Origin of the sequence: Aeromonas sp. 600774 (assembly GCF_049175075.1) — a bacterium.
Taxonomy (GTDB): domain Bacteria; phylum Pseudomonadota; class Gammaproteobacteria; order Enterobacterales; family Aeromonadaceae; genus Aeromonas; species Aeromonas veronii_A.
Genome location: NZ_JAAKUJ010000014.1, coordinates 115,344 through 155,883 on the forward strand (window position 1 = coordinate 115,344; position 40,540 = coordinate 155,883).

Annotated in this window: 50 protein-coding genes (1 of these 50 running past the window's edge); 27 read left to right on the forward strand and 23 right to left on the reverse strand. The window is 58.3% G+C overall.

Annotated elements, in window-relative coordinates; genetic code table 11:
* From rpsI to zapE, 3 genes are all read right to left on the reverse strand, one after another.
* Positions 1–371: the 5' portion of a 30S ribosomal protein S9 gene (gene rpsI / locus G5171_RS16085; protein WP_005336286.1), read on the reverse strand. It extends 22 nt beyond the left edge of the window; the window shows 371 of its 393 coding nt (coding positions 1–371); its start codon is at positions 369–371; its stop codon lies off the left edge, out of view.
* Positions 372–386: 15 nt separating this feature from the next.
* The gene (gene rplM / locus G5171_RS16090) at positions 387–815 is read right to left on the reverse strand and encodes a 50S ribosomal protein L13 (protein WP_005341737.1); all 429 of its coding nucleotides are present in this window, start codon (positions 813–815) and stop codon (positions 387–389) included.
* 266 nt (positions 816–1,081) lie between these two features.
* Positions 1,082–2,176 carry a cell division protein ZapE gene (gene zapE, locus G5171_RS16095; RefSeq protein WP_421260423.1) on the reverse strand — a complete coding sequence of 365 codons (1,095 nt, stop codon included), beginning with the start codon at positions 2,174–2,176 and terminating at the stop codon, positions 1,082–1,084.
* Positions 2,177–2,316: 140 nt separating this feature from the next.
* Between zapE and G5171_RS16100 the strand changes: the two genes are divergently transcribed.
* The 12 genes from G5171_RS16100 (at position 2,317) to G5171_RS16155 (ending at position 13,241) form a co-directional block, all read left to right on the forward strand.
* Positions 2,317–2,697, forward strand: coding sequence for a YhcB family protein (locus tag G5171_RS16100; protein ID WP_005341739.1), 381 nt, complete (start codon positions 2,317–2,319; stop codon positions 2,695–2,697).
* An 81-nt stretch (positions 2,698–2,778) separates the two neighbouring features.
* Positions 2,779–4,140: a Do family serine endopeptidase gene (locus tag G5171_RS16105; RefSeq protein WP_005341740.1), complete on the forward strand. Its 1,362-nt coding sequence runs from the start codon at positions 2,779–2,781 to the stop codon at positions 4,138–4,140.
* 107 nt (positions 4,141–4,247) lie between these two features.
* Positions 4,248–5,369, forward strand: a complete 1,122-nt coding sequence (gene degS, locus G5171_RS16110; RefSeq protein WP_005341742.1) for an outer membrane-stress sensor serine endopeptidase DegS — start codon at positions 4,248–4,250, stop codon at positions 5,367–5,369.
* 320 nt (positions 5,370–5,689) lie between these two features.
* A complete protein-coding gene (locus G5171_RS16115; protein WP_216979968.1) occupies positions 5,690–6,052 on the forward strand; it encodes a PRD domain-containing protein in 363 nt (120 codons plus the stop codon).
* Entirely contained in the window at positions 6,053–6,418 is a 366-nt protein-coding gene (locus G5171_RS16120; RefSeq protein ID WP_005355141.1) for an SFCGS family glycine-rich protein, read from the forward strand. It begins immediately after the preceding gene.
* Complete coding sequence (locus G5171_RS16125; RefSeq protein WP_005341745.1) at positions 6,418–6,714, forward strand: DUF4312 family protein; 297 nt, start codon at positions 6,418–6,420, stop codon at positions 6,712–6,714. The genes G5171_RS16120 and G5171_RS16125 overlap by 1 nt, the downstream gene beginning before the upstream one ends.
* A gap of 39 nt (positions 6,715–6,753) precedes the next feature.
* Positions 6,754–7,530, forward strand: coding sequence for a DUF4311 domain-containing protein (locus G5171_RS16130; protein WP_005341754.1), 777 nt, complete (start codon positions 6,754–6,756; stop codon positions 7,528–7,530).
* An 11-nt stretch (positions 7,531–7,541) separates the two neighbouring features.
* On the forward strand, positions 7,542–8,192 hold the full coding sequence (locus tag G5171_RS16135) for a DUF4310 family protein (RefSeq protein ID WP_011707606.1): 651 nt from the start codon (positions 7,542–7,544) through the stop codon (positions 8,190–8,192).
* Positions 8,193–8,234: 42 nt separating this feature from the next.
* On the forward strand, positions 8,235–9,374 hold the full coding sequence (locus G5171_RS16140) for an amidohydrolase/deacetylase family metallohydrolase (RefSeq protein ID WP_216979966.1): 1,140 nt from the start codon (positions 8,235–8,237) through the stop codon (positions 9,372–9,374).
* The gene (locus G5171_RS16145) at positions 9,358–10,473 is read left to right on the forward strand and encodes a DgaE family pyridoxal phosphate-dependent ammonia lyase (protein WP_421260424.1); all 1,116 of its coding nucleotides are present in this window, start codon (positions 9,358–9,360) and stop codon (positions 10,471–10,473) included. The genes G5171_RS16140 and G5171_RS16145 overlap by 17 nt, the downstream gene beginning before the upstream one ends.
* The gene (gene dagF, locus G5171_RS16150) at positions 10,473–11,231 is read left to right on the forward strand and encodes a 2-dehydro-3-deoxy-phosphogluconate aldolase (RefSeq protein ID WP_337073407.1); all 759 of its coding nucleotides are present in this window, start codon (positions 10,473–10,475) and stop codon (positions 11,229–11,231) included. Before G5171_RS16145 ends, dagF begins: the two co-directional genes overlap by 1 nt.
* Before the next feature lie 105 nt (positions 11,232–11,336).
* Positions 11,337–13,241 carry a BglG family transcription antiterminator gene (locus G5171_RS16155; RefSeq protein WP_216979963.1) on the forward strand — a complete coding sequence of 635 codons (1,905 nt, stop codon included), beginning with the start codon at positions 11,337–11,339 and terminating at the stop codon, positions 13,239–13,241.
* A gap of 17 nt (positions 13,242–13,258) precedes the next feature.
* Here the strand turns inward: G5171_RS16155 and npr are convergent, their stop codons facing one another.
* From npr to G5171_RS16205, 10 genes are all read right to left on the reverse strand, one after another.
* Positions 13,259–13,531: a PTS phosphocarrier protein NPr gene (gene npr / locus G5171_RS16160; RefSeq protein WP_042024530.1), complete on the reverse strand. Its 273-nt coding sequence runs from the start codon at positions 13,529–13,531 to the stop codon at positions 13,259–13,261.
* A gap of 20 nt (positions 13,532–13,551) precedes the next feature.
* Complete coding sequence (gene rapZ, locus G5171_RS16165; protein WP_040068818.1) at positions 13,552–14,418, reverse strand: RNase adapter RapZ; 867 nt, start codon at positions 14,416–14,418, stop codon at positions 13,552–13,554.
* A gap of 45 nt (positions 14,419–14,463) precedes the next feature.
* Entirely contained in the window at positions 14,464–14,910 is a 447-nt protein-coding gene (gene ptsN, locus G5171_RS16170; protein WP_005336322.1) for a PTS IIA-like nitrogen regulatory protein PtsN, read from the reverse strand.
* Positions 14,911–14,912: 2 nt separating this feature from the next.
* The gene (gene hpf, locus G5171_RS16175; RefSeq protein ID WP_005336323.1) at positions 14,913–15,200 is read right to left on the reverse strand and encodes a ribosome hibernation promoting factor; all 288 of its coding nucleotides are present in this window, start codon (positions 15,198–15,200) and stop codon (positions 14,913–14,915) included.
* Positions 15,201–15,220: 20 nt separating this feature from the next.
* The gene (locus G5171_RS16180) at positions 15,221–16,660 is read right to left on the reverse strand and encodes an RNA polymerase factor sigma-54 (protein ID WP_204482290.1); all 1,440 of its coding nucleotides are present in this window, start codon (positions 16,658–16,660) and stop codon (positions 15,221–15,223) included.
* Positions 16,661–16,725: 65 nt separating this feature from the next.
* On the reverse strand, positions 16,726–17,451 hold the full coding sequence (gene lptB / locus G5171_RS16185) for an LPS export ABC transporter ATP-binding protein (protein WP_005336333.1): 726 nt from the start codon (positions 17,449–17,451) through the stop codon (positions 16,726–16,728).
* Positions 17,452–17,454: 3 nt separating this feature from the next.
* Positions 17,455–17,982: a lipopolysaccharide transport periplasmic protein LptA gene (lptA, locus tag G5171_RS16190; RefSeq protein ID WP_204484224.1), complete on the reverse strand. Its 528-nt coding sequence runs from the start codon at positions 17,980–17,982 to the stop codon at positions 17,455–17,457.
* Positions 17,969–18,529 (reverse strand): LPS export ABC transporter periplasmic protein LptC, encoded by a 561-nt coding sequence (gene lptC, locus G5171_RS16195; protein ID WP_005336338.1) that lies wholly within the window; start codon positions 18,527–18,529, stop codon positions 17,969–17,971. Before lptC ends, lptA begins: the two co-directional genes overlap by 14 nt.
* The gene (kdsC, locus tag G5171_RS16200) at positions 18,526–19,080 is read right to left on the reverse strand and encodes a 3-deoxy-manno-octulosonate-8-phosphatase KdsC (RefSeq protein WP_204482288.1); all 555 of its coding nucleotides are present in this window, start codon (positions 19,078–19,080) and stop codon (positions 18,526–18,528) included. The genes lptC and kdsC overlap by 4 nt, the downstream gene beginning before the upstream one ends.
* Positions 19,080–20,075, reverse strand: a complete 996-nt coding sequence (locus tag G5171_RS16205) for a KpsF/GutQ family sugar-phosphate isomerase (protein WP_005336342.1) — start codon at positions 20,073–20,075, stop codon at positions 19,080–19,082. The genes kdsC and G5171_RS16205 overlap by 1 nt, the downstream gene beginning before the upstream one ends.
* A gap of 207 nt (positions 20,076–20,282) precedes the next feature.
* Here G5171_RS16205 and mlaF point away from each other — a divergent pair, with 207 nt between their 5' ends.
* From mlaF to murA, 7 genes are read left to right on the forward strand one after another with little or no spacing between them, the layout of a single operon-like run.
* A complete protein-coding gene (mlaF, locus tag G5171_RS16210) occupies positions 20,283–21,083 on the forward strand; it encodes a phospholipid ABC transporter ATP-binding protein MlaF (protein WP_005336343.1) in 801 nt (266 codons plus the stop codon).
* Positions 21,083–21,862 carry a lipid asymmetry maintenance ABC transporter permease subunit MlaE gene (gene mlaE, locus G5171_RS16215; protein ID WP_005336345.1) on the forward strand — a complete coding sequence of 260 codons (780 nt, stop codon included), beginning with the start codon at positions 21,083–21,085 and terminating at the stop codon, positions 21,860–21,862. Before mlaF ends, mlaE begins: the two co-directional genes overlap by 1 nt.
* A gap of 7 nt (positions 21,863–21,869) precedes the next feature.
* A complete protein-coding gene (gene mlaD, locus G5171_RS16220) occupies positions 21,870–22,367 on the forward strand; it encodes an outer membrane lipid asymmetry maintenance protein MlaD (RefSeq protein WP_005336348.1) in 498 nt (165 codons plus the stop codon).
* A 2-nt stretch (positions 22,368–22,369) separates the two neighbouring features.
* Positions 22,370–23,002, forward strand: a complete 633-nt coding sequence (locus tag G5171_RS16225; RefSeq protein ID WP_005336350.1) for an MlaC/ttg2D family ABC transporter substrate-binding protein — start codon at positions 22,370–22,372, stop codon at positions 23,000–23,002.
* Complete coding sequence (locus G5171_RS16230; RefSeq protein WP_005336352.1) at positions 22,999–23,271, forward strand: STAS domain-containing protein; 273 nt, start codon at positions 22,999–23,001, stop codon at positions 23,269–23,271. The genes G5171_RS16225 and G5171_RS16230 overlap by 4 nt, the downstream gene beginning before the upstream one ends.
* Positions 23,271–23,528 carry a BolA family iron metabolism protein IbaG gene (ibaG, locus tag G5171_RS16235; RefSeq protein WP_005306001.1) on the forward strand — a complete coding sequence of 86 codons (258 nt, stop codon included), beginning with the start codon at positions 23,271–23,273 and terminating at the stop codon, positions 23,526–23,528. Before G5171_RS16230 ends, ibaG begins: the two co-directional genes overlap by 1 nt.
* An 18-nt stretch (positions 23,529–23,546) precedes the next feature.
* Complete coding sequence (gene murA / locus G5171_RS16240) at positions 23,547–24,803, forward strand: UDP-N-acetylglucosamine 1-carboxyvinyltransferase (protein ID WP_005341797.1); 1,257 nt, start codon at positions 23,547–23,549, stop codon at positions 24,801–24,803.
* Positions 24,804–25,382: 579 nt separating this feature from the next.
* On the opposite strand, the gene G5171_RS16245 is transcribed toward murA, so the two are convergent.
* Positions 25,383–26,636: a phospholipase D family protein gene (locus tag G5171_RS16245; protein ID WP_337073411.1), complete on the reverse strand. Its 1,254-nt coding sequence runs from the start codon at positions 26,634–26,636 to the stop codon at positions 25,383–25,385.
* A 72-nt stretch (positions 26,637–26,708) separates the two neighbouring features.
* Here G5171_RS16245 and G5171_RS16250 point away from each other — a divergent pair, with 72 nt between their 5' ends.
* Positions 26,709–26,885 carry a hypothetical protein gene (locus G5171_RS16250; RefSeq protein ID WP_337073412.1) on the forward strand — a complete coding sequence of 59 codons (177 nt, stop codon included), beginning with the start codon at positions 26,709–26,711 and terminating at the stop codon, positions 26,883–26,885.
* Here G5171_RS16250 and G5171_RS16255 read toward each other — a convergent pair.
* The 3 genes from G5171_RS16255 to tatA all read right to left on the reverse strand — a co-directional run bounded on the left by G5171_RS16255 (position 26,863) and on the right by tatA (position 28,994).
* Complete coding sequence (locus G5171_RS16255; protein ID WP_337073413.1) at positions 26,863–28,284, reverse strand: lytic transglycosylase F; 1,422 nt, start codon at positions 28,282–28,284, stop codon at positions 26,863–26,865. The two genes, G5171_RS16250 and G5171_RS16255, sit on opposite strands and share 23 nt — an antisense overlap.
* Positions 28,285–28,513: 229 nt before the next feature.
* The gene (locus G5171_RS16260; protein ID WP_005339945.1) at positions 28,514–28,816 is read right to left on the reverse strand and encodes a YfcZ/YiiS family protein; all 303 of its coding nucleotides are present in this window, start codon (positions 28,814–28,816) and stop codon (positions 28,514–28,516) included.
* 16 nt (positions 28,817–28,832) lie between these two features.
* A complete protein-coding gene (gene tatA / locus G5171_RS16265) occupies positions 28,833–28,994 on the reverse strand; it encodes a twin-arginine translocase TatA/TatE family subunit (protein WP_005339944.1) in 162 nt (53 codons plus the stop codon).
* Between the two features lie 276 nt (positions 28,995–29,270).
* Between tatA and G5171_RS16270 the strand changes: the two genes are divergently transcribed.
* Positions 29,271–30,239, forward strand: coding sequence for a LysR substrate-binding domain-containing protein (locus G5171_RS16270; protein WP_421251087.1), 969 nt, complete (start codon positions 29,271–29,273; stop codon positions 30,237–30,239).
* 68 nt (positions 30,240–30,307) lie between these two features.
* On the opposite strand, the gene G5171_RS16275 is transcribed toward G5171_RS16270, so the two are convergent.
* The gene (locus G5171_RS16275) at positions 30,308–30,907 is read right to left on the reverse strand and encodes a YhgN family NAAT transporter (protein ID WP_005341806.1); all 600 of its coding nucleotides are present in this window, start codon (positions 30,905–30,907) and stop codon (positions 30,308–30,310) included.
* Between the two features lie 99 nt (positions 30,908–31,006).
* Complete coding sequence (locus tag G5171_RS16280; RefSeq protein ID WP_337073414.1) at positions 31,007–31,252, reverse strand: YecH family metal-binding protein; 246 nt, start codon at positions 31,250–31,252, stop codon at positions 31,007–31,009.
* Positions 31,253–31,462: 210 nt separating this feature from the next.
* On the opposite strand from G5171_RS16280, the gene G5171_RS16285 reads away from it, so the two are divergent.
* Positions 31,463–32,746 (forward strand): dicarboxylate/amino acid:cation symporter, encoded by a 1,284-nt coding sequence (locus G5171_RS16285; RefSeq protein ID WP_005341810.1) that lies wholly within the window; start codon positions 31,463–31,465, stop codon positions 32,744–32,746.
* Between the two features lie 7 nt (positions 32,747–32,753).
* Here the strand turns inward: G5171_RS16285 and G5171_RS16290 are convergent, their stop codons facing one another.
* Both G5171_RS16290 and G5171_RS16295 read right to left on the reverse strand, forming a co-directional pair.
* Entirely contained in the window at positions 32,754–33,068 is a 315-nt protein-coding gene (locus tag G5171_RS16290; RefSeq protein ID WP_005341811.1) for a DUF2007 domain-containing protein, read from the reverse strand.
* A gap of 9 nt (positions 33,069–33,077) precedes the next feature.
* On the reverse strand, positions 33,078–33,980 hold the full coding sequence (locus G5171_RS16295) for a LysR substrate-binding domain-containing protein (RefSeq protein ID WP_421260425.1): 903 nt from the start codon (positions 33,978–33,980) through the stop codon (positions 33,078–33,080).
* Between the two features lie 96 nt (positions 33,981–34,076).
* Here G5171_RS16295 and G5171_RS16300 point away from each other — a divergent pair, with 96 nt between their 5' ends.
* Together G5171_RS16300 and G5171_RS16305 are read left to right on the forward strand one after the other, a co-directional pair.
* Entirely contained in the window at positions 34,077–35,129 is a 1,053-nt protein-coding gene (locus G5171_RS16300) for an HlyD family secretion protein (RefSeq protein WP_421260426.1), read from the forward strand.
* Complete coding sequence (locus G5171_RS16305) at positions 35,129–36,682, forward strand: DHA2 family efflux MFS transporter permease subunit (protein ID WP_319920123.1); 1,554 nt, start codon at positions 35,129–35,131, stop codon at positions 36,680–36,682. Before G5171_RS16300 ends, G5171_RS16305 begins: the two co-directional genes overlap by 1 nt.
* Before the next feature lie 90 nt (positions 36,683–36,772).
* Here the strand turns inward: G5171_RS16305 and G5171_RS16310 are convergent, their stop codons facing one another.
* Positions 36,773–37,399, reverse strand: coding sequence for a lysoplasmalogenase (locus tag G5171_RS16310; RefSeq protein WP_421251090.1), 627 nt, complete (start codon positions 37,397–37,399; stop codon positions 36,773–36,775).
* Between the two features lie 187 nt (positions 37,400–37,586).
* Between G5171_RS16310 and G5171_RS16315 the strand changes: the two genes are divergently transcribed.
* Positions 37,587–37,727, forward strand: a complete 141-nt coding sequence (locus G5171_RS16315) for a hypothetical protein (protein WP_216980339.1) — start codon at positions 37,587–37,589, stop codon at positions 37,725–37,727.
* Between the two features lie 66 nt (positions 37,728–37,793).
* On the opposite strand, the gene G5171_RS16320 is transcribed toward G5171_RS16315, so the two are convergent.
* Positions 37,794–38,924: a fatty acid desaturase gene (locus G5171_RS16320; protein ID WP_421212479.1), complete on the reverse strand. Its 1,131-nt coding sequence runs from the start codon at positions 38,922–38,924 to the stop codon at positions 37,794–37,796.
* Between the two features lie 147 nt (positions 38,925–39,071).
* Between G5171_RS16320 and fabR the strand changes: the two genes are divergently transcribed.
* Positions 39,072–39,692: an HTH-type transcriptional repressor FabR gene (gene fabR / locus G5171_RS16325; RefSeq protein ID WP_005341820.1), complete on the forward strand. Its 621-nt coding sequence runs from the start codon at positions 39,072–39,074 to the stop codon at positions 39,690–39,692.
* A gap of 19 nt (positions 39,693–39,711) precedes the next feature.
* Positions 39,712–40,077, forward strand: a complete 366-nt coding sequence (locus G5171_RS16330) for a YijD family membrane protein (RefSeq protein ID WP_005341821.1) — start codon at positions 39,712–39,714, stop codon at positions 40,075–40,077.
* Positions 40,078–40,540: the final 463 nt, after the last annotated feature.

Here is a 40,540-nt window from a genome sequence, read left to right on the forward strand (position 1 = left end):
CGCTTACGAGCTTTGTGCAGACCGACTTTCTTACGCTCAACCTTACGGGCATCGCGAGTAACAAAGCCTGCTTTACGCAGTTCGGAACGCAGGGTTTCATCGTACTGCATCAGAGCACGAGTGATACCGTGGCGGATCGCACCAGCTTGACCGGAGATGCCACCACCGTTAACGGTGATGTACAGATCCAGTTTCTCGGTCATCTCAACCAGTTCCAGCGGCTGACGAACTACCATGCGGGCAGTCGGACGACCGAAGTACTGCTCCAGGGAGCGCTGGTTGATTACGATCTTACCGCTACCCGCTTTGATGAATACGCGAGCAGTGGAGCTTTTGCGACGGCCGGTACCGTAGTATTGATTTTCTGCCATGTTGCCAGTTCCCGATTAGATATCCAGTACTTGAGGTTGCTGAGCAGCGTGAGCGTGCTCGGCGCCTGCGTAAACTTTCAGTTTACGGAACATGGCACGGCCCAGAGGACCTTTCGGCAGCATGCCTTTAACAGCAGCTTCGATTACCATTTCCGGTTTACGCTGAATCAGCTTGTCGAAGCTGATGGACTTGATACCACCCGGGAAACCGGAGTGAGCGTGGTACATTTTGTCGGTAGTTTTCTTACCGGTAACACGTACCTTCTCAGCGTTTACAACGATGATGTAATCACCGGTGTCAACGTGCGGAGTGTATTCAGCTTTGTGCTTACCACGCAGACGAGCAGCGATCTCGGTTGCGATACGACCCAGAGTTTTACCTTCTGCGTCCACAATGTACCAGTCACGTTTTACGGTTTCTGGCTTGGCAACGAAAGTTTTCATTAAGTTAAACCCAATTACCTGTTACAGACCCAATTGTTTATGGGGGCTCTCCCACAAACAACAAACGATGGCCTACCTGTACCCCTTCGAATACAAGTAAAGCTTAAAGTGTTGCTGTCTTATCGACAGCTGTAACGTGGGCCGAGCGATTATAAGTGAAGTTGCCTTAAATATCACCTGCTAATTTCACTGCCATGAAGCTAGCAAATGTCGCCCGGCCCTACCTGCCGCAGATGCCCATCCGACTGGCAGGCGCGGTATTGTGACTAAGGAAGGTGCACTCTGGCAAGGTATTCGTGCGATTGCATTTCCTGAAGCCGTGAAAGACAGCGTTTGAATTCGAAATTCAGCAGCCCTTCGCCGTAGAGTTCTGCCATGGGAACAGCCGCCGACATGATGAGCTTGACGTGCCGTTCATAAAACTCATCGACCATGGCAATGAAGCGGCGGGCCGCGTCATCCGTGCCTGTGCCCATTGGTTGAACATTGGCCAGCAACACGGTGTGGAACAGCCGGGCCAACTCGATATAGTCGTTTTGGGAGCGGGGAGTACAACAAAGTTGCTCGAAATCCATATAGAGCACCCCTTCTCCCATACCCAGCGACGTCAGCTGACGATGATTGACCTCGAACGCCCCCTCGCAAGCAGTGTGTCCACCGGTTAATTGCTGAAAATAGTGGTCAAGATTAGCTTTTGCCTGCAAATCCAGCGGGCAGTGATAAATCTCGGCTTGTTCCAGCGTGCGCAGGCGATAGTCGATACCGCCATCCACGTTAAGCACTTCACAATGACGCTCGATAAGCTCGATAGCTGGCAGAAAACGGGCTCGCTGCAGCCCGTTGCGATAAAGATCCTGTGGCGGAATATTTGAAGTGGCGACCAGCACGACGCCGTGACCAAACAGCTCCTGAAACAGCGTGCCCAGCAGCATGGCATCGGTGATGTCGGAGACAAAAAATTCGTCGAAACAGATGATGTCTGTTTCGCTAGCAAGCTTACTGGCTACCAGCTTGAGGGGATCGGATTGCCCGCTCAGCCCTTGCAGTTCATCGTGAATACGATGCATGAAACGGTGGAAATGGCTGCGCATCTTGCGCGTCCCCGGCAGGCTGTCGAAAAAAGTATCCATCAGCCAGGTCTTGCCTCGGCCCACTCCACCCCACATATATATCCCGAGGACGGGCTCCGGCGGCTTGGGCTTTTGCAGCCAGCCAAGCAACCCTCGAGATCTGGTCGGAGTCGGGCGCCGTAGCAAATCCTGATAGAGTCGCTCCAGCCTGCTAATAGCCATCCCCTGCGCGGGGTCGGCCATAAAGCCGGGGCGCTGCAGATCCTGCTGGTATTTTTGCTGCGGTGTCATCCTTAAGCGCCTCTCCAAGTCCCTGAATCGAGGACAAAATGGTATCACGGCCTCAGGACGCACGGTATAGTGCCATCAAGGCATGGCGGTTATGTCAACCGCATAAACCCACACTGTTTTAGCTGTAACAAGGAGCATCTATGAGTCTGTTAACTGGGATCCTGCTGGCTGTCGCGGCCTTGATTATCGGTATCGTTCTCGGCCGTTTTTCGGTGCGTAGTCGCGATGCCGGCCGTCTGGAACAGGAACTGAAAAAGGCCCACAAGGAGCTCGAAAGCTATCAGGGCCAGATCAACACCCACTTCGCCGACAGCGCCGCGCTGATGGAGCAACTGGCCGAGCAGTATCAGACCCTCTATCGCCATATGGCGGAGCAGAGCAAATTCCTGGCCAAGGCCCAGGAACCCCTGTTCCGTGAATCATTGGTAGAAGAAGCACCAACCAAAGAACCAGAGGAGCCGGGCGTACCGCCTCGCGACTATGCCGGTGCCTCTTCCGGACTGCTCAAACAACCAAACTAGTTCCTCGCGGAACTAATTGGCCTGCCCTGTGGTCTGACCTTGACGATTGCAATGCAACTTTTTCTGGGAGCTGTTTTTCATATGCGTAAACCTCTTTCCATGCTCAGTGTGCTAGCCCTCAGTGTCGGTATCGCCATGTCTGCGGCCCCCGCTCAGGCTGCACTGCCTTCCCTGTTAGGCTCGAATCAGGAGATGCCAAGTCTGGCGCCAGTGCTCGAACAGGTCACTCCTGCCGTAGTCAATATCTCTGTCTCCGGTAAGAAAGTGACCCGTCAGCGCCTACCGGAACAGTTCCGCTTTTTCTTTGGTCCCAACATGCCCGACGAGCAAGTGAGCGAACAGCCGTTCCAGGCTCTCGGCTCTGGCGTCATCATCGATGCCAAGAAGGGGTATGTGATCACCAACGCTCACGTAGTGCACGAAGCGGACGAGATCAAGGTCACTCTGAAGGATGGCCGTGAGTATGCGGCCAAGAAGATCGGTGAAGACAAGCAGTCCGACATCGCCCTGCTGCAAATCAAGGCCGAGGAACTGGTACAGATCAAGTTCGCCGACTCCGACGAACTGCGGGTGGGTGACTACGCGCTGGCTATCGGCAACCCGTTTGGGCTGGGTCAGACCGTCACGTCAGGTATAGTCAGCGCGCTCGGTCGAAGCGGCCTCAACATCGAGAATCTGGAGAACTTCATCCAGACTGATGCGGCCATCAACTCAGGTAACTCCGGTGGTGCCCTGCTCAACCTGCGTGGCGAGCTGATCGGTATCAATACCGCGATTCTGGGCCCGAACGGCGGCAACATTGGCATCGGCTTTGCCATTCCCTCTAACATGGTGCGGGATCTGACCGAGCAAATCGTCAAATATGGTGAAGTACGTCGTGGTCAGTTGGGTATTACCGGCACCGAGCTCACCTCAGACATCGCCAAGACCTTCGGCTACAACAAGAAGGATGGCGCCTTCGTCAACCAGGTCATGCCTGACTCCGCCGCAGACAAGGCGGGCATCAAGGCGGGCGATATCATCGTCAGCATCGATGGCAAGCCGGTTCGCTCCTTCGGCGAGCTGCGAGCCAAGATCGCCACCATGGGTGCTGGCAAGCAGGTCGAGCTGGGACTGATCCGCGATGGCAAGTCACAAACAGCCAAGGTAACCCTGAAGCAAGCCGATGACAGCGAAGTCCGCGCCAGCGCACTGCACCCGGCACTGGAAGGGGCCAAGCTGAGCACCACTACCGATCCGGTATCCGGCGTCGCAGTGGCTGACATTGATCCACGCTCTCCGGCAGCCGCTTCGGGCCTGCAGAAGGGGGACATCATCATCGGGGTCAACCGTCTGCGCATCAACACGTTGGGCGAGCTGAGCAAGGCGCTCAAGAACAAGCCTGACGTACTGGCGCTCAATATCCAGCGTGGTGACTCCTCGCTCTATCTGGTGATCCGCTAACACGCGGTTATTCGCCAACCGCTCTATCACCCGCGGCCTCGCCGCGGGTGATTTTTATCCATTGATAGTGTTATTCTCTGCCCGCAGCCAGCACGGATGAGAATGACATGAAAATCCCCTCTTTAGTCAGTTACTTGGGCAAGTCCATCGGTTTCGGTTTGACCGTCGCCGCACTGCTGTTGCTGCTGTTTCCCAATTTCCGTGGCGGGGCTCAACTGCCCGGCCTGATCACCAATGCCCGCGAACTGAGCTTCTCCTACGCCGCCCACCGCGCCGGCCCGGCAGTCGTCAACATCTATACCCGCAGCTTTGCCTCCAATCAGGGCAATCGCGGACAACTGCAGCCACAGGGGCTGGGCTCCGGCGTCATCATGACCCAGCGCGGCTACGTGCTGACCAACTACCACGTCATCGCCGATGCCGATCAGATCATCGTCGCCCTGCAGGATGGCCGCGTCTTCAGCGCCGAACTGATCGGCACAGACCCGCTCACCGATCTTGCCGTACTTTATATCGAGTCAGATAACTTGCCTGTGATCCCGCAAGATCCGGAACGCTTGCCTGAAGTGGGCGACGTGGTACTCGCCATCGGCAACCCCTATAACGTCGGCCAGACCATCACCCAGGGCATCATCAGTGCGACCGGCCGTACCGGCCTCTCCAGCATGGGGCCCGACAGCAATGGCCGACAGGATCTGCTGCAAACCGACGCGGCCATCAATGCTGGCAACTCGGGGGGTGCTCTGGTCAACGGTAGGGGCGATCTGGTTGGCATCAACACAGCCACCTATCACCTCAACGGCAATCAGGAGAGCTACGGCATCAGCTTTGCCATCCCCTACCGGCTGGCCAAGCGGATCATGGACGAGTTGATCGCCAACGGCCGCGTCATTCGCGGTTATCTCGGCATCTCCAGCGTCGAGATCAACCCCATCGTCGCCCGCATGATGAACCTGGGCGAACTGCGCGGTCTCATCGTCGAGAGTCTGGATCCTGTCGGTCCGGCGGCCAAAGGTGGCCTGCAACGGGGTGACGTGCTGCTCAAGATCAACGGTGAAGCGATCACCGGGGTACGTGCCGCCATGGACAAGATTGTAGAGAGCCGCCCCGGCACCCAGCTGACCATCTCGGTGTTGCGCTCTGGTAAGCCACTCGAGGTGGTAGTGACCATCGAAGAGGATCTGCGCTACCAGAACCGGGCTGCCGCCAGCGCGGCAGGCGCCAGCTAACCTCAACCCCATCTCATCGTTCAAGGGCGGGCAACCGCCCTTTTTCTTGCATGCTGTTTCATAAATACGCCCCGCCTGCGTGAGGCGACTCACACTTTTCGCCAAGGCTCAGCTGCCAGCTGAAAACGGGAAAGTGCGCCTTCGCTCACACTAACCCAGCCTCGTTCAGACCTTTTTCACTCTCTTTTGCCAACAAAAGGCCCTCTTTGACCCCGAATGATCGGGATTTCCGCTTCGAATCGGAAAAAAGCTGCCTCCACTCTCCATCCATGTCGGCTTAGGGTAGAGCCATCCCTTCTGCCAGCCTTGGAGAGCAGACATTGCAAACAGATACCTACGACCAGACCCTGACCCCGGACAGTCCGGCACTGCTGCGCCAGACCGATCAGGTCCTGGCACGCATTCATATTCTGCTGGGCGATCAGGGCATCCACCCCAACGAGGTACAGCAGCAGATGCTGGCCTCCCATATCAAAGCCATGGTGTGGCGCTCCCACAGCGGCGAACCGCTGCCGGAAGTTGACCTCAGCCTGTTTGAGGAGATATCGCCCCTCTCTCTGCGTCTCGCCGAGCAGGTTGTCAGCTGGCTAGAGCGACTCGCCTACGAAGAGGCACACCTCTTGTCCGTCCATTTTGAAGTAGCCAAAGAAAACGAACTCAGCTCAGTAACAGGAGATAACTAAATGACTGCCATCAAACTCGTGATTGGAGATCGTCTCGGTAAAGGTCAGAAAGTAGGTGCAGGCGCGGAAGCTGCAGGTGCCAACGTGACCATCATCCCCGGCATGGCTGCCGATATGAAGCTCGGCGACGTGATGAACAAGGAACAGGCTGATCTCGGCATCTCCTTCTGCGGCAGCGGCGGCGCCGGTGCCATCACCGCCCAAACCAAGTACGGCTACAAGTGCCGCTACGGCATGCGCTCCGTTGAAGAGGGTGTCACCGCCATCAACGAAGGTTGCGTGGTGCTGGGCTTTGGCTTCATGGACAAGGAAGAGCTGGGCCAGAAACTGGTCGAAGCCTTCGCCAAGAAGCACGGACGCGCCTGATGAAAGAGAACTTCACCACCAAGGTCACCGTCAGCGGCAAGGGAACCAGCCGTCAGCAGGCATTTGCCTCCGCTCTCAGCCAGGTGCAGCCAACGCTCCTCAAGGACAACCAGCAGGTACTGCTGCGCATTGAGCCGGTCGATGTACAGGTGCTTAGAGCCGAGGAGTCGGTCCGGGTGGAGAAGTTCCTGTTCTTCTTCCTGCCGCGCCAGCGCCGCGAATACCGCGTTCAGCTGGAGATCACGGTTCAGGTCACCAGTCTCGACGTCGCCAGGGTGACGTTCACCCAGGTGTGATCTCCTGACCGGCACCACCCCACAAGAAGGATACGTTGGATGTTTCTAATCATATTTATCAAGTCTCTCATCATTGGCGGCCTGGTTGGCGTCGGGGTGGGGGCCGGCGCGGCGCGGATGTTCCACGCCCCGACCGTACAGGGCATGGGTGCCTTCCGCACCCTGGGCGAACTCAACTCCTGCGAAGGGGATCCCGCTTCCCACTTCTCGTTTGGTCTCGGCTTTTTCTTCAACGCCTGGGCTTCCACCGTGGCGGCGGGCGCCTTCACCCAGGATGTGGATCACCGCATCATTCCGCACTGGGCCACGGCGGCACTGCTGTTCAAGAACCGGGATCTCGCCACCACCCTGCACGACCCGAAAAAGATGGCCATCGCTGGCGGCATCATAGGTGCCATCGTGGTCGCCTTCCTCAACAGCACGGCCGCCGCCGTTCCGGCTGCATTGCAGGTCACAGCAGTCAAGGTGCTGGTGCCAGCCGCCAACCTGCTGGTCAATACCGTCATGCCGGTGATCTTCTGGCTCGCAGCCATCGAGGCGGGCAAGAAATCCGGTTTCTGGGCCACCATCTTCGGCGGTCTGGCCCAGCTCATCATGGGCAACGCGGTACCGGGCCTGGTGCTCGGCATCCTGATCGGCAAGGGCGTGGAAGAGAGCGGCTGGAACCACGTCACCAAGGTGATGATGGCGGCCATCGTCCTGCTTTTCGTGCTGAGCGGCTTCTTCCGCGGCTTCGACATGAAACTGATTGAATCCTTCCATATGGGTGTCCCCCTGTGGCTGGAGAACGTCCATAACCTGCTGAGCGGCAAATAAGGGGCCACACCATGGATGAGAAACTGAAAAACAACTTCTGGTATGCAGACTGGTCATTCCCCATCTTCGTCGGCCTGCTCTCGGCCGGGGTCTTTGCCGGTACCCACATGTTCTATCTGTACGGGGTCGGTGCCTTCAACGAGGTAGCCTTCGTTGCCATGCTGAAAGCCGGAATGGACACGGGTGCCTACGGCGCAGTAGCCGCGTTCGGTGCCAGCTTCCTGTTCGCCCGCATCATCGAGGGGTCCCTGGTGGGGATCCTGGATATCGGTGGTGCCATCCAGACCGGGGTCGGCCTCGGTGTGCCAGCCCTGCTGCTGGGTGCAGGCATCGTCTATCCGGTGGAAAACTTCGGTGCCTCGCTGGCAACCGGCATGGGGATTGGTCTGGCCATCGGCTACGTCATCATTCTGGCGCGCAAGTTCACCATCAACCAGAGCAACTCCACTTACGGTGCTGACGTCATGATGGGGGCTGGCAACAGCTCTGGCCGCTTCCTCGGCCCCCTCATCATCCTCTCCGCCATGGGCGCTTCCATCCCCATCGGTATCGGTTCCCTGCTGGGTGCCCTGCTGTTCTACGTGTGGGGCAAGCCCATCACCGGCGGTGCCATCCTGGGAGCCATGCTGCTGGGTACCTTCTTCCCGGTTGCACTTGCATAACCATCCGCCGCCCTGTGGGGCGGCTCGCCAGAGGTCATCAGCATGTACGACATCATCATCAAAGCCGGGCGCCAGGGAGATGGCCAGCTCGTCGATATTGCCATCAGAGAGGGCAAAATCGCCGCCATCGGCTCCCTGCCGGAGACGGCAACGGCGCAACAGTTCCTGGATCTCGCCGGCAGGATCCACGTCAGCGCCGGCTGGATCGATGGCCACACCCACTGCTACCCCGCCTCCCCCATCTATCACGATGAGCCGGACAAGGTGGGCATAGAGTCCGGGGTCACCACCGTGCTCGATGCCGGCAGCACCGGGGCCGACGATGTGGATGATTTCCAGCAGATCGCTGCAGGTTGCAAGACCCGGGTGCATGCCCTGCTCAACATCTCCCGCATCGGCCTGCTACGCCAGAACGAGCTGGCGGATAGCAGAGACCTCGATATGGATCTCGCCTCGGCGGCCATTCGCCGCCACCCCGACTTTATTGTCGGCATCAAGGCGCGGATGAGCGGCAGCGTGATCGGAGAAAACGGTCTGCAACCGCTGCGCATGGCCAAGGCCCTGCAACAGGCTCACGGCCAGCTGCCGCTGATGGTGCACGTGGGTAACACACCGCCTGATCTGGACGAGATAGTTGCCTTGCTGGGGGATGGCGATCTGCTGACCCACTGCTTCAACGGCAAGCCCAACCGCATCCTGACCCCGGCTGGCGAGCTGCGTCAGGCGGTGCGCGAGGCGATGCAGCGGGGCCTCTTGCTCGACATCGGCCACGGCGGTGCCAGCTTCAGCTTCGAGGTGGCGGAGCTGGCGATCCGTCAGGGGATCCTGCCCCGTACCATCAGCTCCGACATCTACTGCAAAAACCGCATCAAAGGGCCGGTCTACAGTCTGGCCCACGTGATGTCGAAGTTTCTCGCCATCGGCATGACGCTGGAGCAGGTGCTCGCCTGCGTCACCCATCAGGCCGCCGATGCCCTGCGCCTTTCCGGCAAAGGGCGACTCGAGGTGGGCGCCGATGCCGATCTGACCCTGTTCGAGGTGAGCAGCGGCCCCACCCTCTTTACCGATACCGAAGCCGGCGCCCGCAATGGCGATCGGCAGTTGCTGCCCCTCGCCGCCCTGGTCGGTGGCGAACTGGTTCTGACTCACTATGGGAAATCACACCATGCCTTCTGTGTATGAGAAATATCAGCTCAAACCGGTGATCAACGCCTCCGGGCGCATGACCATTCTCGGCGTCTCCACCCCCGAACAGGAGGTGGTCGACGCGGTCAACTTCGGCCTCGGCCACTACTTCGAGGTGAAGGATCTGGTCAACAAGACCGGCGCCTATCTGGCGGGCTTGCTGGACGTGGAAGATGCGGTGGTAGTCTCCTGCGCCAGCGCCGGCATCGCCCAGTCGGTGGCCGCCGTGATAGTGCGCGGCGACCCCTACCGCCTCGAGCAGTTGCACGCCCATGCCCACAATGTGCCGAGCGAAATCGTGCTGCCCAAGGGGCACAACGTCAACTTCGGCGCCCCGATCGGTACCATGGTCAACCTGGGGGGCGGCAAGGTGGTGGAGGCCGGCTACGCCAATGAGTGCTCTGCTGCCCAACTGGCCGCCGCCATCAATGCCAACACTGCAGCCATCCTCTACATCAAGTCCCACCACTGCGTGCAGAAGAGCATTCTGTCGGTGGCCGAGGCAGCCGAGGTCGCCAGGGCCCACGGGCTCCCGCTCATCGTTGATGCGGCTGCCGAGGAGGATCTGCACCTCTACTACAACCAGGGAGCGGATCTGGTCATCTACAGCGGTGCCAAGGCCATTGAAGGGCCCACCAGCGGGCTGGTAGTTGGCAAGCGCCAGTACGTGGAGTGGGTCAAGCAGCAGGCCAACGGCATCGGCCGAGCCATGAAGGTGGGCAAGGAGGGGATCCTCGGCCTCACCCATGCCATCGAGCGCTACCTGGCCAAAGAGAAAGAGAGCGGCGCCGCCATGGTCGTCAAGATGACCCCATTTATCGAGCGTCTGAACCAGCTGTCCGGCGTCACCGCCAAAGTGGTGTGGGACAGCGCCGGGCGCGACATCGCCCGCACCGATATCGCCTTCGACCACCAGCAGATCGGCATGACCACAGTGCAGGTCGTCAGCCGTTTGCAACAGGGCACGCCTGCCATCTACTGCCGTGGCTACAAGGCCAACGAGGGGCATATCGAGATCGATGTACGCAGCGTCACCCTGCCCCAGCTAGACCAAATCCACTCCGCCATTGCCAACCTCGTTCAGGAGAATCGCTGATGTCCCTTACCCCCAACTACTACCGTGATCGGGTCTGTCTCAACGTGCTGGCAGGTTCCAAAGAGAATGCCGTCGAGGTATACGACGCCGCCGAAGGCCACGTGCTGGTCGGTGTGCTCTCCAAAAACTACCCGGATATCCCCTCTGCAGTTGCTGATATGAAGGAGTACGCCAAGCTTATCGATAACGCTCTCTCCATCGGTCTGGGGGCCGGTGATCCGCGCCAGTCCGCCATGGTGGCCGAGCTGGCCTGCCAGCTGCAGCCCCAGCACGTCAACCAGGTGTTCACTGGCGTTGGCGCCAGCCGAGCGCTGCTCGGCCAGTCAGAAACGCTGGTTAACGGCCTGATCTCCCCCACCGGTACGCCGGGTATGGTGAAGATCTCCACCGGCCCGCTCAGCGCTGGGCAGCCGGACGGGATTGTCCCCATCGATACCGCCATCGCCCTGCTCAAGGACATGGGTGGCAGCTCGGTCAAATTCTTCCCCATGGGCGGGCTGGCCTGCCGCGACGAGTATCAGGCGGTGGCCGAGGCTTGTGCTCGCCACGGCTTCTGGCTGGAGCCCACCGGCGGCATCGATCTGGACAACTTCGAGGAGATTGTGCGGATTGCGCTGGATGCCGGGGTCGAGAAGGTGATCCCCCACGTCTACAGTTCCATCATTGACAGCGCGAGCGGTCACACTCGCCCCGAGGATGTGCGCGCCTTGCTTGAAATGGTGAAACAGTTATTACCTGAACATGTAGGTAAAGGCTGATATGCCGCCAGCCACTGGCTGATAGAGTTGGCAGTGGCTGGTTTGTTGGTTGCCCCGTAGTTAACATTGATCCTTTATCTCTCGACAGGAGTCTCGCCCCCCCTCATGATCAAGCTGCCCCACCCCAGACTCCATCAGCTGCTCACGCAACTCCATGCGGCGCCGCTACCTCAGGAGGAGCTTGCTCGTCGCCTTAACGTCTCCACCCGTACGGTACGCACCGATGTGGCAACTCTCAACGAGCTGATTGCTAACCACGGAGCTCACCTTATCCATCAGCGTGGCAGCGGCTACCAACTGAAGATCTACAACCAGGGATTGTTTGATGGATTATTGGCCGCACAGGAGCAGGAGTGTACGCTGCCACGCACTAGCCGTGAGCGGGTGCTGCATCTGCAGATCTTGTTGCTAACGGCAGAGCAGGGAATCAAGCTCGATGACTTGGCGGATACCTGGTACCTGAGCCGGACGGCACTACAGGGGGATATGGCGGAGGTACGTGAACAACTCGGCCACTTTAGACTCAGTGTCGAGAGCAAACCCCGACAGGGTATGCGCATCCAAGGCTGCGAAACTGCTATTCGCGCCTGCCTCACCCAATTGCTCTATCAGGAGCTATTGCACAGCACCCAGTTACAGAGCCTGCTGCCAAATATCTGTCCCAGCAAGACGATGGAGGTGGTAGGCAACCACATTCATGCCCAACTCGCTCGCCATCAGTTGCGTCTCGCTGACGAGAGCCTGCAGCAGCTCACGATCTACTGTGCCGTAGCTCTGCTGAGGCAAGCGTCCGGTCACGAACTGCACCAGTTCACCAGTGAAGACCTTACCACTCCACTGCTGGAAGCTGCCCGCGATATTTATACTGAGCTACCAACCCTGACGTCACCCACAGATGGCGAAATAGCTAGTCTCGCTATCCAGATCCAGGCTCGTCTGATGGCAGACAGTCCGAGCCTGAGCCCGGTCATGGCAGTGGAAAGCGAACAGCTTGTGACACATTTGCTGACCTACATCCATCAGCACTACCCCTATGACTTGCGTGGTGACCAGCAACTGCGAGCCGATCTGCAGAGCCACATTAGCGCCATGTTGCTGCGGGTCAAATACCAGATTGGCAGCCACAATCCACTGGCAGATCACATCAAGCAGTACTATCCCCTTGCCTATGACATCACCCTGGCGGCCATTTCGGAGTGGATCAAGCAGACCCCCTACCGACTGACCCACCACGAGATCGGCTATCTGGTGATCCATATCGGGGTAGGTCTGGAACGTAACTATGATATCGGCTACACCAGACGCCCGCTGGCACTGCTGTTATGCGACGCGGGAAATGCCACCTTCAGGGTGCTGGAGGCGCGCATCAGACGAGAATATCCCCAGCTACAGCTGACCACGCTGGAATCGGTGCGTGATTATGAAGGGTTGGCACACATCGAGCAGGACTTTGTCATTAGTACCGTCAAGGTGAGCGAGAAGGGGGGACCTGTCGTACAAGTCGACCCCTTCCCGACCCAGTACCAGCTGGAGCAACTCGGCAAGCTGGTGCTGATCGATCGCACCCGCCCCTACATGCTCGACAAATATTTCGATACGAACCACTTCATGGTGGTGACTGAACCTCTCAGCCAATATCAGCTTTTTACACAGGTTTGCGATCAGCTGGAAGACGAGGGACTAGTCGAGCAAGATTTCCGCACGTCGCTGCAGGAACGGGAAAGCATCGTCTCCACCATGTTGGGAGAAGGGATCGCCCTGCCCCACTCCCTCGGCCTGCTGGCACGCCGCACTCTGGTTTACACCGTGCTGGCACCGCAGGGGATCGAATGGGGCAATGGCGAAGTCGCGACGCTCATCTTCGTACTGGCCATCAGCAAGGCCGACTACGAAGAGGCTATGGGTCTCTACGACCTGTTTCTGGCACTGATGAACGAAAAAGCCAACAGGAATCTGCTGGCTTGCAGGGATTTTGCCAGCTTCAAAGCGCTGGCGCGTACCGGTTCATAATATCGAGCGAGGAGTGACTACTCCTCGTTGAAGCCGGAGGTGAACAGCTCCACCACGGCAGCAAGGGCCTCCTCCTCTTCGGGGCCCTCTACCTGAACCTCTACCTGCCTGCCTTGAGCCGAATCGAGCATCAATAAGCCAATAATGCTGTCGGCATCAGCCTCCACACCATCTTCATTGCGCAGCAACACATGGGCATCGAAACCCTGCACCAGTTCGAACAGCATCATGGCCGGTCTGGCATGAATACCCAGCTTGTTTTTCACTTCAACCGAGGCGGAAACAGTCATCGGATCGTCCTATTGGTCCGTCAGGATTGGGGGGCACTCTTGTCGAGAGTGCGGTGGCGGATCTGCACGTTCTTGCCAAGCAAGCGGAAAGCACTCGCCAACCGCTCGGCGATAAAGACCGAGCGGTGCTGCCCACCGGTACAACCGATACCGACCGTCAGGTAGCTGCGATTATTGCGCTCCAGATGGGGCAACCAGGTCACCAGCATGTTTTCGATCTGCTGGGTAAACAGCATCACGTCAGCCTGCGCCGAGAGGTAGTTGGCAACCGGCTCATCCTTGCCGGTAAACGGCTTGAGTTCGGGAATCCAGTGTGGATTGGGCAGGAAACGGGCATCGAACACGAAGTCGGCATCCTTGGGAATGCCGTACTTGAACCCGAATGACTCGAAGACCAGCACCAGCTCGTTCTCTTTCTTGCCGAGAACCCGGGTCTTGATGAGCTCGCTCAGGTCGTGAATGCTGAGGGTGGTGGTGTCGATACGCAGGTCAGCAGTCGAGGAGAGTGGCGCCAGCAGGTGGGTCTCCTCCCGAATCGCCTCATCCAGCGATAGCTTGTTGCGCGAGAGGGGGTGCAAACGGCGGCTCTCGCCATAACGCTTGAGCAGGGTGCCGTTGTCGGCGTCGAAGAAAAAGCTGGAGAACTCTACCCGCCCCTCATTGCGCACCTGAGCCAGCAGATTTTCCAGTTTCTCCGGATCGCTCGGCAGGTTGCGCACATCGATGCTGACCGCCAGTTTGTCATATTGGCTCTCCACAGAGACAATCAGCTGGGGCAGCAGATTGACCGGCAGGTTGTCCACACAGTAGTAACCCAGATCTTCCAGCACTCGCAGGGCTACCGTTTTACCGGAGCCCGAACGTCCACTTACCACGATTAACTGCATCTTGTTCCCTCACGCCAAAACGGGTGTCTCATCCTTGGCCTGCTGTCAGGCCGAGGTCATGATCTGATAGAGCTCTTCGTCGCTGGTTGCCTGACGCAACTGGCGGCAAACCGCCTTGTCGCCCAGCTTGGAAGCCATCAGAGAAAGGGTCTTGAGATGCTGCTTGCACTCGCTTTCCGGCACCAGCAAGGCAAACAGCAGGTCAACCGGTTGATTGTCGATGGAGTCGAAAGGAATAGGATCGGCAAAGGTCATCAGGATCGCGGTTGGCGGGAACTCATCGTCAATGCGACCGTGGGGGATCGCAATACCGGCACCGATCCCGGTACTCCCCATCTTTTCGCGGGCCAGCAAGCATTCAAACAGCGCCTGACGGGAGGTGCCAAGGCGTTCGGCGGCCAGCTCGCTGATGATTTCGAGGGCGCGTTTCTTGCTGGTACAAGGGACTGCACTCTTGGTGCAGTCCCGACTCAGTATGTGTTCAAGTTGCATGGTTATTTTTTATTTAACTTATCTTTGTGCTTGATGATCTGCCTGTCGAGCTTGTCGAGCAGGGTGTCTATTGCCGCATACATGTCGGCATGCTCGGAATTGGCAAACACCTCGCCACCGCTGACATGCAGCTTGGCTTCGGCAATCTGGTTCAGTTTTTCCACGCTAAGCACCACATGAACATTGTTGATGTGGTCGAAGTGACGCTCGAGTTTGGCAAATTTGTTATTCACATAATCACGCAGAGCTTCGGTGATCTCGACATGGTGTCCGGTCAGGTTAATTTGCATAACATCATCCTTTTGTTTGCCTAAACCAGGCGTTTGCGCTGATTGGAAGGTGGGATAAACAAGGATTCGCGATACTTAGCGATCGTGCGTCTCGCCACCATAATACCCTGTTCGGCCAGCAAATCCGCGATCTTGCTATCACTTAACGGCTTGGCAGGATTCTCTGCCGTGACCAGCTTCTTGATGAGCGCGCGAATTGCGGTCGATGAGCACTCTCCTCCTCCTTCGGTGTTCACATGGCTGGAGAAAAAAAACTTCAATTCGAAGATACCACGGGGGGTATGCATGTACTTCTGGGTCGTCACCCGGGAGATGGTCGACTCATGCATCTCCACCGCTTCGGCGATGTCATTGAGCACCATCGGCTTCATCGCCTCTTCACCATACTCGAAAAAGCCCTGTTGCTGCTCGACAATGCAACTGGCCACTTTCAGCAGGGTGTCATTGCGACTTTCCAGACTCTTGATGAACCACTTGGCTTCCTGCAAATGGGAGCGAATAAACTGGGTGTCGGTGCTGCTGCGAGCGTTGCGAGCCATGGCGGCATAGGTCTCGTTGACCCGGATGCGGGGGGCGGAGTCTGGATTGAGCTCGACCACCCACTTGCTGCCCTTCTTGACCACGGTGACGTCGGGGATCACGTACTGGGAGTCGCTCTGGATGATGCCGTTGCCGGGACGCGGCTCCAGCAGCTGGATCAGATCCAGCACCTCCTTGAGGTCGCTCTCTTTGAGTTTTGTCTTGCGGGCGAGGGTGCGGTAATCCCGGTTGCCGAGCAGCTCCATGTGCTCGAGGATCACCTCTTTGGCCTCGTTGAGCCAGGGGGTCTGCGGGTCATACTGGTCCAGCTGGATCAGCAAACACTCCTGCACAGAACGGGCAGCAATGCCGACCGGATCGAAGTGCTGCACCCGCTTGAGTACCGCCTCGACCTCATCGAGTTCCACCTCTACGTCATCGCTGGTGACTGCAGCCTGGATATCCTCCAGCGCAACGGTCAGATAACCGGATTCGTCGATGGCATCGATGATGGCGAGCGCGATGGCGGCATCCACATCGCTGAACGGTGTGAGCCGCATCTGCCACAGCAGATAATCCTGCAGGTTTTCGGTGGTTTCACCCTGATAGACGCTATCTTCCCCATCATGGATGGGGCCCGCGCTCTGGGCGGTGCCGGCAGAGTAAACCTCGTCCCAGGTGGTATCCACCGGCAACTCGTCCGGCATCTGCTCTTGGGCCATGGCATCGCTGGAATCCAGCTGGCTGGCATCGACCGGCGCTTCCGGACTGGTCTCTTGCGCCTCGCTCTCTTCCTGCTCCAGCAGAGGGTTGTTTTCGAGCGCTTGCTGAATTTCCTGCTGAAGTTCCAGAGTGGAGAGCTGGAGCAGACGAATCGCTTGTTGTAATTGCGGCGTCATGGTCAGGGACTGACCGAGACGCAACTGTAATGTCGGCTTCATCTACGTCGGGATATCCTTATGTTCAGCGAGGCACTCGTCAAAGGAAATGAAGGCATGCCCCCTTACTATAGACTGAATTGATCGCCCAAATAGACGCGCTTGACCTGCTCATCGGCAAGGATGTCAGCCGGTGCACCTTCGGCAATCATCTTGCCGTGGCTGACGATATAGGCCTTCTCACATACGTCCAGAGTCTCTCTGACGTTGTGGTCGGTAATCAAGACGCCAAGGCCTCTATCTTTCAGATGCTGAATGATCTTCTTGATGTCTATCACAGAAATCGGGTCAACCCCTGCAAAGGGTTCATCCAGCAGAATAAAACGCGGCTCGGCCGCCAGCGCACGGGCGATCTCGACCCGACGGCGCTCACCGCCGGAGAGGCTCTGCCCCAGGTTGTCGCGAATGTGGGTGATATTGAACTCTTCCAGCAGTTGCTGAACCTTGTCTTCACGCTCCTCACGGCTCAACCCCTTGCGGGTCTGCATCACGCCCATCAGGTTGTCGAACACCGACAGGCGACGGAAGATGGAGGCCTCCTGTGGCAGGTAACCGATGCCGTTACGCGCCCGCACATGCATGGGCTGCAGGCTGATGTCCTGATCGTCGATGGTGATGAGACCTGCATCGCGCTGCACCAGCCCCACGATCATGTAGAAGGAGGTGGTCTTGCCCGCCCCGTTGGGGCCGAGCAGGCCGACAATCTGGCCAGTGCCCACTTCAAGGCTGACGTCACTCACCACCATGCGGCGCTTGTAGCTCTTCTGCAGACCCACTGCTTTCAACACTGCCATGGCTTATTTTCCCTGCTTCTTCTGGTCGGCGGGCTTGTCGAAATTCTCTACCTGATCCGGCAGGAACACGGTTTTGACCCGCTGGCTCGGGCTCTTGCTCTCGGCGATCATCTTCTGTTTGACGATGTCGTAGCGGATCAGATCGCCATTGACCTGGCTATCTTCCTGCTTGAGCTGACCGTTGCCGGTGATGGTCACCAGACGGTTCTTCAGCTCGTAGCGGATAGTGTTGCCGTGGGCATTGACCGGCTTGCCGTTATCCAGGATCTGGAAGAAGGTGGCGGGTTTGCCGTAGGCAGTCATCACCTCGGCCCCTTTCTCACCGGAACGGGTCACTACTACCTTGTCAGCTTTGATCCGGATGGTGCCCTGATTGATGGTCACATCCTCTTCGAAGGTGATGCGGTTGTCCTGCATCTCGGCCACCTGTTTGACGGCATCGACATAGACCTTCTCGGCAAAGTCGGACTCTTTGGCGGTCACCCCACCACACAACAACAGGGCTGCGAGGGCCAGATTAGCGTTTTTCATTGAAATAGATGGCATGGCCTTGATCCAGTAACTCAAAATATTTGCGGTCCAGATGGCCCTTGAGGCCAACCCCTTGGGTCTGGAAATCCCGACCCAGAATGTTCACTTCCCGGTTGCTGCGCACATCCTGTGTCACCAGATCCAGCTCCAGATAAGGGGTATCCAGTGTGGAGATAAAGGAGGTGGGCAGCAGACCATCCAGATGCACCTTGTCCCGCAGGATGACGTTGTCGCCGGTGTTGAGCACGCCGGTTTCGGCGGTCACCTTCCACTCGGCGGCACCCTGATCGTCATACATGTAGACCACCGGCTTGTCGAAGGTGGCCTGCTCGAGGATTTGATAATACTCGGCGTAGGTCGACTCCAACCTCTCTGTGCGCTTGCCGTTGATATCAAAACGGGTGGTCACCAGATCTTTGGCGACAAAATCCGGCTGATAGTTTTCGATTTTGACGGCGCTCTCAGGCACCAGCTCCACCTTGCCCAGCTGCCAGGCAACCAGCGCGACCAGAAACAGCAGGGCAAACAACAGGGTCTGTCTGCTCATACCGAGGCCTCGGGCTGATAATCGTCGTGGCCCTGCGCCTGCAAAATGAGGTCACACACCTCGCGCACCGCGCCCATGCCACCGCCAAGCCGGGTCACCATATCGGCACGATTCAGCACCAGCGGATGGGCATCGGCCACGGCAATACCGAGCCCACAGACCTGCATCACCGGCAGATCGATGGTGTCATCGCCCATATAGGCAGCCTGTTCAGCAGTCAGCCCCAGCTTGGCCAGCAGCGCTTCGAAGTGAGGCAGCTTTTTATCAGCCCCCTGCACCACATGAGCCACACCCAGGCTTTTCATCCGATCGCTGACGATACGGGAGTTGCGCCCGGTGATGATGGCGATCTCGATCCCGGCATTGAGCAGTGCTCGCATGCCCGCACCATCGCGGGTACAGAAGGTTTTCAGCTCTTCGCCGTTGTTTCCCATGTAGATGAGGCCGTTGGAGAGCACCCCGTCCACATCGCACACCAGCAGGCGGATTTGCGCCGCCTTGTCGAACTGGCTGCGCGTCACCGGACCATAGAGGGTCGGTACGTTTTGCATCAAATTACTCCGGCTTTCAGCAGGTCGTGCATGTTGAAGGCGCCGAGCGGGCGTTTCTCTTCATCCACGACCAGTAATCCGTTGATTTTTCTAGTTTCCATCAGCTTGACGGCTTCCGCAGCCATCATCTCTGGGCCTACGGTAACACAGTTGGCCGTCATCACACGGCTGATGGGGGTGTGATGGATATCGATCTGCTGGTCAAGAATGCGGCGCAGGTCGCCATCGGTAAAGAGCCCGGCCAGCAGGCCATTGCCATCGACCACAGCCGTCATACCGAGCCCCTTGCGGCTCACTTCCAGCAGCGCCTGGCTGATGGTGGCATCTATCCCCACCCGGGGCAACAGATCGCCACTGTGCATCAGGTCGCCAACCCGCAGCAACAGACGCTTGCCGAGCGACCCGCCCGGGTGAGAGAGGGCGAAGTCATCGGCGGTAAAACCGCGCGCTTCCAGCAGGGCGACCGCCAGGGCATCGCCCATGACTAAGGTTGCCGTGGTGCTGGAAGTGGGTGCCAGACCCAACGGGCAGGCCTCTTTCTCCACCTTGATGCACAGATGCACGTTGGCCTCTTTGGCCATGGTGGAGGCCGGATTACCGGTCATACAGATGAGCGGAATGCCGCGGCGCTTGAGTACCGGCAGCAGGGCCAGGATTTCATCGCTCTCACCGGAGTTGGAGATAGCGATGATAAGGTCGCCACTGGAGATCATCCCCAGATCGCCGTGACTCGCTTCTCCCGGGTGAAGGAAGAAGGCCGGTGTGCCTGTGCTGGCGAGGGTGGCGGCGATCTTGCTGCCGATATGGCCCGATTTGCCCATGCCGGTGACCACTATCTTGCCACCACAGCGCAGCACCATTTCGCACGCCTTGTCGAAGGCGTCGTTCAGATACTGATAGAGTCCATCAATGGCTTGCTTTTCTGTGTCCAGCACCGCGCGGGCACTGCGACGAAAATCGAACAGTTCAGACACTTTCTCAGGCTTTACAGACATAAAGACACAGCTCCGGGCCGAAATTAGCTGCGGGATTATAAAAAAGTCTGCCCGGATAAGCGAATCGGATGGCAAGTCCCGCTCTCAATGACGCACTTTGTTACAGAAAACTGTCGTTCAAATGGGCTTGCGGCCTGTTCAATAGTTGTTCCTTGCTGTTGCTTAGACCTAGACTACCCCATAAAATTCGCACCTCATTTACACCGGATGGACAATTGTTTGAACAATGACCTGATCACCATCTCCGATCTGACCTTCAGTCACGGAGATCGGCTGTTGTATGACGGGATCAACCTGACCATTCCTCGTGGCAAGGTGACCGCCGTCATGGGCCCGAGCGGCATCGGTAAAACCACCCTGCTGCGGCTGATCGGTGGCCAGCTCAAGCCGGAGTCCGGTCACATTCTGTTTGACGGGGAAGATATCCCCACCCTATCCCGTTCGCGCCTCTATGAAGTGCGCAAGCGGATGAGCATGCTGTTCCAGAGCGGCGCCCTGTTTACCGGCATGACGGTCTACGACAACGTGGCCTTCCCGCTGCGAGAGCACTCCGGCCTGCCGGAGGAGCTGATCCACACCATCGTCATGATGAAGCTGCAGGCGGTGGGCTTGCGCGGCGCGGCGAAACTGATGCCCTCCGAGCTCTCCGGCGGCATGGCGCGCCGGGCGGCGCTGGCTCGGGCAATTGCGCTCGATCCTGACCTCATCATGTATGACGAGCCGTTCGTCGGGCAGGATCCCATCACCATGGCGGTGCTGGTCAAGCTGATCAAGGAGCTAAACGATGCCCTCGGCATCACCTCCGTCATCGTCACCCACGACGTGAAAGAGGTGCTGAGCATCGCCGATTACGCCTACATCATTGCCAATCGCAAGGTGGTGGCGCACGGCACGCCGGATCAGCTGCGCGAGGAGCACAATCCCGAAGTCGAGCAGTTCCTCAAAGGATTGCCCGATGGTCCTGTTCCGTTTCATTTTCCGGCAGGCGATCTGCTACAGGATCTCTGATGTTGATAAGTCAAATAAGCAAGCTGGGGCGGGTCGGAGTGCGGTTTATCAGCTCCGTCGGTCGCGCCACCATCATGTTGTTCCATGCGCTGGCGGGCAAACCCGAGCCGCGCAAGCACTTCCCGCTGCTTGTCCAGCAGCTCTATGTGGTGGGTGTGCAGTCGGTGGCCATCATTCTGGTCTCCGGCCTGTTCATCGGCATGGTGCTCTCGCTGCAGGGTTACAACGTCTTGAAGGATTTCGGCGCCGAGCAGAGCCTGGGACCGCTGGTCTCCCTCTCCCTGCTGCGGGAGCTGGGGCCTGTGGTCACGGCACTGCTGTTTGCCGGCCGTGCCGGTTCGGCCCTGACCGCTGAAATTGGCCTGATGAAGGCCACCGAGCAACTTTCAAGCCTCGAGATGATGGCGGTCGACCCGCTGCGCCGGGTGGTTGCCCCCCGCTTCTGGGCTGGCGTCATCAGCATGCCGCTGCTGGCCTTTATGTTCAGCCTGATCGGTATCTTCGGCGGCAAGCTGGTCGGCGTGGACTGGCTCGGCGTGGACGAAGGGGGCTTCTGGTCTGCCATGCAGGCCTCCGTCGACTGGCATGAAGACATCATGCAGGGCGCCATCAAGAGCCTGATTTTCGCCCTGGTGGTCACCTGGATTGCGCTCTTTAACGGCTATGATGCCAAGCCGACCTCGGCCGGGATCAGTCAGGCCACGACCCGAACTGTGGTCCACTCATCCCTCGCCGTGCTCGGCCTGGATTTTATACTCACTGCAGTCATGTTTGGATAAGGTAAAGATGAAGTTCAGCAAAGTAGAATTCCTGGTCGGCACCTTCATGCTGGCTGGCATCGGTGCCATTCTGGCACTGGCCCTGCAAGTGGCCGGTTTGAGCTTCAAACCGGAAGGAGAAACCTATACCCTGCGCGCGCATTTCGATAATATCGGCGGCCTGAAAGTCCGTTCGCCGGTCAAGGTCGGCGGCGTGGTGGTCGGTCGGGTCAGCGACATCGTACTGGACCCGAAAACCCAGGTGCCCGAAGTCACCCTGATGATGCAAAAGAGCGCTGGCGAGTTTGCCGATACCAGCTCCCTCTCCATCCTCACCTCCGGTCTGCTCGGCGAGCAGTACATCGGTCTGGCCCCCGGCTTCAGCGATGAGGAGATGGGCACCGAGATGCTCAAGGATGGCGACCTGATTGAAGACACCAAATCCGCCATCGTGCTGGAAGATCTGATTGGCAAGTTCCTCTACAGCCAATCCTCCGACAGCAAATCAGACAGCAAGAAGGAGTAACCATGTTCAAGAAAATCGCCCTGCTGCTGGGTCTGATGACCAGCATGCTCTTCTCCCTGTCTGCCCAGGCCGCAGTCGATGCCACCGACCCCAACGCGCTGGTGGATCAGGCTGCCAAGCAGACCTTTGCCCGCCTGAAAGCCGATCAGGCCCAGGTGAAAAGCAATCCGGATCACCTGCGGGTGATCATCCGCGAAGAGCTGCTGCCCTATGTGGACAACCGCTTCGCCGCCTACAAGGTGCTTGGCAACCAGATTAAAGAGACCACCGAAGCGCAGCGCAATGCCTTCGTCGAGGTGTTCACCGAGTACATGGTGAGCTCCTACGCCGATGCGCTGGCCCATTTTGACAAGCAGACCGTCAAGGTCGAGCCGGGCAAAGCCCCCAGCGGCAATATCACCGCCGTCAACGTCAGCGTGAAAGAGGCCGGCAAGCCGGACATCTTCCTCGAGTTCAAGCTGCGCAAGAACAACAAGACCGGCGAGTGGAAAGCCTTCGACATGGTGGCAGAGGGGATCAGCCTGCTCTCCGCCAAGCAGAGCGAGCTGGGCGGTTTGATCCGCCAGAACGGCATCGATGCGGTGATCGCCCAGTTGCGCGAGCACAACGCCAAGCCGCTGGTACTCAAACCATGACCCTCAGCGGTGAGCTGCAGGCGCCACAGGTCAATGACCTGTGGCAACGCCGCGCTGAATGGTGGCAGGACGACCAGCTTGAGCTCGGCGGCGTCACCACCCTCGACTCTGCCGGACTGGCCCTGCTGGTCAAATGGGCCAAAGCCGTATTAGCGCGAGGCGCCACACCGCAACTGGTGGGCGCCTCCAGTGATTTCTATACCCTGGCCAACCTCTACGGGGTGGCCGGGCTGTTTCAGTCAACCCCGCTTACAACTGAGGACGCATAATGCAAGTCTCTGAAATTGAAGCGATACTCCTTGAGGCTCTGCCATTGTCCGAAGTCCATGTCAAAGGGGACGGTAGTCACTACCAAGTGATCGCCGTCGGTGACATGTTTGACGGCATGAGCCGGGTCAAGAAGCAGCAGGCCATCTATGCCCCGCTGATGGACAAGATCGCCAGCAACGCCATTCACGCCCTCTCCATCAAGGCGTTCACCGACGCCGAGTGGAAACGCGAACGTAAATTCCTATTGCCCTCCTGATTTGGTAACGAAGTAAAAATGGACAAATTCAAAATCGATGGTCGTTGTACTCTCAACGGCGAAGTGACCATCTCCGGCGCCAAAAACGCCGCGCTGCCGATCCTGTTCGCGACCCTGCTCTGTGATGAAGAGGTTCACCTCTCCAACGTGCCGCGCCTGAAAGATGTGGGCACCACCATCAAGCTGCTGGAGATGCTGGGCGCGACCACCAAGGTCAACGGCAACGTCACCGTGCTGACCGGTGCGGTGAACAACCATGTCGCCCCCTACGAGCTGGTGAAGACCATGCGCGCCTCCATTCTGGCGCTGGGCCCGCTGGCTGCCCGTTTCGGCGCAGCTGACGTCTCCCTGCCAGGCGGTTGCGCTATCGGTGCCCGTCCGGTCAACCTGCACGTCCACGGTCTGGAGCTGATGGGCGCCAAGATCACCATCGAGGATGGCTACATCAAGGCCCGCGTTGACGGTCGCCTGAAGGGTGCCCATATCCTGATGGACATGGTCTCCGTCACCGGTACCGAAAACCTGATGATGGCCGCCACCCTGGCTGAAGGCCGTACCGTGATCGAAAACGCCGCGCGCGAGCCGGAAGTGGTCGATCTGGCCCACTTCCTCAACGCGCTGGGCGCCAAGATCCAGGGTGCAGGCACCGACACCCTGATCATCGACGGCGTCGAGCGTCTGCACGGCGGCAGCTACAGCGTCCAGCCTGACCGTATCGAAACCGGTACCTTCCTGGTGGGCGCAGCGGTTACCGGCGGCAAGATCACCTGCCGTAACACCGACCCTACCCTGCTGGAAGCGGTACTGGTCAAGCTGGAAGAGGCTGGCGCCCTGATTGAGAAGGGTGAAGACTGGATTACCCTCGACATGACTGGCCGCACCCTCAAGCCGGTCACCATCAAGACTGCCCCCTACCCGGCCTTCCCGACCGACATGCAAGCCCAGTTCACCGTACTGAACGCGGTGGCCCAAGGTACCGGCATGATCACCGAGACCATCTTCGAGAACCGCTTCATGCACGTTCCCGAGCTGGTACGGATGGGCGCCGACATCGAGTTGCAGGGTAACGTGGCCATCTGCCGCGATACCGCCCAGCTCAAGGGTGCCCAGGTGATGGCGACCGATCTGCGCGCCTCTGCCAGTCTGGTGCTGGCCGGCTTCGTGGCTGAAGGTTCCACCATCGTCGATCGCATCTACCACATCGACCGTGGCTACGAGAACATCGAGCAGAAGCTGCAAGGTCTGGGTGGCCACATCGAGCGCATCAAGGGCTGATAGCTCCCTGATCGCTGGCCGATAAAAAGGCCCCCTCGCTAATGCAAGGGGGCCTTTTTACATTCGCCTGGTCTGCCGAGATTTAATGCGGTCGAGAGTGGCCCATATCGTGTCAGGCTATTTACCAGCCCCCCTGGCGGCCAATGTTCATTGGCTCGAGACTCGCCAAAGAACCAAAAAAGTGGGGTGACATGTCCATGTCACCCCCTCGCAAATAGCATGTTCCATATTGGAGTCCGGCCACGCCGAGCTTCTGTTTCACTTTCCGATAGTTCGCGACCCATCTGAAGTGCGCGCCAATTGCAGCGATGCAACCGGCCAGCTACCCGTTACAACCTTCGTCCACACGGCAGACAAGCCACCGTGTTTGTCCTTGCAACTGAAATATTACGCATAAAAACAAAATAAAAAACGTTTTTATGCCCATTCCATTCACATTGAAGTACAAAAAACAGCCTTATCATCACCACTAAATTGTTATAAAACAGCTAGATAGATTCAATCATAGTTATTAACCCGCAAAGGTCATCAGCAATGACTTACAAGGCTTTGCGAGATCTCGCACAAAAAATGGCCGCCTCACAGCCAACGGCGCAGTGGCAACCAGTCGCTCAGGCGGGCTATCAGCCGCCTTGACCACCCCTCGGGTTTGCGCGGCAATCCACCGGCCTGCACCTGCCAGCGAGCCAGCCACATTCGCAGCGCCTCGCAGATCGGCGGGCAGTGCAGATGCAGCATCAGCTCGGTATTGAGAAACAGCGAGCGGGGATCAAGGTTGAGGCTGCCAAACAGCGCCCGCGCCTCCCCCAGCAGGATCAGCTTGGCGTGCAGGCTGCCGTGGCCATGATCAAACTCGGCGACCCGGATCCCGCGACGCAGCAACCAGCCGAGATAGCGTTGGTAGGCGCCATAGACCAGCGGCACATCGGTACTGGCCAGCGAGTTGGTGAGAATATCGATGGCAACACCCTGCTGGCGCAGCCGCGCCAGACGATGCCGAAACCCGCGGGTCAGGATGAGGTAAGGGGTCACCAACCCCAGCGAGCCGGGATTGTCAGCTAGCTGGCGCCACAGCTGGCGAGCGGTGGTGGGGCGGGAGATAAGCCCCTTGCCGGGACGATCGAACCACACCTCGGCACGACCCTCATGCCATTGCAGCGGCACATCGCTTTCGTCGAACAGTTCCGCGGGCAGATCGTAGACCGTCGCCACCGTCGGATCCGTCATGGTGAACAGGAAGTCGTTGACCACCTCTATTTCGGCGGGCAGCAGCTTGCGGCGCAGCAGATGGCGGATGGGGTGACTCCAGCGGCTGCGCCAGAACTGCTCGAACCCCTGCGTCATCTGCTGGCATAGCCTCCCCTGACAGGCGAGATCGAGATCCACGAAGGGAGCTTGCGGATCCAGACCGAAGTAGCGATCGCCGATGTTACGCCCGCCAATCAGTGCCAGCTTGCCATCCACCAGCAACAGCTTGTTGTGCATCCGGTGGTTGATACGGCGAAAGCTGAACAACCCCTCCAGCAGCAGTGCCAGCGGGCGCCAGCCCCGCAGCCAGAAAGGGTTGAACAGCCGCACCTCGATCCCCGGATAGTGAGCCACCATCTCCAGAAAGCGGTTGTCACCGGCATAAAGATCATCCACCAGCAGCTGCACCTTGACGCCGCGCCGGGCGGCATGAAGCAGCTCGCTCAGCAGCAGCTTGCCGCTGCTGTCCTCCTCCCAGCTGTAGTACTGCGCCTGGATCCGCTCGCGGGCATGGCGGATCCAGTGACAACGCACCTTGAGCGCCAGCTGGGGATCGTCGATCAGGGCAAAGGAACCGGGGATCATGGTGTCATCCTGCTGTCATGGCCGGGTGTCATAACGCTGGCGAGCCTCTCACATACTCAAAAGGAGTTGCTGATGGAACTGCATGATACCCCGATGTTGCGCTATCTGGGCCAGCTCAGCCAGCCAGATCTCATCCCGGCCACCGGCCCCGCCCACTGGTTCCTGCAACACAGGGACGGTGGCTGGCAACTGCCGACCGTGCAGGCGACCCTGCTAGTCAACCGGCTCAGGGCTGAGCCGCTTCGATAGCGGCAGCCTTGCCCTCGATCTGGGGCAGGCTGAAACGATAGGCCACGTAGTACTTGTAGATGGTGCCAACATAGTTGATCGGCCCCTGCCCGACTTCGTTGGCCACCAGTTGATCCACGTTGCCGAACCAGACGTTAGGATCGAGCCCCTGCTTCTCCGCCTTGCCTCGCAGCGCCTGCACCCGGTTCGGCCCGGCGTTGTAGGCGGCGAGGGCAAACAGGTGACGGTTGAGCCGATCCAGCTCGGGATCATTGAAGTAGGTATCGAGGATCAACCGCATGTAGCGGCAGGCGGCTTCCACATTGCCCTCAAGGGTGGTCAGTCTGACGCCGTTGATGCCGACCTCCCGCCCCGTGCTAGGCAGCAGTTGCATGATGCCCACGGCCCCCTTGTGCGAACGCACCTTGGGATTGAGGCCGGACTCCTTGTAACCGAGCGCCGCCAGCATCAGCCAGTCGAGATCGTATTGATTAGCGTACTTCTCCAGCACCTTGCGAATGGTCGCCAGTCGCCCCATGGGATCCGGCGCCAGGATATTGCTCATCTGATCGCTGTGAACCAGCAACCGGCGCAGAGTCATGTCGCTGTAGAGGCTGTTGCGGCTGACGCTCGCCAGATAGCCATTGACCGCCTTGAGCAGCTCGGGGCTGTTCTTGCGCAGCGCCCAGCCACTGGTGCCGTTGCTGCGCAGGGGGATCAACTTGTGAGCCTTGAGACCGGAGATCATGCCACCCAGCCAGATCCGCCCCTTGTAGCTGTCGGTCACCGTCAGAGGAATAATGCCTGCAGCCACCATCTCCAGCAGATCGCCATCCTGTAGATATTCGGGCACCGTTTCGATATAGACGGGGGGCAGCCCCAACTCACGAAACAGCCAGTTGAGCTGACGCAAACTCTCGTAGTAGCTGGAGCTGGCGCGCACCCAGACCCGCCTGCCGGAGAGCTGGGTAATGCGGTTGAAGGCGGGCAAGCTGTTCTGGCTCACCACCCACTCCTCGATGGAGGAGATGAGCGGCCGGGAGAAGGCCACCTGTTCACGCCGGGTCGGGGTCACCGTCATGGTCGCCGCCACCAGATCGCCGCGCCCCTCGGCCAGATAGTCCAGCAGCTTGTCCTGGCGCACCGGGATGTAGACCACCTTGAGTTTGACCTTCTCTTTGGCAAGATAGATGTTGTTCAGCCAGCGCTCGAATCCTTGCAGCTGATTGACCAGAATGCCGTACTGGGAGCCGCGATCGAGAAAATAGAAACCACGCTCATAGACCACCAGAGCCCTGAGTTCGCGCTTTTGCAGAATGCTTTCGAGGTCCCCGGGTTGGGGCAAACGCACCGGCTTGAGCTCAGCCGCCAGCAGGGGAAAACAGCAGAGGGCCAGCAGAGCCCAGATCCAGCGTCGCATCACGATGGCTGCCCCTGTGCTGAGGTCACGCCTGCTGCCTGTTGGCAGCACGGATCACGATAGAGAGTGGGATTGGGGGCAGAGATCCATCGCTGCGTCATGATGTTTACGCCTTCTGTTGGCCGACTCGCGCCGGGCAAAAACGTCTGTGGGATAGAGTAACTATAGAACGCCGACCCACAGCAGAAGGGTCAACACGGCAGGCAAACCTGCCGCGTTATCAGACCACTCAGATAGAGCGGGCCCGCATTTCGAAAATCAGTTTTTCGGCAGTGCAGGTGAATTGCAGGCGGGCTTTCAGGATCACGCCGTTGGCGCCCTGGGTCAGTTCGCTGCTAACTTGAGCTTCGGCAGTGACCTGTTTGGCCAGTGCTTCATAGGCAGCCAGCTTGGCGCGGGCATCAGCCTCGGCAGCGGCTTCAATAACCAGATCCATCACATCGTCGCCTTCGCCGATGATGGTGCCGATCTCGGCAAAGCAGCCGCAGCTGTCACAGGTTTCGTTCAGTTCAACTTTCTCGTCTACAGACATGTTCTACTCCTACTGCTTATTTCGGATGATTTGCGTCGTCACGCATCGCCTTGCGAAAATCTTTGATGGCGGTACCCAGATCCTCACCTGCACTAGCAAGACGCTTGCTGCCGAAGACCAGCACAACGACCAGCAAGAGGATCAACATATGCCAGATATGAATTCCACCGAGTCCCATAGGGATACTCCCTCACAAAGAGATATCTGTTACTTGTATCAAAATAGAGCGCAGGGATTGTTGGGCAAAATCAAGGCAGGTGCAAGTGAGCAAATAAATCATAGCCAAAAAATAGGGCGACCCTGAGGTCGCCATATTGATTGTGCTACATGTCCCCTCAACCGCTACATCCTGTACCAGTGGTTCATGCGAACCTGAGACCATTCGAGGATAAGATCGCCAAGATATGAAAACAAATGGTATAAATTCATCTTAGAATTGAAGAGGATTCATATCATGCTGCTGGAACAACTAGGTCGTATTGATCTTAATCTGCTTATTATCCTGCAGGTGCTGCTGGAGGAGCGCAACGGCAGCAAGGCAGCACGCCGCCTTCACCTGAGCCAGTCAGCAGTCAGCAAAGCCCTCGGCCGTCTGCGCGATACCTTCAACGATCCCCTCTTCATCCGCTCTGCCTACGGGCTGGAACCCACCGGCCGTGCCCTTGCGCTGCAACAGCAGTTGCAACCCATCCTGCTGTCGCTGGACAACCTGATCCAGCCGCCCGAGTTCGACCCCGCCAGCTCGGAGCGAGAGTTCGTCATCGCCAGCATGGACAGCGCATTTACCCTGTTTGCGCCGCTCTACCTGAGCGAGCTGAAACGGCAAGCGCCGCGGATCCGGCTGCGTTACGAAGAGTGGACCGAGAACAGTCTGACCGAGATGAGCCAGGGGCAAGTGGATATCGCCTTCGCGGTGCGGGAAAACTGCATCAACTCCGATTATCGGCTCGACACCCTGCCCGGTAGCATCTGTCAGCGACTACTGGCTATCGACGATCTCACCTGTCTGGTGCAACAGCATCATCCGGCGTTGCGGGAGCAGGAGTGGGATCTCGATCGCTACCTCAGCTATCCCCATGTTCAGACCTACTGCGAGGGACGGGATCGCTGGATGCTGGACCACAAGCTGGCGGAACAGGATCTCTACCGACGCATCGAGGCCACCGTGCCCTCCTTCGAGGCAGCGCTGCGGATGGGGATGCACTCCGACATGATTGTGACCCTCTCCAAGCTCTACGCGCGCCATGCTACTCAGGTCTACCCGCTGTTGCAGCTCCCTCTTCCCATCGAACTGGACAGCATTTCCCACCTGCTGATATGGCATCAGCGCCACAGTGAAGATCCTGGCCACCGCTGGCTACGGGAGACCCTCCTCTCGCTCATCATGAACAAACTGGAATCCTCCGTCATCGGGAACTCCTGACTAATCATTGCTGAAAGTCAGATAGCAAAAGGGGCTCGATAAGAGCCCCGTTCCATCGTGCCGGACAGTCAGTTCTGGCCCGTCACCGCCAGATAATGATGTACACCATCCAGCAACATCTGCACCGAGATCATCACCAGCAGCATGCCCATCAGCCGTTCCACCGCAGTAAGTCCCCGCTCACCCAGCAGCTTGTTGAATACCTCGTAGAACATCAGGATCACCGCGCTGGCAGCCCAGGCCAGAAAGAGTGCCAGCGACCAGTCCACCATTCGGGCTGGCTCCTGATTGGCCAGCAACATCAAAGAGGCCAGGATCGAAGGGCCGGCGATCATCGGAATCGCCATCGGTACCAGGAAGGGCTCCTCACCCGCCGCCAGCCCGGTCACCCCCCCCTCACTCGGGAAGATCATCTTGATGGCGATCAGGAACAGGATAATGCCGCCTGCGATGCTGACCGCCTCCTGCCGCAGATTGAGGAAACCGAGGATCTGCTGACCGACAAACAGAAAGAGCATCATGATAGCCAGCGAGAAGAGCAGTTCGCGCACCATCACCTTGCGGCGTCGCTTGGGATCGATATGACGCAAGATGGAGAGGAAGACCGGCAAATTGCCCAGCGGGTCCATGATCAGAAACAGCATGACTGCGGCAGAGAAAGTATCCATACAACGCCCGGACTACGCCTTGAACAGAGAAAAGACAAGGGGCGAAATATAGCAAAGGGTGAAGAATTGAGCGAGCGCCATGATGCGCTCGCAGCGGGGTTAACCGTGGTTGCAGATCTTGTCGGCGCGGGTCTGGAAGCCCTCTGCCGAATCGATGAATTTGCCGCGGGCCGCCAAAAAATCAATCAGAGCCTCTGCATCCATCTCTCGAGCACTACAGGTATGGAAGCGAGCTTCGGCACCGAACCTTTCGGCCATCGCCTGTTTCAGGCTGGCACGGGTAAATTGCCCCCCCTGTACCAGCATCATCTCCATCACTTCGTGACCATGTATCGATTGCGACATTTTCAAGCCTCATAAATAAACATATTTAATACCAATTAAATATCGCCCTGCCCGTAGGGATCTTGATATAAACCAATAAATTGTGCATTACCTGGCCGGAGGAGTGGTCAGCGCCGCCGCTTTGTCGATAATGTGGCAACCCGCGTCAGGGATCGCTACACTGACGCCCCTTTTTCGCCATCGCAGACAATTTATAAGGATATTGGCGTCATGCTGTTCCATGGAGAGGCTCTCAAGCCCTGGCAGATCTGGACCCGCCGCCCACTCTGGCTCAAGACCCTGATCGGCATGCTGATTGGCGTCGGCCTGGGCGTCGGCTTTGAAGAGCAGGCTCTGCTACTCAAACCCCTTGGGGTCTTGTTCGTCAATACCATCCAGATGCTGATGGTTCCTCTTATCTTCTGCTCGGTCATCGCCGGTCTCACTTCTCTACTCAAGGGCAAGGGACTGGATCGCATCGGCAGCAAGGCGATCTGCCTCTACTTCTGCTCGACCGCCATCGCCATCTGCATCGGCCTGATGATGGGCTGGCTGCTGGAGCCCGGCATGGGCGCCAATATGGGCCCACATCAGCGACTGGGAGGAGAAGCCCAACCAGCCCTGGCGAGTGTGCTGAATCAACTGGTGCCGAGTAACCCGGTACAGGCAATGGTGGATGGCAAGATTCTACAGGTGATCGTCTTTGCAGTCGCGCTGGCAGTGGCCCTTAACGCCAGTGGACGCCGCGGCCGGCCAGCCATCCTCTTCTTCACCTCATTGGCCGAAGGGATGTTCAAGCTGACCCAGATGGTGATGGCGCTAGCCCCCTATGGAGTCTGCGCTCTGATGGCCTGGATGACCTGTAAATACGGTCTCGACCTGCTGTTACCGCTGCTCAAGGTGATCGGTGCCGTCTACCTGGGTTGTCTGCTGCACGTGCTCGGAGTCTACAGCAGCCTGCTACTCCTGCTGGCGCGGCTCAATCCCTTGCACTACTTCAAGAGTATCGTCGATGCCCAGGCGGTGGCTTTCACCAGCAGCTCCAGCAGCTCTACCCTGCCCATCAGTCTGGCCTGCGCCGAGAAGCGGCTGGGGGTCTCACCCGCCATCACCGCCAAAGTGCTGCCCATCGGCGCCACCATCAACATGGATGGCACGGCCCTCTATCAGGGAGTCACTGCACTGTTCGTGGCTCAGGCATTCGGGGTGGATCTGCATATGGTCGATTACCTGACCATCATCAGCATCGCCACCCTGGCCAGTATCGGCACCGCCGGCACGCCAGGCACCGGGTTAATGCTGTTGACCCTGACACTGACGGCTGTCGGACTGCCACTGGAAGGGGTTGCACTAATTGCTGGTATTGACCGGCTCCTCGACATGGCGCGCACCACGGTCAATGTATCGGGGGATATTTTGGTGTCGGTGCTGATCGCCCGCAGTGAGAACGAGCTGGATCTGGCGACCTATCACGATGCCAGCGCGGGGGAAGATATCGAGTTTCCACCACGCTAGCATAAGATTAGCTGTCGTGGGGATCGTGATGACAGCGCCAACACACTTCGAAGTTGGCGCCGTTCTCCTCCCCGCACTGACCGCACAGCCAGCCATTACCTTGCCGCTGCTGGTAACGCTCGATAACCCGCCCTGCTCTGCTGCGATCTTCGGCCCTGACCATCAAGGTCACCTGCAGCAGGTCAACGGGCAGATCGCCAAAAGCGCCTGACAGGCCATCGCCATTGAGACGCACCGCCACCCCTTCGACCTCCAGCGCCCCTTTCAGGGCGTGTGCCTCCAGGGTATGAGAGGCGCGATAGAGATTGATCCAGTTATCCATAGCTCCCCCTTATAACAGCTTGTCGATGCCAAACTCGGCGCCGTTCTCAATCATGAAATCGATGAATGCCCGCAACTTGCGCGGCATCAGTTGCCGCTCCGGAAACAAAAGATAGATAGGGACTCTGGGTTGCTGCCACTCGGACAGCAGGGTCACCAGTTCACCGCTGGCCAACTCCTCCTGACAGAGCATAGCGGGTAGCGAGGCCAACCCCAGCCCCGCCTTCGCCGCCTCTCGGGCACAGGTAATATTATTGACCCGAAAACGGGATGGGGGGTCAACCAGTACCTCTCTGCCATCTCGCTCGAAGCACCAGTGAGAGGCGAGAAATCCGCTGCTCACCGTCACCCGCTCATGGTTTGCCAGATCTTCCGGTCGCGTGATGGCCGAGCTGCGCGCCAGATAGTCCGAGCTGGCACAGAGTAACCGCCCAGTGCTCCAGAGTCGGCGAGCCGCCAGATTGGAGTCACTCATGTCACCTATCCGCACCACGGCATCCAGACCTTCGCTGATGGGATCCACTACCCGGTTGGTCAGTTCCAGTTCCACCTGCAGGGTGGGATAGCGTTGCAAAAACTTGGCGACGATCCGCCCGATCACCAGCTGACCCGTCTCGATGGGTACCGCCAGCTTCAAGGTGCCAGTCAACTCCTGCTGGCTGGCGCTCAGCATCAGCTCGGCTTCGGTCAGGGCATCGACGGCCTTGCTGCAGTGCAGGTAGTACTTCTCCCCCTCCTCGGTCAAGGTGAGCTGACGTGTGGAACGGTAGAGCAGGCGAACCCCGAGCCGCTGTTCCAACTCGGCGATACGGCGGCTGACCATCGCCTTGGTCATTCCCAGCTCTCGGGCGGCTCCCGTAAATGAGCCCTTATCGACGATACGAACCAGAATTAACGCGGCATTGAGGTCCATTGTTGCACCAGTGAAACTATATATCTCGATATCTCATACTAATCGAAACAGTTGACCAGTGTTAGCCTGCGCCCCTTAAGTTCAGGAATCACAAAAATGAGTCAACACAAAAAAATTCCCCTGCTGGCAGCCATGATATTAGCGCTGCTCGGTCTGCTGTTCGCCGGTTACTGGTATCTTCACGGCCGCTATTTTGAAAGTACCGACAACGCCTACCTGCAGAGTGAAGTGACCGGGATCAGCTCCAAGTTGCCCGGCTATATCCGCGAAGTGCTGATCACCGACAACCAGCCGGTCAAAGCGGGTCAGTTGATCGCCCGTCTCGATGATCGCGAATACAACACCAGGGTTGCGGAAGCAGAAGCCGACCTGCGCCTCAATCAGGCGACGGCCGAAAATCTGGCCGCCACCCGCACCCAACAACGGAGCCTGATCCAGCAGGCCGAGGCCAAGGTCGCCTCGGCCAATGCCGAACAGCTGCGCGCCAGCCAGCAGGTCAACAGGATCAGTCAGCTCAACCAGCGCCACTACAGCTCGCAAGATAGCCTTGATGAGGTGAACGCCTCCCTTCAGGTGGCGAGGGCGCAGGCCGAAGAGGCCAAAGCCGCCCTGCAGGCGGCCCGTGAGCGACTGCTGGTACTGGATGCCGAGCGCAAACAGAACCTGGCCAAGCTGGCATTGAGCGAAGCACAACTGGAGCAGGCCAAGCTGGAGTTAGGTTATACCGAGCTGCGAGCACCGGCCGATGGCATCATCGGCAAGCGCAGTCTGCGGGAAGGGCTCTACGTCCAGTCCGGCATGCAGGTCGCCAGTCTGGTGCCGCTGCAGCAGGTGTGGGTCGAGGCCAACTTCAAGGAGACCCAGCTCGCCCATATGCAGCCGGGCCAGAAGGTCGAAGTGGTGCTCGATGCCTACCCGGATCAACCGGTCGAGGGGATCATCGACAGCCTGGCCCCGGCCACCGGTGCCAAGTTCGCCCTGCTGCCACCGGAGAATGCTACCGGCAACTTCACCAAAATCGTGCAGCGGGTACCGGTGAAGATCCGCATCCCCGAGCCAGGCCCGCTGGCAGGCAAGCTGCTGCCGGGTCTCTCCACCGAAGTGATCGTGGATACCCGCACTCCTGAGCCCGTGGTGGCTGCCAACTGATGGAACCCATTCCACGTCGCAACTGGATCGCGGTCATGGGGGGGCTTATCGGCGCCTTCATGGCCATCCTCGATATCCAGATCACCAATGCCTCCCTGAAGGATATTCAGGGGGCCCTGTCGGCCACCCTGAGCGAAAGCTCCTGGATCTCCACCTCCTATCTGGTGGCGGAGATGATCGCCATCCCCCTGAGCGGCTGGCTGAGCCGGGGGCTGAGCGTGCGCCGCTACCTACTCTGGACCACCAGTGCGTTTATCGCCGCCTCCGTGCTCTGCTCGTTCAGCTGGAACCTCACCAGCATGATCGTCTTCCGGGCGCTGCAGGGCTTCACCGGCGGGGCGCTGATCCCGATGGCCTTCTCCCTCATCGTCACCCTGTTGCCGCTACAAAAGCGGGCCACCGGCATGGCGCTGTTTGGCCTCTGTGCCACCTTCGCCCCCGCCATCGGCCCAACCCTCGGCGGCTGGCTCACCGAGCAGATGTCGTGGCACTACATCTTCTATCTCAACGTGCCGCCGGGACTGCTGGTGATGGCCATGCTGGCCCACGGGCTGGATAAAAAACCGGTGGACTGGGCCGTGATCAAGCGGGTAGACCTCATCGGGATTGTCACCATGGCACTTGGCCTCGGCCTGCTGGAGGTGGTACTGGAAGAGGGCAATCGGGAAGACTGGTTCGGCTCAAGTTTCATCGTGCGACTGGCGGTCATCTCGGCAGTGGCGCTGGTGTTCTTCGTCATCAGCCAGCTGATCCGCCGTCACCCGCTGGTCAATCTGCGGTTGCTGCACAACCCGCGCTTCGCGCTGGCCTGCTTCGCCTATCTGATCCTCGGCATGGCGTTGATGGGCTCCATCTATGTGCTGCCGCTCTACATGACCCAGATCCACAACTACAACGCGCTGGAGATCGGCGAAGTCCTGATGTGGATGGGGCTGCCGCAACTGCTGGTGCTACCGCTGGTGCCCAAACTGACCCACAAGATAGACCCGCGCTATCTGGTGAGCTTCGGCTTCCTTATCTTCGCCGTCAGCTGCTTTATGAACGTCAACATGAGTGCCGACTACGCCGGGCCGCAGCTGATCCAGTCGCTTATCGTGCGGGCGCTGGGGCAGCCCTTCATCATGGTGCCGCTCTCCCTGGTCGCCACCGCCAGCCTGAGCCACGACGAGATCCCCTCCTCCTCGACCCTGCTCAACGTACTGCGCAACCTCGGTGGCGCGTTCGGTATCGCCATCATCGCGACCCTGCTCGACAACGATACCCGCACCCATGTGCTGCAAATTGGCAGCACTCTGGCCGCCAGCAGCATCGAGGGACAAACCTATCTGCTGCAGCTGGCCCAGAGCATGATGGCGCAGGGGTCAGGCCCCGAGATTGCCCAGCAGCAAGCCCACGCCATGCTGGCCAATACCATCAACCGGGAGGCGGCCATCATGGCCTACAACCAGGTGTTCTACATCATGGGGATCTTCCTGCTGATCGCCAGCGGCCTGATGTTGTTACTCAAATCCCCCGCCCCACGGGCAGCGAATGCCGAACCGCTAGAGGCGTGAGAAACGGTGAGAATGGAATAGCAAAACGGGCCTGAGGGCCCGTTTTTTTGTCTGCACACTCCCCTTGGCGAGGGGACAACTCAGCCACAGTCACCCCGCCAGCGAGGCGGCAATCAGAAACTGGGCGGCGAAGTAGCTGGTCATCACCCAGGCGGTGGCATGGGGGAAGGGGCGGCGGAAACGGTCCAGCGCCAGCATGCTGTCGGAGAACAGGAACATCAGCGCCCCCACCAGGGCGGCGGCACTGCCGGCGGTGAGGGAGGCGTGCCAGGCGCCGGCGGCGACCCAGGCCATGCCGATGATCACCAGCATGTAGCAGAACACGGGCACCTTCATCTCCCCCAGCTTGCCCCACAGCAGGCCAAATACCATGCCGGCAATCAGCAACAGCAGCAAACCGTCCACCAGATTGAGCAACAGCGGCCCCTGGGCAAACCCGACGATATAGCAGAGATGCGCGACAAGAAATGCCGCCAATCCCTGAATGAAGCGATCGCTTGGCAGCATCAGCAACACATCCCCCGCCAGCGAGAGGCAGAGGCCGAGCAGGATCCAGGCGTGAGAACCGTCGTGGTCATAACTTTGGTAGCCGAATGCCAAGGCGATGATAAACAGCATGGTCAGCGGCTTGCTGATATAGAACTGGCGGCTGTCTGAACCGTAGGCAGCACGGATGTGCCACCAACCTGAAGCGATGATCAAGAAACTCAATAACATGCCCTGCTCCTCACCTGTTGCTCGCAGTCATACGACAACTATTTTTATCATGGTGCAGGGTAACAAATTCCCTCTCCCAGTGGCAGGGATGCCTAGCAAATAGCCAGACTAAGCCTAAAGTCTAATTGCCGCCCCGAGCGATTCAGGGGATAAGTGACGGGTCTGGAGGATCACCATGGATGAAGCTATGAAAAACTATCTACCCGCCATCGACATCATGATGTGCCATCTGGGGATCAGCTTTGAGCAGGCCTGTGAACAGCTGGGACTGAGCCCACTGGAGCAGCAAACCCTGAGCCTGCTACAAGAACAGGATCGACCCGAGTAGCAAACAACCTGCTGCCTCCGCTACACAAAAGAAGACCACCTGACGGCGGTCTTCTTTTTCATCCAGCTAGGCAGCCCGTGTAGTGATACCTGCCAGCAGGCGGCTCCAGCTGCGCTTACCTGCGATAAAGCTGTCCCGCAGGGCTCTGTACTCCAATTGCAGCTTGAGACGGTCATAGCGCGCCAGAGCCTTGCGCTTGCGCTGTTCCAGCAGTCGTTTGCGACTGGCGTAGTAGTGCTGCAGCTGCTGGCTCAGCTTTGAATACTCTTCCTGTAACAGTGCCTGCCACAATTCACGGTCATCCTGCTTGCAGAGTTGCGCCTGGGCCCGTTTCAACTGCATCTCCAGCCTTGCCTGTTCAATCCGCTCTTCCGGCACAGAACGAAGGTTTGCCGCCAAGCCACACCAGGAGGCAAATCGAATCAACCACTTGGTCGGATCGAACTGCCACCAGTGAATGCCATTGCGGTAATCATGCTCGAACAGATGGTGAAAATTATGATACCCCTCACCAAAGGTAAAAAAGGCCAAAATACCGTTGTCGCGGGCCGTGTTACGGTCGGTATAAGGCTGACTGCCCCAAATATGTGCCAGTGAATTGATAAAGAAGGTGGTGTGGTGGGTCATCACCATCCGCAGCACGCCCGCCAGCAGCAGCATGCCGAGCAGATCCCCGTGCCACAGGCCAAGCAACAGCGGCAGGCCCAGATTGGTCGCCAGTACCAGCACCAGATAGTGGCGATGCTGAAACGCGACTACGGAGTTATTCTGCAGGTCCCGTACATTGCTGTAATCGCCATACACATCTCCCTGATACTCTCGTAGCATCCAACCAATATGGGAGTACCAAAAACCGCGCCCGGCGCTGTAGGGATCCTTATCGTTGTCATCCACATGGCGGTGATGGCGACGGTGGTCGGCAGCCCAGTGTAACGCCGAGTTCTGCAATGCCAGCGCACCGCCAATCGCAAACAACCACTGCAACGCAGGATGCGCCTTATAAGTCTTGTGCGACCAGAGACGGTGATAGCCAGCGGTGATGGATAGGCCACTCAAACAGAACAGCAGCAGGAGCGTGACCCACTGCCAGATGTCGTAACCGTGGCTCATGCCATACCAGGGCACGGCAACCAGTGCAACCAGTCCGGAGAGGGAAAACAACAGGGTATTGGTGATAATAATCGGGGGTTTAGCCATCTTCTTGCATCCTTTCAGCGAACAGCTGTTAGCCATTTTCCATGGCAACTTCGCCATGGTCAATGGTAAAAAAGTAGGATACAAACCTGATCCGAAGGCGCCTTCGGGTTATCATTTGGCCTCGTTAAGCTGAAGGTGACTGATTTCGTGGGTATTCGCGCTCAACAAAAAGAAAAAACACGGCGTACATTGATTGATGCTGCATTCAGCCAACTATGCGCCAACCGAAGTTTCTCCAACCTCAGTCTGCGGGAAGTTGCCCGTGAAGCGGGTATCGCTCCCACCTCCTTCTATCGCCACTTCCGCGACATGGAGGAGCTGGGACTCACCTTGGTTGATGAGGGGGGACTGACCCTGCGTCAACTGATGCGCCAGGCACGACAGCGCATTGCCGGTGGTGGCAGTGTCATCAGCACCTCGGTGCAGACCTTTATGGAGTTCGTCGAGAACAATCCCAATATCTTCCGCCTGCTGTTGCGGGAACGTTCAGGCACCTCGGCCGCGTTTCGCCAGGCGGTAGCACGCGAGATCCAGCACTTTATCGCCGAGCTGACCGACTACCTTGAAGCAACGACCAGAGCGCCACGGGAAGATGCCTACATCCAGGCAGAAGCCATGGTTACCATCGTCTTCAGTGCCGGTGCCGATGCGCTCGACATGACCAGCGAAGAGTGCCGGGCGCTCTCCGACCGAACTATTCGCCAACTGCGGATGATAGCCATGGGCGCAGAGGTACAAAACCAGAAGCGCCGTGAACCCCACCCATGACCACAGGATGGAGAATGACATGTCTGAACAGCTTATGATCCCCAAAAAACCGCTCGCCATGGCCATGCTGATAGGCATCTGTGGCGATGCATCTCTGACCGTGCTGACCAACTCGGTCGTGCCTTTCTCCTTCTTCCCGCTGATTGCCCTCTGGCTGGCGGCCTACCAGCTTTTTCAGCACTATCGCCATGAACCCATGGTGGGCAACACCCCCATCTGCACCCTGCTCTGCTTCTTTATCGGTGTCTTCGGCCACTCCGCGCTGCTCAAGGTGCAATACCCGGAGCTTGGCAGCAACTTCTTCTCCCTGATCATGATGCTGCTGCTACTGGCAGCCCTCTCCATCAAGCTCGGCCTGAGCATTGGCAACAAAGAGAAGCCCTGATAAATCGACCGAGTGATGGTAATCAGCTGATAGATAAAGCAAAGAGGTCTTCCCGACGGGAAGGCCTCTTTGCTTGAACGGTACCTGATTAATCCGGCAATCTCGGTATTCCCAACCTCACCAAGCAGCTTGGCCTCCAAGATAGAGGAGAGGGAGCAATATGGAGCTGTCTTGTAGCCAGCATGCAGATAAAGCCTGAGTTGGTTGGCCATAGCACCACTCGAATGGCTGTAAATTGAGCTGATAACGCTCTGATATAACTAGAAAATAGTGATAAGAACAGGCTGTCTGGTTCTCTTCCTGCAGATAAACACTAACACTGGCTGTCTAACACGCTAAAAACACCAAAGCCCGGTCGTCAGACTGGGCTTGTGCTGGCTCTGGTATGCAAATCTGTGGCTCTTATGAGCAAACCGCCCATAGCAAAAAGGCCTTCCCAATCGGGAAGGCCTTCAAATTAGTG

Excerpts from the sequence above, each read along its gene's own strand:
- rplM (WP_005341737.1), bottom strand. The coding sequence starts at position 815 with ATGAAAACTTTCGTTGCCAAGCCAGAAACCGTAAAACGTGACTGGTAC.
- zapE (WP_421260423.1), bottom strand. The coding sequence starts at position 2,176 with ATGACACCGCAGCAAAAATACCAGCAGGATCTGCAGCGCCCCGGCTTT.
- G5171_RS16100 (WP_005341739.1), top strand. The coding sequence starts at position 2,317 with ATGAGTCTGTTAACTGGGATCCTGCTGGCTGTCGCGGCCTTGATTATC.
- G5171_RS16105 (WP_005341740.1), top strand. The coding sequence starts at position 2,779 with ATGCGTAAACCTCTTTCCATGCTCAGTGTGCTAGCCCTCAGTGTCGGT.
- degS (WP_005341742.1), top strand. The coding sequence starts at position 4,248 with ATGAAAATCCCCTCTTTAGTCAGTTACTTGGGCAAGTCCATCGGTTTC.
- G5171_RS16120 (WP_005355141.1), top strand. The coding sequence starts at position 6,053 with ATGACTGCCATCAAACTCGTGATTGGAGATCGTCTCGGTAAAGGTCAG.
- G5171_RS16125 (WP_005341745.1), top strand. The coding sequence starts at position 6,418 with ATGAAAGAGAACTTCACCACCAAGGTCACCGTCAGCGGCAAGGGAACC.
- G5171_RS16130 (WP_005341754.1), top strand. The coding sequence starts at position 6,754 with ATGTTTCTAATCATATTTATCAAGTCTCTCATCATTGGCGGCCTGGTT.
- G5171_RS16135 (WP_011707606.1), top strand. The coding sequence starts at position 7,542 with ATGGATGAGAAACTGAAAAACAACTTCTGGTATGCAGACTGGTCATTC.
- G5171_RS16140 (WP_216979966.1), top strand. The coding sequence starts at position 8,235 with ATGTACGACATCATCATCAAAGCCGGGCGCCAGGGAGATGGCCAGCTC.
- G5171_RS16145 (WP_421260424.1), top strand. The coding sequence starts at position 9,358 with ATGCCTTCTGTGTATGAGAAATATCAGCTCAAACCGGTGATCAACGCC.
- dagF (WP_337073407.1), top strand. The coding sequence starts at position 10,473 with ATGTCCCTTACCCCCAACTACTACCGTGATCGGGTCTGTCTCAACGTG.
- G5171_RS16155 (WP_216979963.1), top strand. The coding sequence starts at position 11,337 with ATGATCAAGCTGCCCCACCCCAGACTCCATCAGCTGCTCACGCAACTC.
- npr (WP_042024530.1), bottom strand. The coding sequence starts at position 13,531 with ATGACTGTTTCCGCCTCGGTTGAAGTGAAAAACAAGCTGGGTATTCAT.
- rapZ (WP_040068818.1), bottom strand. The coding sequence starts at position 14,418 with ATGCAGTTAATCGTGGTAAGTGGACGTTCGGGCTCCGGTAAAACGGTA.
- ptsN (WP_005336322.1), bottom strand. The coding sequence starts at position 14,910 with ATGCAACTTGAACACATACTGAGTCGGGACTGCACCAAGAGTGCAGTC.
- hpf (WP_005336323.1), bottom strand. The coding sequence starts at position 15,200 with ATGCAAATTAACCTGACCGGACACCATGTCGAGATCACCGAAGCTCTG.
- G5171_RS16180 (WP_204482290.1), bottom strand. The coding sequence starts at position 16,660 with ATGAAGCCGACATTACAGTTGCGTCTCGGTCAGTCCCTGACCATGACG.
- lptB (WP_005336333.1), bottom strand. The coding sequence starts at position 17,451 with ATGGCAGTGTTGAAAGCAGTGGGTCTGCAGAAGAGCTACAAGCGCCGC.
- lptA (WP_204484224.1), bottom strand. The coding sequence starts at position 17,982 with ATGAAAAACGCTAATCTGGCCCTCGCAGCCCTGTTGTTGTGTGGTGGG.
- lptC (WP_005336338.1), bottom strand. The coding sequence starts at position 18,529 with ATGAGCAGACAGACCCTGTTGTTTGCCCTGCTGTTTCTGGTCGCGCTG.
- kdsC (WP_204482288.1), bottom strand. The coding sequence starts at position 19,080 with ATGCAAAACGTACCGACCCTCTATGGTCCGGTGACGCGCAGCCAGTTC.
- G5171_RS16205 (WP_005336342.1), bottom strand. The coding sequence starts at position 20,075 with ATGTCTGTAAAGCCTGAGAAAGTGTCTGAACTGTTCGATTTTCGTCGC.
- mlaF (WP_005336343.1), top strand. The coding sequence starts at position 20,283 with ATGGACAATTGTTTGAACAATGACCTGATCACCATCTCCGATCTGACC.
- mlaE (WP_005336345.1), top strand. The coding sequence starts at position 21,083 with ATGTTGATAAGTCAAATAAGCAAGCTGGGGCGGGTCGGAGTGCGGTTT.
- mlaD (WP_005336348.1), top strand. The coding sequence starts at position 21,870 with ATGAAGTTCAGCAAAGTAGAATTCCTGGTCGGCACCTTCATGCTGGCT.
- G5171_RS16225 (WP_005336350.1), top strand. The coding sequence starts at position 22,370 with ATGTTCAAGAAAATCGCCCTGCTGCTGGGTCTGATGACCAGCATGCTC.
- G5171_RS16230 (WP_005336352.1), top strand. The coding sequence starts at position 22,999 with ATGACCCTCAGCGGTGAGCTGCAGGCGCCACAGGTCAATGACCTGTGG.
- ibaG (WP_005306001.1), top strand. The coding sequence starts at position 23,271 with ATGCAAGTCTCTGAAATTGAAGCGATACTCCTTGAGGCTCTGCCATTG.
- murA (WP_005341797.1), top strand. The coding sequence starts at position 23,547 with ATGGACAAATTCAAAATCGATGGTCGTTGTACTCTCAACGGCGAAGTG.
- G5171_RS16245 (WP_337073411.1), bottom strand. The coding sequence starts at position 26,636 with ATGATCCCCGGTTCCTTTGCCCTGATCGACGATCCCCAGCTGGCGCTC.
- G5171_RS16250 (WP_337073412.1), top strand. The coding sequence starts at position 26,709 with ATGGAACTGCATGATACCCCGATGTTGCGCTATCTGGGCCAGCTCAGC.
- G5171_RS16255 (WP_337073413.1), bottom strand. The coding sequence starts at position 28,284 with ATGCGACGCTGGATCTGGGCTCTGCTGGCCCTCTGCTGTTTTCCCCTG.
- G5171_RS16260 (WP_005339945.1), bottom strand. The coding sequence starts at position 28,816 with ATGTCTGTAGACGAGAAAGTTGAACTGAACGAAACCTGTGACAGCTGC.
- tatA (WP_005339944.1), bottom strand. The coding sequence starts at position 28,994 with ATGGGACTCGGTGGAATTCATATCTGGCATATGTTGATCCTCTTGCTG.
- G5171_RS16270 (WP_421251087.1), top strand. The coding sequence starts at position 29,271 with ATGCTGCTGGAACAACTAGGTCGTATTGATCTTAATCTGCTTATTATC.
- G5171_RS16275 (WP_005341806.1), bottom strand. The coding sequence starts at position 30,907 with ATGGATACTTTCTCTGCCGCAGTCATGCTGTTTCTGATCATGGACCCG.
- G5171_RS16280 (WP_337073414.1), bottom strand. The coding sequence starts at position 31,252 with ATGTCGCAATCGATACATGGTCACGAAGTGATGGAGATGATGCTGGTA.
- G5171_RS16285 (WP_005341810.1), top strand. The coding sequence starts at position 31,463 with ATGCTGTTCCATGGAGAGGCTCTCAAGCCCTGGCAGATCTGGACCCGC.
- G5171_RS16290 (WP_005341811.1), bottom strand. The coding sequence starts at position 33,068 with ATGGATAACTGGATCAATCTCTATCGCGCCTCTCATACCCTGGAGGCA.
- G5171_RS16295 (WP_421260425.1), bottom strand. The coding sequence starts at position 33,980 with ATGGACCTCAATGCCGCGTTAATTCTGGTTCGTATCGTCGATAAGGGC.
- G5171_RS16300 (WP_421260426.1), top strand. The coding sequence starts at position 34,077 with ATGAGTCAACACAAAAAAATTCCCCTGCTGGCAGCCATGATATTAGCG.
- G5171_RS16305 (WP_319920123.1), top strand. The coding sequence starts at position 35,129 with ATGGAACCCATTCCACGTCGCAACTGGATCGCGGTCATGGGGGGGCTT.
- G5171_RS16310 (WP_421251090.1), bottom strand. The coding sequence starts at position 37,399 with ATGTTATTGAGTTTCTTGATCATCGCTTCAGGTTGGTGGCACATCCGT.
- G5171_RS16315 (WP_216980339.1), top strand. The coding sequence starts at position 37,587 with ATGAAAAACTATCTACCCGCCATCGACATCATGATGTGCCATCTGGGG.
- G5171_RS16320 (WP_421212479.1), bottom strand. The coding sequence starts at position 38,924 with ATGGCTAAACCCCCGATTATTATCACCAATACCCTGTTGTTTTCCCTC.
- G5171_RS16330 (WP_005341821.1), top strand. The coding sequence starts at position 39,712 with ATGTCTGAACAGCTTATGATCCCCAAAAAACCGCTCGCCATGGCCATG.